This window comes from Rugamonas sp. (genome assembly GCF_025354735.1).
Taxonomy (GTDB): Bacteria; Pseudomonadota; Gammaproteobacteria; order Burkholderiales; family Burkholderiaceae_D; genus Rugamonas.
This window is the reverse complement of record NZ_JANXMI010000048.1, coordinates 1-57,671: the sequence shown is the minus strand read 5'-3', so window position 1 is coordinate 57,671 and position 57,671 is coordinate 1. Positions and strand designations below refer to the sequence as shown.

At 67.3% G+C, this 57,671-nt stretch carries 45 protein-coding genes and 1 pseudogene (1 of these 46 running past the window's edge); 17 read left to right on the top strand and 29 right to left on the bottom strand.

Annotated features, from left to right (window positions below; all coding sequences use genetic code 11):
• The 3 genes in view from Q0S71_RS05240 to Q0S71_RS05230 are tightly spaced (at most 48 nt apart) and all read left to right on the top strand, a layout consistent with a single transcriptional unit that may run on beyond the window.
• On the top strand, positions 1 to 41 hold the final stretch of the coding sequence (locus Q0S71_RS05240) for a hypothetical protein (RefSeq protein WP_295992295.1). The gene continues 97 nt to the left of window position 1, outside the view; 41 of the gene's 138 nt are visible here — the last part of the coding sequence; its start codon lies beyond the left edge, outside the window; its stop codon occupies positions 39 to 41.
• Positions 42 to 52: 11 nt separating this feature from the next.
• A complete protein-coding gene (locus tag Q0S71_RS05235) occupies positions 53 to 838 on the top strand; it encodes a DUF1700 domain-containing protein (RefSeq protein ID WP_295992292.1) in 786 nt (261 codons plus the stop codon).
• Positions 839 to 886: 48 nt separating this feature from the next.
• Positions 887 to 1,696 carry a head GIN domain-containing protein gene (locus Q0S71_RS05230; RefSeq protein ID WP_295992290.1) on the top strand — a complete coding sequence of 270 codons (810 nt, stop codon included), beginning with the start codon at positions 887 to 889 and terminating at the stop codon, positions 1,694 to 1,696.
• A gap of 67 nt (positions 1,697 to 1,763) precedes the next feature.
• Here Q0S71_RS05230 and Q0S71_RS05225 read toward each other — a convergent pair whose 3' ends face one another.
• Positions 1,764 to 3,050: a TIGR03862 family flavoprotein gene (locus Q0S71_RS05225; protein ID WP_295992287.1), complete on the bottom strand. Its 1,287-nt coding sequence runs from the start codon at positions 3,048 to 3,050 to the stop codon at positions 1,764 to 1,766.
• An 86-nt stretch (positions 3,051 to 3,136) separates the two neighbouring features.
• Between Q0S71_RS05225 and Q0S71_RS05220 the strand changes: the two genes are divergently transcribed.
• Positions 3,137 to 3,415, top strand: coding sequence for a hypothetical protein (locus Q0S71_RS05220; RefSeq protein ID WP_295992284.1), 279 nt, complete (start codon positions 3,137 to 3,139; stop codon positions 3,413 to 3,415).
• On the opposite strand, the gene moaD is transcribed toward Q0S71_RS05220, so the two are convergent.
• From moaD to kbl, 7 genes and pseudogenes are all read right to left on the bottom strand, one after another.
• Positions 3,412 to 3,669, bottom strand: a complete 258-nt coding sequence (gene moaD, locus Q0S71_RS05215; RefSeq protein ID WP_295992282.1) for a molybdopterin converting factor subunit 1 — start codon at positions 3,667 to 3,669, stop codon at positions 3,412 to 3,414. The genes Q0S71_RS05220 and moaD overlap by 4 nt on opposite strands.
• A 10-nt stretch (positions 3,670 to 3,679) precedes the next feature.
• Positions 3,680 to 4,918 (bottom strand): gephyrin-like molybdotransferase Glp, encoded by a 1,239-nt coding sequence (gene glp / locus Q0S71_RS05210; protein ID WP_295992280.1) that lies wholly within the window; start codon positions 4,916 to 4,918, stop codon positions 3,680 to 3,682.
• A 29-nt stretch (positions 4,919 to 4,947) separates the two neighbouring features.
• Positions 4,948 to 6,423 (bottom strand): threonine synthase, encoded by a 1,476-nt coding sequence (gene thrC, locus Q0S71_RS05205; protein WP_295992278.1) that lies wholly within the window; start codon positions 6,421 to 6,423, stop codon positions 4,948 to 4,950.
• A 190-nt stretch (positions 6,424 to 6,613) separates the two neighbouring features.
• On the bottom strand, positions 6,614 to 9,391 hold the full coding sequence (locus Q0S71_RS05200; RefSeq protein WP_295992276.1) for a PAS domain-containing protein: 2,778 nt from the start codon (positions 9,389 to 9,391) through the stop codon (positions 6,614 to 6,616).
• 197 nt (positions 9,392 to 9,588) lie between these two features.
• Positions 9,589 to 10,992 carry an L-serine ammonia-lyase gene (locus Q0S71_RS05195; protein WP_295992274.1) on the bottom strand — a complete coding sequence of 468 codons (1,404 nt, stop codon included), beginning with the start codon at positions 10,990 to 10,992 and terminating at the stop codon, positions 9,589 to 9,591.
• Positions 10,993 to 11,070: 78 nt separating this feature from the next.
• Positions 11,071 to 12,033 (bottom strand): annotated as a pseudogene (locus Q0S71_RS05190) (NAD-dependent epimerase/dehydratase family protein).
• Between the two features lie 39 nt (positions 12,034 to 12,072).
• Complete coding sequence (gene kbl, locus Q0S71_RS05185; RefSeq protein ID WP_295992272.1) at positions 12,073 to 13,278, bottom strand: glycine C-acetyltransferase; 1,206 nt, start codon at positions 13,276 to 13,278, stop codon at positions 12,073 to 12,075.
• Between the two features lie 253 nt (positions 13,279 to 13,531).
• Here kbl and Q0S71_RS05180 point away from each other — a divergent pair, with 253 nt between their 5' ends.
• On the top strand, positions 13,532 to 14,107 hold the full coding sequence (locus Q0S71_RS05180; protein WP_295992269.1) for an XRE family transcriptional regulator: 576 nt from the start codon (positions 13,532 to 13,534) through the stop codon (positions 14,105 to 14,107).
• A gap of 54 nt (positions 14,108 to 14,161) precedes the next feature.
• A complete protein-coding gene (locus Q0S71_RS05175; RefSeq protein WP_295992265.1) occupies positions 14,162 to 14,563 on the top strand; it encodes a MarR family winged helix-turn-helix transcriptional regulator in 402 nt (133 codons plus the stop codon).
• A 128-nt stretch (positions 14,564 to 14,691) separates the two neighbouring features.
• Here Q0S71_RS05175 and Q0S71_RS05170 read toward each other — a convergent pair whose 3' ends face one another.
• From Q0S71_RS05170 to Q0S71_RS05155, 4 genes are all read right to left on the bottom strand, one after another.
• Entirely contained in the window at positions 14,692 to 15,576 is an 885-nt protein-coding gene (locus tag Q0S71_RS05170) for an alpha/beta fold hydrolase (protein WP_295992263.1), read from the bottom strand.
• A gap of 204 nt (positions 15,577 to 15,780) precedes the next feature.
• Positions 15,781 to 18,297 (bottom strand): zinc-dependent metalloprotease, encoded by a 2,517-nt coding sequence (locus Q0S71_RS05165; RefSeq protein WP_295992261.1) that lies wholly within the window; start codon positions 18,295 to 18,297, stop codon positions 15,781 to 15,783.
• Positions 18,298 to 18,382: 85 nt separating this feature from the next.
• The gene (locus tag Q0S71_RS05160; protein WP_295992359.1) at positions 18,383 to 20,797 is read right to left on the bottom strand and encodes an EAL domain-containing protein; all 2,415 of its coding nucleotides are present in this window, start codon (positions 20,795 to 20,797) and stop codon (positions 18,383 to 18,385) included.
• Positions 20,798 to 20,812: 15 nt separating this feature from the next.
• Positions 20,813 to 21,412: a methylamine utilization protein gene (locus Q0S71_RS05155; RefSeq protein WP_295992357.1), complete on the bottom strand. Its 600-nt coding sequence runs from the start codon at positions 21,410 to 21,412 to the stop codon at positions 20,813 to 20,815.
• Positions 21,413 to 21,802: 390 nt separating this feature from the next.
• Between Q0S71_RS05155 and Q0S71_RS05150 the strand changes: the two genes are divergently transcribed.
• Positions 21,803 to 23,554 (top strand): GGDEF domain-containing protein, encoded by a 1,752-nt coding sequence (locus tag Q0S71_RS05150; RefSeq protein ID WP_295992355.1) that lies wholly within the window; start codon positions 21,803 to 21,805, stop codon positions 23,552 to 23,554.
• A gap of 36 nt (positions 23,555 to 23,590) precedes the next feature.
• On the opposite strand, the gene Q0S71_RS05145 is transcribed toward Q0S71_RS05150, so the two are convergent.
• The 7 genes from Q0S71_RS05145 to Q0S71_RS05115 all read right to left on the bottom strand — a co-directional run bounded on the left by Q0S71_RS05145 (position 23,591) and on the right by Q0S71_RS05115 (position 30,792).
• Positions 23,591 to 24,961 (bottom strand): hypothetical protein, encoded by a 1,371-nt coding sequence (locus tag Q0S71_RS05145; RefSeq protein WP_295992259.1) that lies wholly within the window; start codon positions 24,959 to 24,961, stop codon positions 23,591 to 23,593.
• 175 nt (positions 24,962 to 25,136) lie between these two features.
• Positions 25,137 to 25,901: a metal ABC transporter permease gene (locus tag Q0S71_RS05140; RefSeq protein ID WP_295992256.1), complete on the bottom strand. Its 765-nt coding sequence runs from the start codon at positions 25,899 to 25,901 to the stop codon at positions 25,137 to 25,139.
• Between the two features lie 17 nt (positions 25,902 to 25,918).
• Positions 25,919 to 26,827 carry a zinc ABC transporter substrate-binding protein gene (locus Q0S71_RS05135; RefSeq protein ID WP_295992253.1) on the bottom strand — a complete coding sequence of 303 codons (909 nt, stop codon included), beginning with the start codon at positions 26,825 to 26,827 and terminating at the stop codon, positions 25,919 to 25,921.
• 9 nt (positions 26,828 to 26,836) lie between these two features.
• A complete protein-coding gene (locus tag Q0S71_RS05130) occupies positions 26,837 to 28,288 on the bottom strand; it encodes a hypothetical protein (RefSeq protein WP_295992251.1) in 1,452 nt (483 codons plus the stop codon).
• 75 nt (positions 28,289 to 28,363) lie between these two features.
• On the bottom strand, positions 28,364 to 28,777 hold the full coding sequence (locus Q0S71_RS05125; protein ID WP_295992250.1) for a hypothetical protein: 414 nt from the start codon (positions 28,775 to 28,777) through the stop codon (positions 28,364 to 28,366).
• Positions 28,778 to 28,900: 123 nt separating this feature from the next.
• Positions 28,901 to 29,530, bottom strand: coding sequence for a PolC-type DNA polymerase III (locus Q0S71_RS05120; RefSeq protein WP_295992248.1), 630 nt, complete (start codon positions 29,528 to 29,530; stop codon positions 28,901 to 28,903).
• 11 nt (positions 29,531 to 29,541) lie between these two features.
• Positions 29,542 to 30,792, bottom strand: a complete 1,251-nt coding sequence (locus tag Q0S71_RS05115) for an Hsp70 family protein (RefSeq protein ID WP_295992246.1) — start codon at positions 30,790 to 30,792, stop codon at positions 29,542 to 29,544.
• Positions 30,793 to 31,175: 383 nt separating this feature from the next.
• Between Q0S71_RS05115 and Q0S71_RS05110 the strand changes: the two genes are divergently transcribed.
• Complete coding sequence (locus tag Q0S71_RS05110) at positions 31,176 to 32,264, top strand: LacI family DNA-binding transcriptional regulator (RefSeq protein WP_295992243.1); 1,089 nt, start codon at positions 31,176 to 31,178, stop codon at positions 32,262 to 32,264.
• Positions 32,265 to 32,288: 24 nt separating this feature from the next.
• On the opposite strand, the gene Q0S71_RS05105 is transcribed toward Q0S71_RS05110, so the two are convergent.
• Positions 32,289 to 34,094: an EAL domain-containing protein gene (locus tag Q0S71_RS05105; protein WP_295992242.1), complete on the bottom strand. Its 1,806-nt coding sequence runs from the start codon at positions 34,092 to 34,094 to the stop codon at positions 32,289 to 32,291.
• Complete coding sequence (locus Q0S71_RS05100; RefSeq protein ID WP_295992239.1) at positions 34,094 to 35,740, bottom strand: methyl-accepting chemotaxis protein; 1,647 nt, start codon at positions 35,738 to 35,740, stop codon at positions 34,094 to 34,096. The genes Q0S71_RS05105 and Q0S71_RS05100 overlap by 1 nt, the downstream gene beginning before the upstream one ends.
• 437 nt (positions 35,741 to 36,177) lie before the next feature.
• Here Q0S71_RS05100 and Q0S71_RS05095 point away from each other — a divergent pair, with 437 nt between their 5' ends.
• Positions 36,178 to 36,927 carry a hypothetical protein gene (locus Q0S71_RS05095; RefSeq protein WP_295992236.1) on the top strand — a complete coding sequence of 250 codons (750 nt, stop codon included), beginning with the start codon at positions 36,178 to 36,180 and terminating at the stop codon, positions 36,925 to 36,927.
• 39 nt (positions 36,928 to 36,966) lie between these two features.
• Here the strand turns inward: Q0S71_RS05095 and Q0S71_RS05090 are convergent, their stop codons facing one another.
• Both Q0S71_RS05090 and Q0S71_RS05085 read right to left on the bottom strand, forming a co-directional pair.
• Positions 36,967 to 38,124 (bottom strand): YncE family protein, encoded by a 1,158-nt coding sequence (locus Q0S71_RS05090; RefSeq protein WP_295992353.1) that lies wholly within the window; start codon positions 38,122 to 38,124, stop codon positions 36,967 to 36,969.
• Positions 38,125 to 38,382: 258 nt separating this feature from the next.
• Positions 38,383 to 39,219 (bottom strand): creatininase family protein, encoded by an 837-nt coding sequence (locus tag Q0S71_RS05085; RefSeq protein ID WP_295992233.1) that lies wholly within the window; start codon positions 39,217 to 39,219, stop codon positions 38,383 to 38,385.
• Positions 39,220 to 39,448: 229 nt separating this feature from the next.
• Here Q0S71_RS05085 and Q0S71_RS05080 point away from each other — a divergent pair, with 229 nt between their 5' ends.
• On the top strand, positions 39,449 to 40,627 hold the full coding sequence (locus tag Q0S71_RS05080) for a DUF2252 family protein (RefSeq protein ID WP_295992230.1): 1,179 nt from the start codon (positions 39,449 to 39,451) through the stop codon (positions 40,625 to 40,627).
• A gap of 11 nt (positions 40,628 to 40,638) precedes the next feature.
• On the opposite strand, the gene Q0S71_RS05075 is transcribed toward Q0S71_RS05080, so the two are convergent.
• Both Q0S71_RS05075 and Q0S71_RS05070 read right to left on the bottom strand, forming a co-directional pair.
• On the bottom strand, positions 40,639 to 41,493 hold the full coding sequence (locus Q0S71_RS05075) for a hypothetical protein (RefSeq protein WP_295992227.1): 855 nt from the start codon (positions 41,491 to 41,493) through the stop codon (positions 40,639 to 40,641).
• Between the two features lie 44 nt (positions 41,494 to 41,537).
• Positions 41,538 to 42,074, bottom strand: coding sequence for a winged helix-turn-helix domain-containing protein (locus Q0S71_RS05070; protein ID WP_295992224.1), 537 nt, complete (start codon positions 42,072 to 42,074; stop codon positions 41,538 to 41,540).
• A gap of 132 nt (positions 42,075 to 42,206) precedes the next feature.
• Here Q0S71_RS05070 and Q0S71_RS05065 point away from each other — a divergent pair, with 132 nt between their 5' ends.
• Both Q0S71_RS05065 and Q0S71_RS05060 read left to right on the top strand, forming a co-directional pair.
• Positions 42,207 to 43,061, top strand: coding sequence for an MBL fold metallo-hydrolase (locus Q0S71_RS05065; RefSeq protein WP_295992222.1), 855 nt, complete (start codon positions 42,207 to 42,209; stop codon positions 43,059 to 43,061).
• Positions 43,062 to 43,370: 309 nt separating this feature from the next.
• Positions 43,371 to 44,192, top strand: coding sequence for an alpha/beta hydrolase (locus Q0S71_RS05060; RefSeq protein ID WP_295992351.1), 822 nt, complete (start codon positions 43,371 to 43,373; stop codon positions 44,190 to 44,192).
• An 80-nt stretch (positions 44,193 to 44,272) separates the two neighbouring features.
• Here the strand turns inward: Q0S71_RS05060 and Q0S71_RS05055 are convergent, their stop codons facing one another.
• On the bottom strand, positions 44,273 to 45,040 hold the full coding sequence (locus Q0S71_RS05055; protein WP_295992219.1) for an ABC transporter substrate-binding protein: 768 nt from the start codon (positions 45,038 to 45,040) through the stop codon (positions 44,273 to 44,275).
• Between the two features lie 104 nt (positions 45,041 to 45,144).
• Complete coding sequence (locus Q0S71_RS05050; RefSeq protein ID WP_295992215.1) at positions 45,145 to 46,641, bottom strand: winged helix-turn-helix domain-containing protein; 1,497 nt, start codon at positions 46,639 to 46,641, stop codon at positions 45,145 to 45,147.
• A gap of 384 nt (positions 46,642 to 47,025) precedes the next feature.
• On the opposite strand from Q0S71_RS05050, the gene Q0S71_RS05045 reads away from it, so the two are divergent.
• From Q0S71_RS05045 to Q0S71_RS05025, 5 genes are all read left to right on the top strand, one after another.
• Complete coding sequence (locus Q0S71_RS05045; RefSeq protein WP_295992213.1) at positions 47,026 to 48,216, top strand: efflux RND transporter periplasmic adaptor subunit; 1,191 nt, start codon at positions 47,026 to 47,028, stop codon at positions 48,214 to 48,216.
• 16 nt (positions 48,217 to 48,232) lie between these two features.
• Complete coding sequence (locus Q0S71_RS05040) at positions 48,233 to 51,454, top strand: efflux RND transporter permease subunit (protein WP_295992209.1); 3,222 nt, start codon at positions 48,233 to 48,235, stop codon at positions 51,452 to 51,454.
• 1 nt (position 51,455) lies between these two features.
• Positions 51,456 to 52,898 (top strand): efflux transporter outer membrane subunit, encoded by a 1,443-nt coding sequence (locus tag Q0S71_RS05035; protein WP_295992206.1) that lies wholly within the window; start codon positions 51,456 to 51,458, stop codon positions 52,896 to 52,898.
• Between the two features lie 156 nt (positions 52,899 to 53,054).
• Positions 53,055 to 54,902, top strand: coding sequence for a DUF885 family protein (locus tag Q0S71_RS05030; RefSeq protein ID WP_295992203.1), 1,848 nt, complete (start codon positions 53,055 to 53,057; stop codon positions 54,900 to 54,902).
• A 17-nt stretch (positions 54,903 to 54,919) separates the two neighbouring features.
• Positions 54,920 to 55,840, top strand: a complete 921-nt coding sequence (locus tag Q0S71_RS05025) for a hypothetical protein (RefSeq protein ID WP_295992202.1) — start codon at positions 54,920 to 54,922, stop codon at positions 55,838 to 55,840.
• Positions 55,841 to 55,939: 99 nt separating this feature from the next.
• On the opposite strand, the gene Q0S71_RS05020 is transcribed toward Q0S71_RS05025, so the two are convergent.
• Positions 55,940 to 56,602, bottom strand: a complete 663-nt coding sequence (locus Q0S71_RS05020) for a GNAT family N-acetyltransferase (RefSeq protein ID WP_295992198.1) — start codon at positions 56,600 to 56,602, stop codon at positions 55,940 to 55,942.
• Positions 56,603 to 56,707: 105 nt separating this feature from the next.
• Positions 56,708 to 57,671, bottom strand: a 964-nt coding sequence (locus tag Q0S71_RS05015) for a PEP-CTERM sorting domain-containing protein (protein ID WP_295992196.1), incomplete at its 5' end; no start/stop codon positions are given.

Below are 57,671 nucleotides of genomic sequence, written 5' to 3'. Positions count from 1 at the left end.
CCACGGCATGCGTCGCCGTGGCGGCGTTTGCGCTCCTCTGAGGCGCGGCACCATGAACAAGCTGGAATATCTGGACGCGCTGAAACAGGCCATGAGCGGCCTGCCGCCGGACACCATCGCCAAGACGCTGGCCTACTACGAGCAGCGTTTCATCGACGGCGTGGCCGCCGGCCGCCGCGAAAACGACGTGGCCGCCGAGCTCGACGAGCCGCGCAAGATCGCCATCACCCTGCGCGCCAACCGCCACCTGAGCGAGTTCGAGCAAAAGCGCAGCCCGCGCAACCTGCTGCGCATGCTGATGTCGCTGATCGGCCTGGCCATCTTCAACCTGTTCATGGTCATTCCCGCCGCCGTCTACGCGGCGCTGCTGATGACGGTCTACGCCCTCGCCTTCAGCTTCTACATCGCCGGCGTCGCCGTGACGGCCAGCGGCCTGTCGGGCGTCAACGAACTGGTGTTCGAAGGCCCGCTGCACAGCCTGGTCGATTTCGACCGCGACCACGACCGCAGCGACGATCACGATGCCAGGATGCAGACCCGGCTCTCCATCGGCGACGGCTCGGTGCGCCTGCACGAAGAGACCGCGCCCGCCGGCGACGCCGCCAGCGACGGCAAGCACGTCAAGCTGTTGCAGCGGGCCGAGGCGATGGGCGGCGGCAGCCTGCTGATCTCGGCCGACGACGGCAACGATGCGCGCGCCACGCAAACGGCCATCGGCCTGGCCATGGTGCTGGCCGGCATACTGGTGGCGCTGCTCAGCGTGGTCCTGACCCGCTACACCGTCACCGCCATCAAGCGCTACGTGGCGATGAATTTTTCGCTGCTGCGCGGCCGCTGACGCGGACCGCGCCATCGCACATCGCCACACCATCGGGAGCTCGCCATCATGCGGTCACTAATCAAAATCGGCGTCACCCTGCTGCTGCTGGCCTTCGCGCTGATCGGCGTGTCGTACAGCATGCTGCGGGCCCAGGGCCTCAGCAATCCGACCAGCGCGGCCGGCCGCGCCCAGGGCAGCGACGTGCGGCCCGTGACGCAGGACGTCACCAGCGTCGAGCTGAGCGGCCCGATCAACCTGACGCTGCGCCAGGGCGTGACGGCGTCGCTGCAAGTGCGCGGCGAGGAGCGGCTGCTGGCCAATGTCGACACCACGCAGGACGGCGCCACGCTGCGCATCGGCACCCGGGGCATGTTGCTGCACCACCGCCGGCCGCTACAGGTGGAACTGGTGCTGCCGGCGCTGCACAGGCTGGAGGTGCGCGGCAGCGGCGACAGCAGCGTCAACGGCTTCAGCGGCGACAAGTTCGACTTGCAGCTGCACGGCTCGGGCAACGTCAAGTTCAACGGACATTATCGGCAGATGGCCGCTGCCGTGCACGGCAGCGGCGACCTCAACCTCAATACCGGCAACAGCGACAGCGTCGACCTGGAGATGGTCGGATCGGGACAGATCACCTCCAGCGGCAGCTGCACGACGCTGAACGCCGAGCTGACCGGATCGGGCGACTTGAACGCCCAGCACCTGGCGTCGGACCAGGTCAGCGTCAGCCTGAACGGCTCGGGCGACACCAATGTGTTCGCGCGCAAATCGGCCGACCTGACCTTGCGCGGCAGCGGCGACATCCGCGTGTACGGCAGCCCGGACCGGCGCAGCGTCAGCCGCAGCGGCTCCGGCGAAGTGCACTGGGATCAGTGACGCGGTGAGGTGTACAGCGGCGAAACCGGGACAGCGAAACCGGGGTCAGACCATGGTTTCGCGAGATTCATTCGAAACCGTGGTCTGACCCCGTAGTGGCGACGGTGGCTGATCCCGCAGCGGCGCGCGCAAGCCACGCCAGCACATCGGCCGCCGCCGCCAGCCCGCCGGCCAGGCAAGCCGTCAACAAATACCCGCCCGTCGGCGCTTCCCAGTCGACCATTTCGCCGGCCACGAACACGCCGGGCAGCGCCGTCAGCATCGCCCCCGTCATCGCCTCGAAGCGCACGCCGCCGGCGCTGCTGATCGCCTCGTCGATCGGACGCGCGCGCCGCAAGCGCAGCGGCAAGCGCTTCAAACCGCGCGCCAGCGACGCCGGATCGGCAAACTCGCGCGCGCTCAGACACTCGCGCAGCAATCCCGACTTGACGCCCTTGATCCCCAAGCGTCCCTGCAAATGGCTGGACATCGAACGCGCCCCGCGCGGCCGCAGCACTTCATCGGCCACCCGCTGCGCCGACAGGTCAGGCAGCAGGTCCAGATAAATCACGGCCTCGCCATCGGCCGCGATCTGGTCGCGCAAGGCCGCCGACAGCGCATAAATCAAACTGCCCTCGACGCCGCCGGCCGTGACCACGAACTGTCCCTGCCTGCGCCGCATCGCGCCGTCGGCGCCGGTCGATTCGATGGCCACCGTCGTCAGCGGCTGCCCCGCGTAACGGTCGCTGAAATGCGCGCTCCAGTCGACATCGAAACCGCAGTTGGCCGGCAGCAGCGGCGCCACGTCGACGCCGCGCTGCGCCAGCAAGGGCAGCCAGGCGCCGTCCGAGCCAAGCCGCGCCCAGCTGCCGCCGCCGAGCGCCAACAACACCGCGTCGGCGTCCACCGCCAGCTCGCCGTCGGGCGTGGCGAACAGCAGCGCGGCGCCGCGCCATCCAAGCCAGCGGTGCCTCATGTGCAGGCGCACGCCGCTTTCGCGCAGGCGATGCAGCCAGGCGCGCAGCAGCGGCGCGGCCTTCATATCGGTCGGGAACACGCGGCCCGAGGTGCCGACAAAGGTCGCCACGCCCAGGCCGTGGACCCAGTCGCGCACCTGCTGCGGTCCGAAGGCGTCGAGCATGGGCCGCAGCGCGCCGGCGCGGCCGCCGTAGCGGGTGACGAAATCGGCATACGGCTCGGCGTGCGTGATGTTCATGCCGCCGCGCCCCGCCAGCAGGAACTTGCGGCCGACCGAGGCCATCGCGTCGTACAGGTCGACCTGGGCGCCGCCCTGCGCCAGCGCTTGCGCCGCCATCAGGCCGGCCGGCCCGCCGCCGATGACGACGACGCGGGGAGGGGTGGAATTGGAGTGCATGAAATCGGCCAGACCATGATGAAATTATTGATTGAGCCCGTGCGGACGCAGGCGCATACTAGCAGAACTGACTTGAGACGGGAGACATGATGGGCGCAGCGTACTGGATCAAAGGCTATCTGCTGGCGGCCCTGCCGCTGTTTGCGATCCTGGCGGCGGTCGAATGGTACCAGGGCGACTTCGCGGCGCAGGACATGCTCAGCGCCGCCGCGTGGGCGCTGATCGCCGCCGCCCTGTTCACGGCGTCGCGCTACCGGCGCTACCGCGCCAGCAAATATTGCGGCAGGTGCGAAGACATCGGCAAACCGCGCGCGCCCGCCAAAGCTCTCAATCCCGGCAAGCTGGAAAAACCCGGCGCCAATTAACCGCCCGTCACCGGCGGGAAGAACGCCACTTCGCAGCCTTCGGTGACGCCGGTGTCGGCGTCGCACATGATCTGATTGCAGGCCATGCGCAGCAGCCGGCCTTCGCCCAGCGCCTCCTGCCACACGCCACCGCGCTCGATCAGCAGCGCGCGCACCGCGCCGACCGTGTGCAGGTCGTGCGGCAGCGCCAGCGTTTCGGTGGACGTGCCCAGCGTTTCGCGCACGCCGGCAAAAAATCGCAGCGTAATATTCATCTCATGGCTCTCAATGCAGTAAGGCGCTGAACGGGATGAAGCGCACCGTGTCGCCGGGCGCGATGGTCTGTCCCGGCGGATTGTCGATCAAGCCGTCGCCCCACACCGTCGACGTCAGCACGCCGGAACTCTGGTTGTGGAACAGTTCCAGGCCGCCGTCGTCGTTGATCCTGGCGCGCAAAAATTCGTTGCGGCGGTCCGCTTTCGGCCAGTGGAAATCGGCCCGCATCGCATACGCTGCCGGCGCCAGCGCCCGCGCGTCTTCCACGCCTTGCAGGCGCAGGATGAAGGGCCGCACGAACAGCAAAAACGTGACGAAGCTCGACACCGGATTGCCCGGCAGGCCGACGAAAAAGGCCTGCCCCACTTCGCCGAAGGCCAGCGGCTTGCCCGGCTTGACGGCGATCTGCCACAGGTTCAGGCGCCCTTCCGCTTCGACCGCCGGCTTGATGTGATCCTCCTCGCCGACCGAGACGCCGCCGGACGTGATAATCAAATCGTGGTCGCGCGCGCAGGCCCGCAGGGTGGCGCGGGTGGCCGCCAGCGAGTCCGGCACGATGCCGTGATCGGTGATGTCGCAGCCGAGATTTTCCAGCAGCGCGCGCAGCGTGTAGCGGTTGGAATTGTAGATCGCGCCCGGCGCCAGCGGCTCGCCCGGCATCGCCAGCTCGTCGCCGGTGAAGAACACGGCCACGCGCAGCTTGCGCCGCACCGGCAGCTCGGCCAGTCCGACCGACGCGGCCAGGCCCAGCTCCTGGCTGCGCAACCGCGTCCCGGCCGGCAGGATCACGCTGCCGGCCGTGATGTCCTCGCCGGCGCGGCGTATCCATTCGCCCGGCTTGGGCGCGTGGTTGACGGTGACGAAATTGGCGACCTGGTTGTCCACCAGTTCGCACTGTTCCTGCATGACGACGGCGTCGGCGCCTTCCGGGATCAGCGCGCCGGTGAAGATGCGCGCCGCGCTGCCCGGCAGCAAAGGCTGGCCGACGTGGCCGGCCGGTATCCGCTGCGACACCGTCAGCGTGGCCGAGCCGCTGACGCAATCGGCGGCGCGCACGGCGTAGCCGTCCATCTGCGTGTTGTCCATGGCCGGCACGTTGATGGCCGAGGTCTGCGCCCTGGCCAGCACGCGGCCGTTGGCGTTCAGCGTCGGTATCGTTTCCGTTTCGGCGACGGGGCGCGCGGCGGCCAGCAGGAAATCGAGCGCTACGCGCACGGCCATCAGCGGCTTGGGTTGGTACTCGCTCATAAATTTATCTTCACGTCATCATCACTTCATCACAGGCCGGTGTTGGCGGCGATATAGGCTTGCATCTTCGCGACGTCGGTCGACATCACGACAAATTTCTGCGGCAGCGCTTCGATGTTCTCGAAGCCGGGCGGCCGCGCGGCGTTCTCGCCCAGCGCGTCGAGGATGGTCTCGTTGAACTTCGCGGCCAGCGCGGTTTCGAGCACGATCATCGTCACGCCCGGCGCCATGTGTTCGCGCGCGACCTTGATGCCGTCGGCGGTGTGGGTGTCGATGACGATGCCGTAATCGTCGGCCACGTCGCGGATCGTGTCGAGGCGGTCCTTGTGGGTCGACTTGCCGGACTTGAAGCCGTATTTGGCGACCCGCTTGAATTCATCGCCGTCGCTGCCGGGCTGGCCCGACAAATCGAAGCCGCCGTGGGTGTCCACCTTGCGGAACAGGGCGCGCGTGCGTTCGCCGTCGCGGCCGACCAGGTCGTAGATGAAGCGCTCGAAGTTGGACGCTTTCGAGATGTCCATCGACGGGCTGCTGGTGTGATAGGTTTCGGCCGGCTTGCGCACGCGGTAGACGCCGGTGCGGAAAAATTCGTCGAGCACGTCGTTCTCGTTGGTGGCGGCCACCAGTTTGTCGATGGGCAGGCCCATCATGCGGGCGATATGGCCGGCGCAGATGTTACCGAAGTTCCCCGACGGGACCGTGAACGAGACCTTCTGTTCATTGGCGGTGGTGGCGGCCAGGTAGCCACGGAAGTAGTACACCACCTGCGCCACGACGCGCGCCCAGTTGATCGAATTGACGGTGCCGATTTTTTGCGCGGCCTTGAACGGCAGGTCGTTCGAGACCGCCTTCACCATGTCCTGGCAATCGTCGAACACGCCGTCGACGGCGATGTTGTGGATGTTCTCGTCCTGGAGGCTGAACATCTGCGCGGTCTGGAAGGCGCTCATTTTTTTATGCGGCGACAGCATGAACACACGGATGCCGCGCTTGCCGCGCATCGCGTATTCGGCGGCGCTGCCGGTGTCGCCGGAAGTGGCGCCGAAGATGTTGAGCTGACCGCCGCTCTGGGCCAGCGCGTGCTCGAACAGATTGCCGAGCAGTTGCATGGCCATGTCCTTGAACGCCAGCGTCGGGCCGTTCGACAGCGCCTGCAATACCAGCTTGCCGCCGCGGCCCTCTTCGAGCACGCGCAGCGGCGTGATCTGGCTCGCCTTTTCGCCGGCGCGGGCGTTGCGGTAGACTTCCTTGGTGTAGGTTTTGGCGGTCAGCGCGCGCAGGTCGGCGTCGGCGATATCGGTGGCGAACTTTTTCAGCACTTCATAGGCCAGGTCGGCGTAGGACAGCTTGCGCCACGCATCGAGTTCGGCGCCGCTCACCTGCGGGTAGTCGGCCGGCAGATACAGGCCGCCGTCCGGCGCCAGGCCGCCGAGCAGGATGTCGGAAAAGTGTTGGGGCGACGACGATGCGGCCGACGCGGCGGCGCGGGTAGACACGTATTGCATAGATGAGAAAAGTCCGGTTGGGCTGATAACTAAAACGCAGAACGGTGCGGTCGGATGACTATTATATGCGGCTGACGCGCCGCCGTGAACCCGGCGTTGTTTTCGGCCTGGCGGCGCGCCGGACGGCGTTGGAATGGGGGCGGGCCACGGTCGCTAAAGCGCCACCGCCGATGGTCGCGCTCCGCCACCATCAGCGCAGCCGCAGCGCGCGCAGTATCGGCTGGTAATCGTAGATCTGGACGCTGGCCCGCAGCGATGCGGCCAGCGCGGCGTCGCTCAGCGCGATGTGGTCGACGGCCTTCAAGATCTCGGTGCCGTTCAATGTCAGCAGCGCGGCGGCCAGCTGTTCGCGCAGCTCGGGCGCCAGCGCGTCGAGCGCGGCCAGCGCTTCGCCCTGCGGCGCGGCGGCGGCCGGCGCCTGTGGCGCCGTGCCGCGCCGGAAGTGCAGGCCCAATAAAGACTCCATGCAGTTGCAGATATCGTCGATGCGCCACGGCTTGTGGACGATGGCGTCGAAATCGGCCGTGGTCAGTTCCGTGTCCTGCTCCTTGAACGACGACGCCGTGATCGCCACGATGCGCACCGCGCGCCCGCCCGGCAGCGCGCGGATGCGCTGCGTCGCTTCGACGCCGTCCATCAGCGGCATGCGCCGGTCCATCCAGATGAAGTCGGGCCGCCAGCGCGTATACAGCTCGACCGCCGCCGCGCCGTCGGCCGCCTCGCGGATGTCGAAACCCAGGCCGGCCAGCAGCCGCACCAGCAGCAGCCGGTTCTCGGCCTGGTCCTCGACCACCATCACGCGGAAGCGCCGCTGCCCCATCTCCAGGCCGAGCGGAATGCCGGCCGCTCCCGGCGGCGCCGCCGTTTGCTCGGTGCGCACCAGCCGCACCGGCAGGCTGACGCGGAAATTGCTGCCCTGCCCCAGCGCGCTGCTGAAGGTCAGCGTGCCGCCCATCAGCTCGACGATGCGGCGCGAAATGGCCAGCCCCAGCCCCGTGCCCTGGTGGCGCGTGTCGTCGCCGACCTGCACGAAGGGCTCGAAGATGCTGAGCTGGTCCTGCTCGGCGATGCCGACGCCGTGGTCCTCGACTTCGATCAGCAGCTGCTCGCTGCGGCCCTGCGCGGTGCTCAGGCGCAGCGCCACGACGGCGCCGTCGGCGCTGGCCTTGACGGCGTTCGAAATCAGGTTGAGCATCACCTGGCGCAGCTTGGCCGAGTCGCCCTGGATATAGCGCGGGAAGTCCGGCGCCTGCTCCATGTGCAGCGACACGCCCTGTTCGCGCGCGCGCGGCAGCAGCATGTCGCGCACGTCGGCCACCATGCGCGGCAGGTCGAACGGCGCCGGCTTGAGCACCAGCTGGTCGGCCTCGATCTTGGCGATGTCGAGGACGTCGTTGATCAGCACCAGCAGATGGTCGCCGCTGCGGTGGATGATTTCCAGCGTCTCGCGGTTGGCCGTCGACAGCTCGGGATCGCGGCACAGCAGTTCCGAAAAGCCGAGGATGGCGTTGAGCGGCGTGCGCAACTCGTGGCTCATATTGGCCAGGAAGCGCGACTTGGCGGCCGTGGCGTCTTCGGCGCGCTGGCGCGCGGCGCGCTGCTCCTCGGCCAGCTTGCGTTCGGAGGCGTCGAAGAAGACGCAGGAATAATGGCCGTCGGCGTCGGTGTCCATGGTGTCGAGCGTGAACTGGGCCGGGAAGAATTTGCCGTCGCCGCCGCAGATTTCCAGCTCGCCGGCCCAGTGGCCGGCGCCGCGCAGCGCCGTCAGCACCTGGCCCAGTCGGTAGGCCAGCGTTTCATCGCGGCGCAGCAGTTCGGACAGCGGCAGGCCGGTGAGCCGGTCGGCCTCGCGCCCGGTCAGCCGCGCCACCGCCTTGTTGGCCGAGACGATGCGCAGGCCGCCCGTCAGCAGCAGCACGCCCTCGGACGTGTTTTCGACCAGCTGGTGCGAGATGCGCGCCGCCGCCGCGTGCGCGGCCTGGGCGCGCTGGTAGCTTTCCTCGCGCTTGCGCGAGGTGATGTCGCTCAACACGCCGACCACGCGCAGCGGCACGCCGGCGCCGTCGCGGCGGGTCTGGCCGCGCGCGCGGAACCAGCGGTAGGCGCCGTCGGCGCAGCGCAGCCGGTATTCGATGTCGTAGGGCGTGCGCCCGCTCTGGTCGACCAGGTGGGCGCGGAAGGCGGCCAGCACGTCGGCCTGCTCGTCGGGGTGCAGGCGCGAGGCCCAGCTATCGAGGACGTCGGGGAATTCATCGACGCCGGCGTAGCCGAGCAGGCTGCGGAACTGGCGCGACCACCAGAACGGGTTGCGCGGGTTGACCGGATCGCCGGCGATCACTTCCATGTCCCAGATGCCGTCGCTGAGTAGCTCGCGGCTCAAGTCGAAGCGCGTCAGCACGCGCTCCTTTTCCAGTTCGGTGATGCGCAGGGCGGTGATGTCGGTGACGGCGCCGGCCATGCGCAGCGGCCGGCCGGCGGCGTCGCGGAAGGTCGCGCCGCGCGAGCGGAACCAGCGATAGTCGCCGCCGTGCACGCGCATCTGGTAACTGACGTCGTACGGGGTGGCGCCGCTGCGGTCGGCCAGGTGGGCGGCGAAGGCGGCCAGCGTGGCGGCGTGGTGGTCGGGATGCAGCAGCGCGGCCCAGTCGCCCAGCGTGTGCGGGCAGTCCTGGTCGTCGCCGTATTGGAGCAGGTGGCGGAACTGTTCGGAGCACCAGAAGCGATTGTCCGGGTCGAGCGGATCGGCGCAGTCGATGCTCATGTCCCACAGGCCTTCGCTGGTGGCCTGGCTGACCAGCGCGAAGCGCACGCTTTCGTCGGCGTGCTGTTCGTGCAGCGCCTGCAAGCGCTCGACTTCGCGCCGCAGCGTGGCGTTGGCGCCTTGTTCGGCGGCCAGCTGGCGTGACAAGTCCCGTTCGCGGCCGGCGCCGTCGAGGATGGGGGAAGCTGTATCACGAGCCGATTCCATGCACTGCCCTTTCGCAGATCGCGTGCGCGCCGTGCGCCGTGCCCGTATGAGCGGCAGCCGAGGCCGGGCCGGACTCACGCGGGCACCGGGCGATTTTACCGGAATAGGCGGGCTTGCGCTGCGCCGCCGCGACGCGGGCGTTGTATTTTCAACATCGGCGGGCGGCGGCGGCGCAAGGCGGAATAAAGTCGGGCGACCTAGCAGGCCGCATGGTTGACGGTGATGACGTGGATCGCCAGTCCGCCCAGCGAGGTTTCCTTGTATTTGTCCTGCATGTCGGCGCCGGTCTGGCGCATCGTTTCGATCACTTCGTCGAGGCTGACGAAGTGGGTGCCGTCGCCCCTCAGGGCCAGCGAGGCGGCGGTGATGGCCTTGACCGCGCCCATGCCGTTACGCTCGATGCAGGGAATTTGCACCAGGCCGCCGATCGGATCGCACGTCATGCCCAGATGATGCTCGATGCCGATTTCGGCCGCGTTCTCGATCTGCGCGTTGCTGCCGCCGAGCGCCGCCACCAGGCCCGCCGCCGCCATCGCGCAAGCCACGCCGACTTCGCCCTGGCAGCCGATTTCGGCGCCGGAGATCGACGCGTTACGCTTGCACAGCATGCCGATGGCGGCCGCCGTCAGCATGAAATCGCGCACGCCGGTGACCGGATCGCTGGGCCGGCAATCCTGCGCGTAGTAGCGCAGCACGGCCGGGATGATGCCCGCCGCGCCGTTGGTGGGCGCCGTGACGACGCGGCCGCCGGCGGCGTTTTCCTCGTTGACCGCCATCGCGTACAGGCTCACTTGATGCAGCGCGTCGTGCGGCAGGTCGTTGGCGCGGTTGTCGGACGCCTTGGCGTCGCAGGCCATGCGCCACAGGTCGGCGGCGCGGCGCTTCACTTTCAGGCCGCCGGGCAGCTGGCCCGGCGTGTCCAGGCCCTTGGCGATGCAGTCGCTCATCACCCGCCAGATATTGTCGAGGCCCGCGTCGAGCTGCTCGCCGCTGATCTTGACGCACTCGTTCGCGCGCAGCATTTGCGGTATCGTCAGGCCGCTGCGCACGCCGTGTTCGAGCAGCTGGTCCATCGTATCGAAGGGATAGGGGATGGCCGACGGCGTCGCCTCAACCTGGGCCGCGGCGGCGGCCTGCCCTTCCCCTTCGGCGCGGATAAAGCCGCCGCCGACCGAGTAAAACACCTTGTCGACGGTGGCGCCGCCGGCGCGCGTGAGCGTGAAGCGCATGCCGTTCGGATGCTCGGGCAGCGATTCGCTCTTGTGGAATACCAGGCCGCTGGCGACCTTGAACGGCACCTTGCGCACGCCCAGCAGATTGAGTTCGCCGGCCGCTTCGGCGTCGGCCAGCATCTGGTCGACGGCCGTCGGCACCACGCCCTGCGGCGTCTCGCCCATCAGGCCGAGGATCACCGCCTTGTCGGTGGCGTGGCCGATGCCGGTCAGCGCCAGCGAGCCATACAGGGCGGCCTGCACCCCGATGACGTCATCCAGTGGACCACACTCAATCAGGAAACGGCGCGCCGCCAACATCGGTCCCACGGTGTGGGAACTGGACGGCCCTATGCCGATTTTAAACAGATCAAATACGCTCATGTCCATGGGATGTCTCTTTATTTATATTATTTATATTGTTTATATTGTCAGCGCCGCCGCGACCGCAAGCGCGACCGCGACCGATCAAGCGGCCTTGCTGATGCTGACGTCGACGTTGGCCAGCATGTCGGCCACCATCTGCTCGACGCCGATGCTGGCGCGCCAGCCCCAATCGGCCGTCGCCTGCGCGTCGTCGAGGCTTTGCGGCCAGGTGTCGGCGATGGCCTGGCGGCTGTCCGGCTTGTAGCCGATCTTGAAGTCGGGCAGCGCGCCCGCGATGGCGGCGGCCAGCTGCTCCGGGTTGAACGACACGCCGGCCAAGTTGTAGGCGGAGCGGATCTTGACCTGCTCCTTGGGCGCGTCCATCAACTCGATGGTGGCGCGGATCGCGTCGGGCATGTAGATCATCGGCAGCGTCGTTTGCGGGCCGAGGAAGCATTCATAGCGCTCGCCGCGCAGCGCCGCGTGGAAGATGGCGATCGCATAGTCGGTGGTGCCGCCGCCCGGTGGCGACTTGAAGCTGATAATGCCCGGATAACGGATGCTGCGCACGTCCACGCCGTACTTGATGAACTAGTATTCGCTCAGGCGCTCGCCGGCCAGCTTGCTGATGCCGTAGATGGTGGTCGGATCCATCACCGTCATCTGCGGCGTGTTCACGGCCGGCGTGTTCGGGCCGAAGGCGGCGATCGACGAGGGCCAGAAGATGCGCAGCGGCTTGCCGATGGCGCCGCGCTCGCGCGCCACTTCGAGCACGTTGAGCAGGCCGTCCATGTTCAGCGTCCACGCCTTCAGCGGCGCCGCTTCGCCGGTGGCCGACAGCATCGCCGCCAGCTGGTAAATCTGCGTGATGCCTTCGTCGGTGACGATTTTGCACAGCGCGTCCTTATCGAGCACGTTGAGCGTAGTGTAACGGGCGGCGTTATACAGGTTGGTGGTGCTGATGTCGCTGGCGAGGACGTTGTGCGCGCCGTGCTGCGCGGCCAGCGCTTCCACCAGTTCGCTGCCGATTTGGCCGTTGGCGCCGATGACGAGGATGCGTTCCATATGCGTTCTTTCTATTTTTCGACTGTTTTTTTGACTGATTTATTTGCTGAGCAGGCCGAGTTCATGGCCGGCCTGTTCGAAGGCCTTGAGCACCGTCTCGAGCTGGGCCCGCGTATGCGCCGCCGACAGCTGGACCCGCACGCGCGCCTGGCCCATCGGGACCACCGGGTAGAAGAAGCCGCTGAGCAGCACGCCCAGCTCATACATGCGCGCCGCGAATTTCTGCGCCACCGGCGCCTCGAACAGCATCACCGGCACCACCGGGTGCGTGCCCGGCTTGATGGTGAAGCCGATGCGCTCGATCTCGGCGCGGAAGTAGGCCGTGTTTTCATGCAGGCGGTCGCGCAGCTCGGTCGACGTCGACAGCTTTTTCAGCACCGCCAGCGAGGCGCCGGCGATCGATGGCGCCAGCGTGTTCGAGAACAAATAGGGACGCGATTTCTGGCGCAGCATGTCGATCACTTCCTTGCGCGCCGACGTGAAGCCGCCCATCGCGCCGCCCAGCGCCTTGCCCAGCGTGCCGGTGATGATGTCGATGCGGCCCATGACGTTGTGGTGCTCGTGGGTGCCGCGGCCGGTGGCGCCCATGAAGCCGGAGGCGTGGCATTCGTCTATCATCACCAGCGCGCCGTACTTGTCGGCCAGGTCGCAGATCTTGTCGAGTTGGGCGATGGTGCCGTCCATCGAGAACACGCCGTCGGTGACGATGACCTTATGGCGCTTGCCGGCGGCGGCCTGCAACTGCGCTTCCAGGTCGGCCATGTCGTTGTGGGCGTAGCGGTAGCGCGCGGCCTTGCACAGGCGGATGCCGTCGATGATGGAGGCGTGATTGAGCGCGTCGGAGATGATGGCGTCGTTCTCGTCGAACAGCGGCTCGAACAAGCCGCCGTTGGCGTCGAAGGCGGCCGCGTACAAGATCGTGTCTTCGGTGCCGAGGAAGGTGGAGATGGCCTGTTCCAGTTCCTTGTGCACGGTCTGGGTGCCGCAGATGAAGCGCACCGACGACAGGCCGTAGCCGTATTTTTCGGTCGCCTCGATGGAAGCCTGGGCCACCCACTGCTCGCCGGACAGGCCGAGGTAATTGTTGGCGCACATATTAATGAGTGTGCGGCCGTCGTTGCCCACCACTTCGGCGCCCTGGCGCGACGCCAGCACCCGTTCCGGTTTGTACAAGCCCTGCTCGCGCAGCTGGTCGAGGTTCTGTTGCAGGCCGCTGAAAAAGGCGTTCTTGGTTTGCTCGCTCATGGTGTTCCTCTATGAAGGGTGGCGCTGGCCGCTTGACCGATAGGCGCACGATGTTGTACCGTGTTCCGCAGAGAGTGGCGATGCGGCATCCGCAACGATTCCCCTGGTATCTTAAAAATCCGTTATGTCGAACTAAAATTCAATATATCGAATTTTACCGAAGGCCGCCGAACTGCGCAAGGCGCGCAATGCGGTTCTGGCCCGATTTTGCCGACGGTTCCCCTATAAGTTAGCGCATGCGCCGAATAAAACAATGAAAACACCTGTTTCGACGAACGCCCCGCCCGAAGTCGGCGCCGCCCTGCAACGCCTGCGCCTGGCGCGCGGGCTGACGCTGGAGGATTTATCGCGGATCGCCGGCGTGTCGAAGTCGATGCTGTCGCAGATCGAGCGCGAAAAAGCCAATCCCACCATCGCCATCACCTGGCGCCTGGCCAACGCGCTCGGCGTGCAGATCGGCGAATTGCTGTCGAGCGTGGAAAAGGATATCGAAACCATCCGCGTGCTCGACGCGCACGAGACGCCCACGCTGCCCGGCAATCACGCCGGCTACGTGCTGCGCATCCTGGGGCCGATGGAACTGGCCGGCAAATACGAGTGGTATGAATTGACGCTGGCGGCGGGCGGCGAGCTGGTGTCGCAGCCGCACGACCCCGGCGCCACCGAGCATCTGACGCTGCTGCACGGCGCGGTCGAAGTCGAAGTGGGCGCGCAAAAAAAGAAGGTCAAGCTGGGCGCCACCGCGCGCTATCCGGCCGACCAGCCGCACGCGATCCGCAACGTCGGCAAGAGCGAGGCCAAGGCGCTGCTGGTGGTGATACACCGCTAGGAGGGACAGCGCCAGGATTTGCAGGGAAAATAAATCGGGTATATACTCGCATTTATGACCTTCCCTTGCTATAACACCGCTCTGCGCACCGCCGCCCGCGTCGTCACGGCGGCCTACGACGACGCCCTCGCCCCGATGGGCATCGGCTCGGCCCAGTACACGCTGCTGAAAATGCTGGCCGGGCCGGAGCCGATGGCGCTGACGGAGCTGGGCGCGAAAATGCGCCTGGACCGTTCCACCGTCGGCCGCAATGTGCGGGTGCTGGAAAAAAACAGCCTGCTCACGCTGGGCACGGGCGCCGATGCGCGCGAGACCACGGTGGCGCTGAGCGCCGCAGGACGCGCCATGCTGAAGGCGGCGACGCCGCTGTGGGACAAGGCGCAGCGCGCGTTCGAGGCGCGCATCGGCAAGGATGCCGCGCACGGCTTGCGGGACTTGCTGCAAACGCTGGAGTAATCGTTGTTGGCGGTGCCGCGCGGCGGGCCGGCGCATCGTCACTCAGGCGCCGTCCGACCGTGGCGCGTGAAAAAGCCGCCTCGCCCGGAGGCGGCGGCGCTTTAATCGCGCCCTCTTACTATTCTCTTTTATCGTTCGACTTTAGCGCTCAACATCAGCTGCGCGACTTGTTCGGCGACGTCGATCTGCACCCAGTGGCCGGCGGCCAGTTCATGCAACTCACCGTGCTTCAGATGCGACTTCAAATGACGCGCCACGCCCACATTCAGATACGGATCGGTCTCGCCCCAGATCAGCTGCACCGGCACGGTCAGCTGCGCCATTTTGTGCAGGCGGGCGCTGTTGCGGTCCGCTTCGGCGAACAGCTGCGCCGTCATTTGCGCAAAGGCCGGCGCGGAACTGGGTTGCTGGCGGAAGTTGTTGTCGATGAGCGGGCCCAGGAATTCGGCGTACAGCGCCTTGTGCTCGGCCTGTAACTCGGCCTGGAATTGCGCGCGCTGGAAATTGAGCACGAAGCCGAATTGCTCGGGGCTGCGCAGCATCGCTTGCGTCAGCGCTTTCAGGCTGGGCGTGGCGAACAATTCGATGAGTTCCGGATAGCGTATGGTCGGCGCGGCGTCGTAGACGGAGTTCAGCAACACCACCGATGCGACGTGCTGCGGGTAGTCGATGGCGTAGTTGACGGCGGCGGCGCCGGACGAATCGTGGCCCACCGGGACGATGCGGCCCAGTTCCAGTGTCTGCACCACCGCGTGCAGGTCGCCGACCTGCTGCGCGAAGCTGTAGGCGGCGCCGGGCAGCTTGTCGGACTTGCCGAAGCCGAGGAAATCGAAGGCCACCACGCGGCGGCCGGTGGCGGTCAGGTGCGGCACGAGGTAGTCGTAAATGTGGAGATTGTCGGGGAAGCCGTGCATCAGCACGAAGGCCGGGCCGGTGCCGGGATAGTCGCGCACGTAGATGCTGCCCTGTTCGCGGGCGATATGGTGTTCCTGGAAGGTGTTTGCGTGGCTCATGATGGATCCTGTCGGGTGGGCTGGGGAATATGCGGGCAGATACCCGCTTAGTGAAACGAGTATATACCCGCATTTGTGCGAGTTCAAGGAGATTTTGGAAAAATTCGATGCGCGTGGACGGGAAGTGGCGCGCCGGCGGCGGCGCGCCTACTTATCTACTGATCGACCTTGCCTGCTTGATCGACTTTAGCCGGACCGCGATGTTCAGATCGGCGCGCCGGGCGGGATCGCCGGCATCGCGGGCAGTTTGACGCTGCGCGGGTCGGCCAGGTAACGGGCGATTAAATCGGCGGCTTCGCGGCGGCTGGCGGCGGTGGCGCCGGTGCCGGGATTTTTCGTCAGCCACTGCCCGAAGTCGCGCGTCTGCCGGCGCACCTCGGCGTCCACGTTGGCATGCAGCTTGCCGCCGTCGAGCAGGTTCAGCGTGGCGTCCAGCAGCACCCAGTCGGCCGCCAGTTGCACCGATTCGCCCGCCGGGATCACGGCCGGCACCGGCGCGCGCTTCCAGCTGCGCTCATACAGCGTCGCCAGCACTTCCTGCACGCCGGGCTGCCGCGGGTCGCGCGCGTGCTGCCACGCGAGGCGGTTGACGCGGCCGGCGTCCAGCAGGAAGCCGGCCGTCTGCGCGGCGCCCGCCTCCACCGCCGCGTAGGCGTCGAACACATTGTTCATGCGCGTGCCGAAGTATTCGCGGTTGCGCTCAAAGCCCTGCGCCGGCGGCGTCAGCACGTCGAGCACATGGTCCGGCAGCGCCAGGTATTCGGCCCGCAGGCTGTCGGCCAGCCGGGTCAGCGCGGCGCGCTGGACGGCCGGCGCGATGGGCCGCACGCCGCCGGCGGCGACGCCGTTCTTGACGTCGCCGCTGGTGCTGTAATCGAATTCGCCGCCGCCGACCAGGCGCGCCAGCGCCTCGGCCTGATAGCGCTGCAACAGGTAGACCGGCACCAGACGCGCTTCCAGTTCGCCGATCTGGCGCGCGTCCGGCAGCACCGCCGTCGAAAAGGTTTGCAGCGCGCGCCGGCGCACGGCGGTCAGCTGGTCCCAGGTCTGGATCGAGTCCGGGCCGTAGTCCCACAGCAGGCCGTCGGGATGGCTGGCGCCGGGGGCGCGGGCGTCGTTGTCGCTGACGTAGCTCAGATGCGCGGCGCCGGCCTCGCGCCGCAGTTGTTCCAGCGCCGCCGTTTCCTGCGCGCCGGCGCCGAACTGGCCGTAGACGTAGTTGACGATGTAGTCGTCCCACGGGCCGACGCCGACGCCGTAGGCATCGGCCACGTCGACCTCGCCGTGGTCGTCGAGCTTGAGCACCGGGTGCGGATAATCCATCACCGAGCCGTTGCCCATGCGGCTGGCGGCGAAGTTGTGCGCGAAGCCGAGCGTGTGGCCGACTTCGTGGGCGGCCAGCTGGCGCAGGCGCGCCATCGCCATCTGCTGCGCCGCCTGCGCCTTGGCGCCGTCGGCGCCCTTGCCGAACGGCGCCAGCAGGCTTTCGGCGATCAGGATGTCCTGGCGCACGCGCTGCGAGCCGAGCGTGACTTCGCCGCGTATGATTTCACCGCTGCGCGGGTCGACCAGCGCGGCGCCGTAGGACCAGCCACGCGTGGCGCGGTGGGCCCAGTGGATCATGTTGTAGCGGATATCCATGGCGTCGGCGCCTTCGGGCAGCAGCTCGACGCGGAAGGCGTCCTTGAAGCCGGCCTTTTCAAAGGCGCTGCTCCACCAGCGCGCGCCTTCGAGCAGCGCGCTGCGCACCGGCTCGGGCGCGCCGCGGTCGAGGTAGTAGACGATGGGCTTCTTGACCGCGCTGACGGCGGCCGTGGGGTCGGTTTTTTCGAGCCGGTGGCGGATCTGCCAGCGCGTATCGAGGCCGCCCGACAGCGGTGCGGCGAAGTCGAAGTAGCCGGCGTCGAAGCCGCCCGAATAGGGATGGTAGGCGCGCCGCTGGTAGCCGGCGTCGGGCAGGCGCACCAGGCTCACATGCTGGCGCATCGACAGGCTGGCCGGATCGGCGGCGACGTCGCGCACGTAATCGGCCTTGCCCGGCCCCTGGAACGTCAGCAGCGCTTCCAGTTCCACGTTGTCGGGAAAGGCCTTGGCCTGCGCGGCCAGCACGGCGCTGCGCGCGGGGTCGACCTTGTAGGCGCCTTGTTTGGCGTCGTCGAGGCGGGCCGCGATGCCGTGCCAGTCCGACAGCAGGAAGCTGGAAAAGTCGACCAGCTGGCGGCCGCCGTCGCTGTTCAGGATCGCCCCGGACCACAGCACCGCGCTGGCGAACGATTCGCGCACGGCGGCGCGTTCGTCGGCGTCGGCGGAGGCGGCGATGTAGCGCGTGTTGTCCTGCACCAGGAAGATCTGGGCGCCGTGCTTTTCAAAGCGCACCACGCGCAGCTCGCCGGCCTGGGCCCGATCGAGGCCGACGTCGTTGGAGCCGAGCGCATAGGGCAGCGATGTCGTCAGCAGCAAGGGCTGGTCGAGCTGCGCGGCCGTCAGCGACAGCAGCACCCTGCCCTTGTCGGCATCGCGCCAGATGTCGATGAAGCCGGGCTGCGATTGCAGGCCCCGGGTCAGCGTGGCGTAGGCGCCCGGCGCCGGCCCGGCCGCCGGCGCATCGGCATGGGCCGGCACCGCGCCGCAAAGAAGGAAGGCAAGCAGGGCCTGGGCCGGTTTCAGTTTCAGCCTCAGTTTCAACTGCAGTTTCAGTGTCGGTTTCAGTGTCGGTTTCATTCGGGCTCGAAGTGGTGGGCGGCGCCGACGATGATAGCGCCCTTCTGAACGAAACTGAAACGTTAACGTGACGACGGGGGCGGTTTTATTTGGCGACCAGCGCGTCGATGGCGGCCGGCGCCAGCGCGATCGGCGCGCGCCAGGTGCCCAGCCACTTGGTCAGCTGGTCGGCCGGGATCGGACGGCTCATGAAGTAGCCCTGGCCCTGGTCGCAGCCCAGCGCCGCCAGCAGGCGCCACACCGCTTCGCTCTCTATCCCCTCGGCCACCACGCGCAGGCCCATGTTGTGACCCAGGTCGATGGTCGAGCGCACGATCTTGGTGTCGCCGGCGTCGTTCTCCATATTGAGCACGAACGATTTGTCGATCTTCAGCTCATCGACCGGCAGCCGCTTCAGATACGCCAGCGAGGAGTAGCCGGTGCCGAAATCGTCGATCGACAAATCGACGCCCATGGCGTGCAGGCGTTCCAGCGTCTGCTGGGCGCGCACCGGATCGTCCATGATGGCGCTCTCGGTGATTTCGAGGCAGAACGAGGTCGGCGACAGCTGGTGGCGGGCCAGGATGTCGGCGAATTTGACCGGCAAATCCTGGTCGAGCAAATCGCGGGTCGACAGGTTGACCGACACTTTCAGGTGGATGCCCTGGGCCGCCATGTCGTGGCACAGCTGCGCCGACTGGTCCAGCACCCAGCGCGTGAGCACGCGGATAAAGCCGGTCTGCTCGGCGAAGGGGATGAATTCGTCGGGGAAGACGTTGCCGCGCTCCGGGTGCATCCAGCGCACCAGCGATTCCACGCCGACCACCTTGCCGCTTTCGAGCACCATCTTCGGCTGCACGTAGAGGCGGAATTCGTTGCGCTCGATCGCGTTGCGCAATTCGGTCAGCAGCGACAAGCTCTTTTCGCTGGACTTGTCGATGCTGGCGTCGTACACCACGGCGCCGTAATTGCGCTGCTTGGCCGCGTACATCGCCACTTCGGCCATGCTCAATAAGGCTTCGCCGCTGGCGCCGTGGTCGGGATAGCCGGCCACGCCGAGGCCGGCGCCGATGTCGACCATCTGGTCTTCCAGCGACAGCGGCGTCTCCAGCGCCTGCAGCACGTCGGCCGCCACGACCTGCGCCTGTTCGATGTCGAAGCCGGGCAGCAGGATGGCGAATTCGTCGCCGCCCAGGCGCGCCACCTGCGCCGACGAGTGGCGCCGGTTCACCAGCAGCAGTTGCAGGCGGCCCGCGACCTGGCGCAGCAGCGCGTCGCCGAAGCTGTGACCCATGACGTCGTTGACGTGCTTGAAGCGGTCCAGGTCCATCATCAGCACGAACACCGAGTGGTCGCGTTTTTTGGCGTCGACGATGGCGTCGTTGAGCAGCAGCAGGAACTGGGCGCGGTTGGGCAGATTGGTCAGCGTGTCCCAGTAGGCGAGACGGCGGATTTCCTGTTCGCGCTTGGCGATCCCTTCGCGCATGCTGTCGAAGGCGTGGGCCAGGGCGCCGATTTCGTCCTGGCGCGAGGTGTCGATCTGGCTCTTGTAGTCGCCCTGTTCGAGGCGCTTGGCGGTGACGGTCAATTCCGTCAGCGGCTGGGCGATGCGCTTGGCCGTCAGCACGCTGGCGATGGCGGAGATGACGATGCCGGCGGCCGTCAGGAACATCAGCCAGCGCTCCAGGCGCGCATATTCGGCGGTCGCCTCGTCGATCGAGCGCGCCAGCACCACGCTGGCGGTCTGGCCGTTGTCCTCGCCGATCGGCAGCAGGCGGGCGCTGTATTTGGCGCTTTCGATATTGAGGTCGAAGGGGCCGCCGTACAGCTGCGCCGGCGCCTTCGCCTTCAGTTGCGCCACCAGGCTGTCGATCGAGGGGCCGACGAAGGTCGAGCCGACGGCCAGCCAGTCGCCGCGCGTGTCGTGGGTGATGATGGTCGTTTGCAGGGCGCTCACTTCGCGCATGTCGTTGGCCAGCGGCCGGTCGATGGGGAAGGTCATCACGACCCAGCCGATGGTGACCGGGGCCTTGACCGGCATGACGACGATCTGGTACGGCCGGCGGTCGACGATGGCGACGCCGTTGGCGCCGTCGGACTGTTCGGCCTTGTCGAGCATGCTGACGACGAGTTTTTCCAGCCCGGCCGACTGGGCCGGATTGGTCGAGACGCTGATCTTGCGGTCGGCGCCGACCAGGATGGCCAGCGAGGCCTTGATGCGGCGGCCGCTGTTGGCCAGCGCCGATTCGATGGTGGCGTGGTCGCTGTCGTCGTTGTTGCCGATGGCGGCGACGAAGGCGGTGTCGCGCGCCAGCAGGCGCGCGCCGAAGCGCAGGCTCTGGGCGTTCTGGTCGAGCAGGCGGCGGAACACCTTGGCGCCGTTATTGAGTTCGCCGGCGATGGAGCTGCGGGCGTTGCTGTCGATACCGCGCTGGATGACCAGCAGGCCCAGCACCTGCACCACCACGATCAGCACCAGGAACAGGGTGACGATGCGGCTTTCGAGGCTGCGGAAGCGGATCAACGCCGGTTCCCCTTACAGGTCGGACGCCGGCGCGTCGCCGTCGGCCGAGGGCGGCTTGAGCGCCAGTTTGAAGACGGCCGTGGCCACGGCGTCGCTGGCCTTGACCGTCAGCGCCTGCTCGGCGGTGGCGCCGCCGACGGCCGCGTAGTGCCAGGCCTTGAGCGTGTATTTGCCGGCGGCCGGCAAGTCGATGCGGGCGGCGCCGGCGCTGTCGGTCTTGGCGTAGTACGGCGTGTCGACCACCTTCACGTAGGCCAGCATCTTGTCGTGGATGTTACAGCCGAGGACGACGAGGCCGGCCTTGTCGAACAGTTGCGGCGCGGCCGCCACGCCGGAGTACAGCTTCTGGTCGAATTTGTGCGGCGCCGAAAACGAGTAGACGTGGTGGCGCACCTTGTCGTTGTTGGGGAAGGAAATCAGGCTGCCGGTCTGGACCACCGTCACCAGCGGCCGGAATTGCAGGCCGCGCTGTTCGATGGTGCCGGGCTTGAGCGCCCTGGGCGCGTTGCCCGCCTCCGCCTCGGCATAGGCGACGACGTCGGGCAGCGGCTTGCCGGCGGCGTCCTGGACCTGCACGGCGAGCACCGCGGCACCGGCGCCGCCACTTGCCATCAGCAAGGCACCCGCCACAGCGAACGCCAAGGCGTTCGCCAAGGCGGACGCCATCATGGTCGGCAAGACGGGGCGGAATGCGGCGGGAGCGGTCATCGATAGCCTGGTAAGGAAAACGTCGTTCTATTGTAGCGCTTGGGCAAAAAAAAGGCCGTAGTTGATTGCTGCCCTCGCCGCGTTTTCGGATTTTATTTGTTGCTTTACGTCATCACACGGTCATAATTTCCAGCTAACATGACACGATATACATAGACTAGGCGATACTCCGTGAATTCCGTCCCTGCCGCGCTGCCCGACGCGAGCGCGCCGCCGCGCGCTCCGAATGTGACCAATGTGGCCAACGTAACTTATCTGGCGCCGCCGACGGAACAAGCCGCCGAAGAAGCGCAACTGCGCGCCCATCTGCTCGACATCATCGTGCGCCGCCAGCTCAGCGCCCTGTTCCAGCCCATCATCCACATGCAAAGCGGCGCCGTGATCGCCTACGAGGGCTTGATACGGGGCCCGGCCGACAGTCCGCTGCACGCGCCCATGAATCTGTTCAAGGCCGCGCGCGCCAACGGCCTGATGCTGGAAGTGGAACACCTGTGCCGGCGCGTGGTGCTGGAACGCTTCGCCGAGCTGGCGCTGCCAGGCAAGCTGTTCCTCAACGTCAGCCCGGAAATCCTGTTGCAGCGCGAAGCGCGCCACGGCCAGACGCTGGAGGCGCTGGCGCAGATCGGCATCAACCCGGACCGCATCATCATCGAGCTGACCGAGAACCAGCCGACCTACGACTACGACGCCATGCGCGAGGCTGTGCTGCATTACCGCAACATGGGCTTCCAGATCGCCATCGACGACCTCGGCGAAGGCTTTTCCAGCCTGCGCCTGTGGTCGGAACTGCGGCCGGAATACGTCAAGATCGACATGCACTTCATCCAGGGCATCAACACCGACCCGGTCAAGCTGCAATTCGTGCGCTCCATCCAGCAGATCGCCGACAAGTCCGACACGCTGGTCATCGCCGAGGGCATCGAAACCCAGGCCGAGCTGCTGGTGTTGCGCGACCTCGGCGTGGCCTACGCCCAGGGTTACCACCTGGGGCGGCCCAACGCCCAGCCGGCCCAGACGGCGCCGGCCGAAGTGGTCAAGGCGCTGGCGCGCAACGGCGTGGCGGTCTACCCGCAGCGCGGCGCCGAAAAGAGCGGCGCCAGCATCACCAAGCTGCTGAACCAGGTGGCGACGGTGCCGACGAGCATGCTCAACAACCAGGTCTATGAATTGTTCATGGCCGATCCCAAGCTGCTGATTATTCCCGTCGTCGACGATGGGGTGCCGCTGGGCCTCATCAACCGCTTCGAGATGATCGACCATTTCGCGCGGCCCTATCAGCGCGAACTGTACGGCAAGAAATCGTGCCGCCTGCTGATGGATGCCCAGCCGCTGATGGCCGACCGCGACACCAGTTTGCAGGAGCTCAGTTTCATGATGGCGCAGGCCGAGGCCCACCACCTGTACAACGGCTTCATCATCACCGAAAACGGCCGCTACCTCGGCATGGGCACGGGCCACGAGCTGATGCGCGAAATCACGCAGATGCAGATCACGGCGGCGCGCTACGCCAATCCGCTGACCCAGCTGCCGGGCAATGTGCCGATCAACGAGCATATCGAGCGGCTGCTGGCGAGCGGCGCGCGGTTCTGGGTCTGTTATTGCGACCTCGACCATTTCAAGCCCTTCAACGACGTCTACGGCTACCGCCGCGGCGACGACGTGATCGAGATGACCGGCCGCATACTGGGCAACCACTGCGACGCCGACCGCGATTTCATCGGCCACATCGGCGGCGACGATTTCATGATCCTGTTCCAGAGCGAGGACTGGGAATTGCGCTGCCAGGCCATCCTGGCCGAGTTCGAGCTGGGCGCGCGCGACTTTTACAGCGCCGAGGACCGCGCCGGCGGCGGCTACGTCAGCGAAGACCGCCAGGGCGCGAAGGTGTTTTATGCGCTGATGAGTTTATCGCTGGGCGTCATCAAGGTCGAGGCCCAGCAATATTATTCCCACCACCAGATCGCCATGGCGGCCACCGACGCGAAGAAACAGGCTAAAAAAATCCACGGCAACAGCCTGTTCCTGGACCGCCGCCAGCTCGGCTGAGCGGCCGCGCCGTGCCCTCCCCGGGCCGACCCGGCCTCAGGCGCGGCGCGCGACGCGCCAGCGCCGGGCCTGGCTCTGCGCGGCGGCCAGCTGCTCGGCCGTGAGCTGGGCGGCGACCAGCTTGCGCTTGCCGCGCGCCGCGTCGTCGCCGGCGTCGGCCGCCAGCGCTATCCACATGTAAGCGAGCACCGGATCGCGCGCCACGCCGCGTCCGCCGTGGTACATGCCGCCCAGGTTGAAGCGGGCCAGCGTGTGGCCCTGCTCGGCCGCGCGCCGATACCAGTCGAGCGCCTGGCCGTCGTCCTTCGGCACGCCCTGGCCGTTGGCATACATCACGCCCAGATTGTTTTGCGCGCTGGCGTCGCCCTGGTCGGCGGCGCTGCGATACCAGGCGGCGGCGCGGGCCTCGTCCCGGGTCACGCCGTGACCGTTGGCATAGATGACGCCGACGTTGAACTGGGCGTTGGCCGCGCCCTGCTCCGCCGCCTGCCGGTACCAGGCCAGCGCGCGCCCGGCGTCGCGCTGCACGCCCCGGCCGTGGGCGTACATGCCGCCCAGATTGTATTGCGCCATCATGTGGCCGGCCTCGGCCGCGCGCTGATACCACCAGAAGGCGCGCGCCTCGTCGCGCGCCACGCCACGGCCGTTGGCCAGCATCACGCCGAGGTTGAACTGGGCGTCGCTGTCGTCCTGCTCGGCGGCCCGCGACAGCCAGGCATAGGCGCGCAGCTGGTCGGCCGCCACGCCACGGCCCTGGGCGTAGGCGACGCCGAGCTGGCGCTGCGCCACCGCGTGGCCCTGCGCCGCCGCCTGCCGGAACCAGGCCAGGGCTTGGGCGTCGTTGCGGGCCGCGCCCTGGCCGCGCCGGTACATCAGGCCCAGCTGAAGCTGCGCCGTGGCGTCGCCCTGCATCGCGGCCTTGCGCAGCCAGGCCAGCGCCAGCGGGTAGTTGCGCCTGGCGCCGTGGCCGCGCGCGTAAGCGTCGCCCAGCAGCGTCTGCGCGCTGGCCACGCCCTGCTCGGCCGCGCGGCAAAACCAGGCCAGCGCCAGTTCCCGGTTGCGCACCACGCCCCGGCCCTGGCGGTACATCAGCCCCAGGTTTTGCTGGGCCGATGCGTCGCCCTGCAAGTCGGCGCGGCGGAACCAGCACACGGCCTCGGCGTCGTCGCGGGCCACGCCACGGCCGTTGTGATACATCGCCCCCAGATGGTTTTGCGCGAAGGCCAGGCCTTGCAGGGCGGCCAGCCTGAGCCAGCCGCAGGCGGTGGCGTCGTCGCGCGGCGCGCCCAGGCCCTGCTTGCACATCAGCGCCAGGTTGAACTGGGCATAGGCGTTGCCCTGCTCGGCCGATGCGCGGAACCAGTGGTAGCTGTCCTGGCTATCCCGGGCGGAACTGTATTGTTTCATGCTGGAACCTCCAGCGGCCGTCGTCGGGCCACCACGCGTTTGACCAGCTATTCGACTAGCTGATAATAGTTGCCTGAATTATAAAACCCGACGACGGCGCGCCTTTGAGGAGACTCAAAGAGATTGTTAAATAAAGGCGATGATGATATTTCACAGCACAAAGAAAACCGCCCTGTCAGACGTGTCCGCCCGGCACGCGGACCGAGGCCGCCGGCTTCGGGCCGAGCGCGTAGACCAGCACGGCCAAGGCCGTCAAACACCAGACTATCAAAGCGCCGGACGGCAGGTCAAGCAAGGTCGACAGTATCAACCCGGCCGCGTAGCCGACCGCGCCGATCAGGTAGGCCAGCGGCAACCGCCGGCCCGCGCCGTAGTGGCGCACCGCCAGCCCCGGCACGATCAGGCTGGTGAACACGAGGTAGACGCCGACCAGCTGCACCGAGGCCGTCACCGCCAGCGCGAAGATCAGGTAAAAGCCGAGCCGGCTCAGGCGGTGCTGGAAAAAGTACAGCACGGCGCTGATGATGACCGTGCCGACGGCCGGCGCCAGCAGCTGCTCGTAGCGCACCCACAGGATTTGCCCGGCCAGCAAGTCTTGCAGGTGCTCGCCGCCGTGCGGATTGTGGGCCACCAGCAGCAGGCCGCCGGTCGCGGCAAGGATGAACATGACGCCGATCTGCGCCTCCTGCACTTCGGGCCAGCGCTTTTCGGTCCAGGTCAGCAGCACGGCGCCCAGCAGAGCGGCCGCCGCCGCCGCGCCCTGCACGGCCCAGCCCTGCGGGTCGAGCTCGCCGACCCCGGCGATGATGACGCCCAGCGCCGCGATCTGGGCGATGGCCAGGTCGATGAAGACGATGCCGCGCTTGAGCACCTGGGCCCCCAGCGGCACGTGGGTGACCAGCACCAGCAGGCCGGCCAGCAGCGCCGGTAGGATGATCATTAAGTCGATGGAGGCCGTCATTTGGCACCGTCGAGCAGGCGCTGCACGGTGTCGTCGAACAGGCCGAACAGATCCTTGGCCTTGTCGTCGCCGCCGACGGTGAACGGCAGCACCACCGCCGGTATCTTGGCGTGTTCGGACAGCCAGGCCGAGGCCCGGCCATCCTGATAGGCGGCGCGCACCACCATTTTGGCGGGCGCGCGCTGCAAGTCGGCCAGCAGCTCGGACAGGTGGGCCGCGCTCGGCTCCACGCCCGGCTTCGGCTCCAGCGTGCCGACCTGGTGCAGGCCCAGCCAGTGCATCAGGTATTCCATATTCTTGTGGTGCTCGACGATGGCCATGCCCTTCAGCGGCGCCGCCGCCTTTTCCCACTTCTGCATGGCGGCGTTCCAGCGCGCGGCGAAATCGCTCTGGCGGGCCTGGTAATAGGCGGCGTTGGCCGGGTCGATCTCGGCCAGGCGCTTCGACAGGCCGGCGCCGACCAGCGCGATATTGTGCGGGTCTTGCTGGATGTGCGGATTGCCGGCGGCGTGGACGTCGCCGTCGCTGCGGTCGACCTTGCCCGGCACGTCGAGCCGCGCCACCAGGGCGCCCGCCTCGAAATAGCCGGGCTGGCCGGCCGCGATCTTGCCGTTGCCCGACTGCTGCACCAGCACCGGCAGCCAGCCCACTTCCAATTCCAGGCCGGTGCACACCAGCAGGTTGGCGTTGCGGGTGCGCGCGATCAGGCTGGGGCGCGCCTCGACGCGGTGCGGGTCTTGCAGCGCGTTGGTGGCGCTGGACACTTTGACCTTGTCGCCGCCCAGTTCGTTGGTCAGCGCTTCCCATTCCGGTTCGCAGGCCAGCACGTTGACGGTGGCGTGGGCGCCGAAGGCGGCGCAGGCCAGCGCGGCGGCCAGCAGGTGGCGGACTGTCGGTGGTTTCATAAATGCTCCTTAAAAAGCGTGGGCCGCGTGCGTGCCCAGGCTCATGATGTATTGAAGGAAAATCTGATTGTCGCTGACGCCGGGACGCGACTTGTCGCGCGCCACTTGCAGGCGCAGGCGGGAAAACTCGGACGGGCTGTAATCGACCATTAGCGTGGCGCGCGACGGCGCATACGCTTGCAGGATGGGGAAGCTGGCCAGCGTCAGCACGCCGCTGTCGACCAGGCCGATGCGCGGCGTGCCCGACGACAGATGGTCGTAGCGCAGGCCGGCGCGCCAGGTTGGCATGAACTGGTAGACCGATTGCAGATACCAGCCCGATTGCGCGCTGGCGTAGCCGCCGCTTTCGCCGGGGCCGGAGTCGGGGCCGAGCAACGCCAGCTGGCCCGTCTCCTTGCGGTGGAAATATTCGCCCTGCACTTTCAGGTTGGTGCCGGTCGGATTGCCGTTCGGCGCCCACTTGTAGATGCCGTCGACGATCCACACGGCCGAGCGCCCGCTGAAGGCGGTGGCCACGCCCAGGTCGTCATAACTGCGCTGCTGCGCGCCGGTGCGCAGGTAGGACAGGCCGGCGCGGTAGCTGGCCGCGTCGCCGAGGTCGTCGCCGAGGTGGGCGAAGACGTCGGTCGCGCCCAGGCCGTTCTTGTCGCGGTCGTTGCCGGGGAACTGGCTGCCGCTGCCCGCTTCCACGCCCACTTCGAGGAACTGGTCGATGGGCGCCAGCCATTTGGCTTGCACGCCGTCCGGCTTGTACTGGCCGCCGAGGAAAACCTGGTAGGCCAGCGGCGCATCGACGAAGTCCCAGGCGTGGGCGTGCTGGCTGTTCAGGTAGCCGACCGAGGACAGGAAGCGGCCGAACTTCAGGTTCAGGCCGTTCGACAGTTCACGCGTCTGCACGAACGCCTCCTCGATGCTGAAGCTGTTGTCGCCGTTGAGCGAAAACGTCAGCTGGCCGGCGAAGTCCGGATCGATATTCGATTGCAGCGTCAGCTCGGACTCACCCAGGTTGAAGCCGCGCTTGCCCGGCCCGACCTCGTCGCTATTGCTGGGGGCGAAGCCTTGCAGGCGCCAGGCCGCCGGGTCCTGCGACAGATACTGGTAGGTGCCGCCCAGGATCAGCGAGATATTCGGGTTGAAGATGTTGCCCGGCGTGGCCGCCGATGCCGGTGCCGGTGTCGGCGCGGCGGCGGCCTCGGGCGCCGCCGCCTCGGACGCCACGGCGATGGCCGGCGCGGGAGCCGCCAGCGCCGTCACCTGCGCCTGCGCGGCGGCCGTGGCCTGCTGCGCGGCCGCCAGCCGCTGCTCCAGCGCCGTCAAGCGCGCCTCGTAGGACGCTTGCATCTGGCGGATTTGCGCGCGGATTTCGGCCAGTTCCTTGTTGTCGGCCGCCGTGGCCGCCGGCGCGGCGAGGGACGCGCCAAAAGACGCGGCCAGGGCCAGCGCCATTACGCTAGGTTTCATGGGCATTCCTGTTCGGTGGAGACGGCACGCGCGCGCCGGCGTCGCAACGCGGCGGCTCGTGAAGGCGATAAGGAATCAGGACAGGCGCGGCGGCGCGCGCGAACGGAAGGCGCAGGCCGCCCGCGCGCAATGCGACGCCGGCACGTACAGCACGGACAAAGGCGCGACGCTGGCATCGATGGCGATGGCGGGGGTGAAACTGGCGAGCACGGCGATTATCTGGGCGAAGGCCAGGCACTGGTCGCAGCCGATATCGACGGCGGCCGAGCGCGCGGGATCGGGGCCAGGGTCGGTGCTCGGGTCGGCACTCAGGTCGGCGCTCGGGCCAGAACGGGGATGGGCGCGCAGATCGACGCCCATGTCTGCGCCGCGCCCGGCGCCCACAACCGCCAGCGGCGCCCGCTGGACGGCGGCGTGGCGCTGCGCCACATGCGACAGCGCATGGAACACGCCCATCTGCTGGGAGCCCACCAGCAGAAGCGACAGCAATGCATGAGCAAGGACGCGGCGCAATTTCACAAGTTACCCGGAAGGACGGAGTGATGCCGGTATTGTAATGCCAGTCGCGCCCTGATACTGCTTTTTTTACATCGTTACGTTTGCATCACAGGCTCAGCGCGGCAGCGCCTGCTTTTGCAGGAACTGGTGCACCTTGGCGGCCGCCAGCTTGTTCACCGCCAGCAGCAGGGCCGTGTCGACCTCGGCGATGCCGTAGGTGCTGCGCAGGTGGCGGGCGATGTGGATCAGCACCTCGGCCGCCACTTCGGCGTCGGACTCGGCGCGGTGGGCCGCGCTTTTGAATTGGATGCCGAGCTGGCCCGACAACAACCCCAGCTTGTAACTGCTCAGCTGCGGAAACACGCGGCGCGACAGTTTCAGCGAGCACACCAAGCCCTGGTGCGCGGGCGTCAAGCCCAGCCGCGCCGCCTCGGCCTTGAGGAATTTTTCATCGAAGCTGGCGTTGTGGGCCGACAGCGCGTCGCTGCCGATGAAGTCCAGCAGCGCCGGCACCACCTGCGCCACCGGCGGCGCGCCGTCGACCATCGCCTGGGTGATGCCGGTCAGGCCGGTGATGAAGGAGGGAATGCGGACGCCGCAGTTAATCAGCGACACATAGCGCTCGACCACGCGGCCGCCGACGATGCGCAGCGCCGCCACTTCCGTGATGCGGTCGCCCATGTCCGGCGACAGCCCGGTGGTCTCGAAGTCGATCATGACGATGGCTTGATCCAGTGCGTGCATGGTCATCCCCCTCAACCGAACTTGCGCACGGCGTCGAGCGCCAGGCCGGCGCCGATGCTGCCGAACAGGTCGCCTTCGACCTTGCGCGCGGACGGCACCAGCGCCGCGATGCGCTCGCGCAGCAGGCGCACCCCGCTCGAGCCGCCGGTGAAGAAGACGGTGTCGACCCGCTCCGGCGTGACGCCGGCGTCGGCCAGCAGCTGGTGCACGGTCTGCTCGATGCTGCCGACCAGGTGGCCGATGGCGGCGTCGAACTGGGGCCGTTGCAGCTCGACCGTGATGGCCGGGCTCAGGCGGTCGAGCTCGAGCGCCACGGTGGCCGCGTCCGACAGCGCGATCTTGCCCTGCTCGACCTGCATCGCCAGCCAGTGGCCGGCGCGCTGGTCGATCAGCTTTTGCAGGCGGCTGAGTTTTTCCGGCTCGGCGGCTTCGCGGCTCAGGTCGCTCAACTGGGTCCACATCTTCTTCGTGTACGCCAGGTTGATGGTGTGCCAGGTGGCCAGGTTGAAGTAGTAGCTCGACGGCACGTCGCTGTTGTTGCGCAGGCGGCTGCCGTAGCCGAGCAGCGGCATCACGGACGACAGGCTCAGGTATTTATCGAAGTCGGTGCCGCCGATGTGGACGCCGCCGTTGGCCAGGATGTCGTCGCGGCGCTCGGCCTTGAGCGCGCGCTGCGGCGACAGCCGCACCAGCGAAAAGTCGGAGGTGCCGCCGCCGATGTCAGCGATCAGCACCAGTTCCTCGCGCGTGATCTGCGACTCGTAGTCGAAGGCGGCGGCGATGGGCTCGAACTGGAAGGCGATGTCCTTGAAGCCCACCGAACGGGCCACCTCGGCCAGCGTGTCCTCGGCCAGCTGGTCGTTGGCGCGGCTGTCGTCGATGAAGAACACGGGGCGGCCGAACACGGCGGCCGTGAATTCGCGGCCGGCCGAACGCTCGGCGCGCTTCTTGAGTTCCCCGATGAACTGGGCCAGCAGCATGCGGAACGGCAGCGCGCGGCCGCCGACCTCGGTCTGGCCGTCGATCAGGCTGGTGCCCAGCAAACTCTTGAGCGAGCGCATCAAGCGTCCCTCGTAGCCGGCCAGATATTCGGCCAGCGCGGCGCGTCCAAAAGTCACTTCCTCGTCTTCGGCGTTGTAGAAAACGACGGACGGCAAGGTGGTCTTGCCGTCTTCGAGACCGAGCATCGGCGCCTGGCCGGGACGCACCCAGCCGACGGTGGAATTGGACGTGCCGAAATCGACGCCGCAAGCAATGGCCATGTCGACCCTTCACGTAATAAAGGGGCGTTAGTTTAGCAGAAATCCACCCCGCGACGGAGCGGACCGTAGAAATAGATGAGGCCGGCAAAAAATCGATGCTCCGGCAACACCTCGACAAGCAAGGGGCGATCTATCGCCGACAACGTGGCATGATAGCCCGCGCCGGCCGCCCCACACCAAAGTGGGAGCGCCACCCCCCGCCGGGGATAGAGCGGCCGCAACCGCGCGCCGGCGGTGTCCGATTAAATGTAACTTAGTGTACACATGATGGCCAAATCTATTGCTATTAGGTAAGATTTTAAGCTATCCTAGCTTCATAAACCGGTGCCCCGAGCATCCCCCTGACACGGCCGCCATCCCGCCGCCAAGGAATACCAGAGACGATGACCAAGACCACTGCCCTCGCCCCCCCGCCACACGATCACAAGGCAGCCATCGCGCGCGACGGCCGCCGCGTCACCTCGTACGACGTGGCGCTGGTGGCCGGCGTGTCGCAGTCGGCGGTGTCGCGCTGCTTCAAGCCGGGCGCCAGCGTGTCGAAGTCGACGTATGCGCGCGTGATGAAGGCGGCCGCCGGACTCGACTACATCCCCAACGCCGCCGCCCGCAGCCTCATCACGCGGCGCTCGAACACGGTCGGTGTCATCATTTCCAACCGCGTCAACCTCTACTATCCGGAAGCGCTGGCCGAGCTGAGCGCGCAAATCACGCGCCACGGCAAGCGCCCCCTGCTGTTCACGCTCGAGCGCGAAGCCGACGTCGGCGAGCTGCTGCCCGACGTCTGGCAATACCAGGTCGACGGCGTGATCGCGGCCGCCTCGCTGAGCGACGGCCAGCTCGACGAATTCGCCCGCCGCGACGTGCCGCTGGTGCTGTTCAACCGCGCCGCGCGCGGCCAGTCGGTGCACGCCGTGCTGTGCGACCAGCAGGAGGCGAGCCGCTTGCTGGTGACGCGCCTGGCCGCCGCCGGCCACCGCCAGTTCGCCCTCATCGACGGCCCGGAAGACTCGACGATCGCGCGCGAACGCCGCCTCGGCGCCTGCGAACGGCTCGCCGAGCTGGGCCTGCCGGCGCCGCTGGTGGTGCGCGGCCACTTCGACTACGACAGCGGCGCGCGCGGCCTGCGCGAGCTGATCGCCCAGCTGGGCCGGGTGCCCGACGCCATCATCTGCGGCAGCGACCTGATGGCGATCGGCTGCCTCGACTACGCGCGCCACGAGCTCGGCTTGCAGGTGCCGGGCCAGCTGTCGGTGGCCGGCTTCGACGCGGTCGACTCGTCCGGCTGGCTCAGCTACAACCTGACGACGCTGCGCCAGCCCATCGCCCAGATGGCGCTGGCCGCCGCCGACATGCTCGAAACCCTGATCCAGCAACGCGACACGGCGCCCGAACGGCGCGTGTTCGGCGCCCAGCTGATCGCCGGCGCCACCGCCCGCCTGCGGCCGCTCCACGACGAGACGCTGGCGGCCTGACGGCGCGCGGCGGCGGGTTCTACTTCAAGCCGCCATCGAACGCTGATATTGCCGCACATGGTCCAGGAAGGCGGCCGGCGCCAGCGGCCGGGCGTAGTGATAACCCTGCGCGATGTGGCAGCCCCAGCCGCGTATCAATTCCAGCGTGTGCTCGGTTTCCACGCCCTCGGCCACGACCTCGTAGTCGAGCTCCCTGGCCAGCGCGATCAGCGAGCGCACGATGCGCTGGTCGCGCGGATTGTTGTGGACGTTGCGGATCAGCGACTGGTCGACCTTGACCACGGTGGCCGGCACTTTTTGCAAATACGAGAAGTTGCTGTAGCCGGTGCCGAAATCGTCGAGCGCCAGGCTCATGCCCAGGTCGCGGATGCGGTGCAGGGTCTCGAGGATGCGCGGCCCCTCCATCCAGATGCCCTCGGTGCATTCGATTTCCACGTAGCGCGGCGCGACGCCGAATTCGGCGCAGGCCGCCGCCAGCCGCTCGACGATGTCGGGCTCCTCGAAATTGTAAGCCGACAGATTGATGGCGATCTTGATGGCGTGGCCGGCCGCGTGCCACTGCGCCACCTGCCGCAGCGCCGTGCGGAACACCCAGTTGCTCAGCGGTCCGATCAGCGACGTCTTTTCGATCAGCGGGATGAATTCGGCCGGCGACACGAAGCCCAGCTCGGGATGGGTCCAGCGCAGCAGCGCCTCGGCCGACAGGCAGGCGCCGGTGCTGAGGTTGTGCTTGGGCTGGTAGACCAGCTCGAAGACATTGTCCTCGATGGCGGCGCGCACGTCGTTGAGCAGGCGGAAGGCGCGCTGGTGGCTGACGTCGTGCTCGGCGTTGTAGGCCGACCAGCGCTGCTGCCCCATCAACGCCCGGTTCACCGCCGACGCCGCCTTGCGCGGCGCGTCCTTGGCCGACTGCGTGCACAGGCAGAATTCGACGATGCCGCCGAAGCTGAGCAGGTTGATCGGCACGTTCAGATTGCACACCGGCGCCGCCAGGCTGGCGTCCAGGCCGTGCACGAAGGCGATGAAGTCGGCCGTCCGCGCATCTTGCGACAGGATGGCGAAACGGGCGTCGGTGACGTGGTAGACCCGCGCGCGCGGCTCGAACAAGCCCTTCAGGCGCAGCGCCACGCCGCGTATCAGCTCGTCGTACACGGCCACGCCGAGCACGCTGGCGATGCGCAGCGCGCGCGCCGCGTCCGGCATGTCGATGTAGACCAGCACCCGGTCCTCGCCCTCGGCGCTGCGGCCCTGGGTCGACAGGTCTTCTTCGAGCTGGTGCATATTCGGCATGCCGCTGACGGCGTCGACATGGCCGACGGCGCGCCGCAGCAGGATGTGCGACATGACGAGGCCGGCCATGCTGCGCAGCTTGCCGCGCTGAAGCGCGCTGAGCTGGCGCGGCATAGTGTCGGTCAGGCACAGCGCGCCGATGGCATAGCCGTCCGGCGTCAGCAGCGGCGCGCCGGCGTAGAAACGGATGTGGGCCGGGCCGGTGACGACCGGGTTGTTGACGAAGCGCTGGTCGAGCGTGGCGTCCTCCACCACCAGCACGTCGGCGCGCTGGATGGTGTGGTTGCAGAACGATTCCTCGCGCGAGTCCGGCGGGCAAAAGCCGACGCTGGACTTGACCCACTGGCGCTCGCTGGCGATCAGCGAAATATAGGAGCCGGACACGCCGAACACTTCCAGCGCCAGCCGCGTGATCGCGTCGAAATATTCCGACGTCGCGTGATCGAGGATGCCGAGCGACTCCAGCGCGGCCACGCGGCGGCGTTCGTCGTCCGGCCCCATCCATTCGGTGACCTGCGCGTCCATGCCGGGCGCGTCCATCACGCCGCCGACAGCGCCGCCGGCAGCAGCGTGCGCGACGGCGCCGCCGCGTGGGCCGCCCCGTGGCCGACGCCGCGCTCGGTCTGGAACACGCCGACCGCGTGGTTCAGATTGCCCGCCTGGTCCTGCAAAATCTTCACGGCCGTCGCGGCCTGCTCGACCAGCACGGCGTTCTGCTGCGTCACCTGGTCCATCAGCGAAATGGCGCGGTTGACTTCCTCGATGCCGACGCGCTGCTCGTTGCTGGCCGTCGTGATGGCGCCGACCATGCCCGTCACCTGCTGCACGCTGGCGACGATGTCGCGCATGGTGGCGCCGGCGGTGTGGACCAGCTCGGTGCCGATGTCGACCTTGCTGACCGATTCATCGATCAGCGCCTTCACTTCGCGCGCCGCCGTCGAGCTGCGCTGGGCCAGGTTGCGGACCTCGGTGGCGACGACGGCGAAACCACGGCCCTGCTCGCCGGCGCGGGCCGCTTCCACGGCCGCGTTCAGCGCCAGGATGTTGGTCTGGAAGGCGATGCCGTCGATGACGCTGATGATTTCGACGATCTTGCGCGAGGAGACATTGATGGCGCTCATCGTGTCGACCACGTTGCCGACGATTTCGCCGCCCTTGCTGGCGATGTGGCAGGCGTTCTGCGCCATTTCATTGGCTTGCTGGGCGCTGTCGGCGTTTTGCTTGACGGTGGCCGTCAGCTGCTCCATCGCCGAGGCCGTCTCCTCCAGGGAACCGGCCTGCTCCTCGGTGCGGCCCGACAGGTGCATATTGCGCTCGGAAATCTGGGCGCTGATGGTGGTGACGGCGTTGGCCGAGCTGTGCACTTCCGTCACCGTGTCGCGCAGATTGCTGCTCATCTTCATCAGCACGGCCATGATGCTGTCGCTGTCGCCGCGGCGCAGCGCGACGTCATGATACAGCTCGCCACGGTCGACGGCGGCGGCCAGCGCCTTGACGTCGGACGGCTCGGCGCCCAGCGCGCGGCCCAGGTAGCGCGTGATGTAGCCGGCCACGACGACGCCGACGGCCACCGCGATCGCCACCAGCGCCAGCATCAGCGCCTGGAAGTTGTGCGCCAGCTTGCGCGCGGCGACGGACTCGTCCTCGGTCTTGCTCTGCTGCTGGTCGATGAATTTATTGATCGTGCCCAGCCAGGCGACGAAGGCCGGCCGGGCGTCCGACAGCAGCAGCTTGCGCGCGCCGTCCAGGTCGCCGCCCTTGCGCAGCTCGATGATTTTTTTAATCAGCGGCGCGGTGCGCTCCTCGCTGGCCTTGATGTCGGCCAGCTGGGCCTTCTCGTCGGCGCCCGGCTGGGCGGCGCTCTTGGCGAAGATGGCGTCGAGCGGCTGGGCCGACGCTTGATAGTCGTGGTCGAGCTTGTCGATCAGGGCGGTGACGTCGCCCACGCCGCCATCCTCGACCAGCGTGACGTCGCGCATGGCGATGGCGCGGTCGTGCACGCTGCCCCGGAAGTTGATCGCATAACGCTGCTTGACGTTGTTGACGTCGCTGATCCGCATCAGACTCGCTTCGATGGCGTTCACTTTAATAATGCTGAGGATGGTCAAGACCAGCATCATGACCAGGATAATCGCAAAACCGCTGTTGAGACGCGCGGCGACGCTGAGTTCTTGCTTGCTATTCATGATGATTCCCTAGAGTCTTGTTTTGTTCGACGTATGGTAAACCGGTACAGCACATTAACAAAATATATTAAATAGATTAATTCGATAGTTTATATGAATTAAGCTCATCACGGCACGGACGCGCGGTCGACGGCGCAAGGTCGGATGAGCTTGAGGTAGGGATGTAGCAAATAATACACGGATTTGTGTTTGAAAAGCAAAATTGCGCGATGGCATAGTCGCTCGCGCCACACTCTGCGGAGCGGCGAAACGGGGCGCCGGACGGCGCGAAAAAGATGACAATGCGATGTAAACGCGGTGTCAATGCGGCGCGATTTTTGCCGCCCAGCCGGCTTACTGCATTATTATGTATCAGTAAGTATCCGCGCTTAAGCATCGCTAGCCCCAGGTCGCCTTGCAGTACCATGGCGCGCACCACGCGTTTTCCGGGAGGAAGTATGAATATCAGCAGCACCTCAGCATCGACCAGCCTCACATCCCTGCTCGGCACCGGCCAGTCGCCGCTGACCGGCATCAGCAACGATAACGACGCCGGCGGCACAGACAGCGGCGCCCGCATCGACGGCGGCCACCACCACCACCACCACCACGGCGGCGCCAAGGCCTTGTTCGCCGCGCTGGAAGCGACGCTCAATCAGCTGGGCTTGACCAACGGACAGCCGAGCAACACGTCGGCGCCGGCGTCGGACGACACGGACGCCAGCGCCAAGGCAGCCGCCAGCGCGGACAAGGTCAGCAGCACCGCCAGCAGCAGCAGCACTGGCAGCAGCGCCGGCCAGAGTATCGGCACCTCCCTGCGCTCCTTCATGCACGCGCTGTTCCAGGCGGCCCAGGCCGACGGCGGCAGCAACGGGCTGAGCCAGACCACCGCGCCGACGGCCACCGACCGCCAGGCTTATGGCGACATGTCGAGCAAGTTGCAGAATTTGCTGCAAAGCCTGGCCAGCGGCGGCAGCAGCAGCACCGCCAGCGCCGCGATCAGCAGCGACAGCGGCGCCGATACCAGCCTCAACGCGGCGTTCCAGAATCTCTTGCAGACGCTCGACAGCTCGTCGGCCTCGGACAGCAACAGCTCGACGGTGCCCGTCAGCCTGCAAAGCTTCGCCCAGGATCTGCTGCAGAACCTGCAATCGGGCAGCCCCAACCCCTTCGAGAACGCCGGCTCGCTGGTCAGCACCACGGTATAAAACCGGCCGTGGCGCCGCTGCGATTCAGCGCCGATCCGCTTAGCGCAGATTGCCGGTGTGGCCCAGCGAATAGCGGCCCGGCTGCGGCCACACGGTCAGGCCGTGCGGTTCGCGGCCGACCTTGATCTGGTCGACGGCGCCGGTCGCCGTATCGAAGCGGTACACCACATTGTCATACCGTCCCGACAGCCACAAATGCTTGCCGTCGGCGCTGACGTTGCCCATGTCCGGGCTGCCGCCGCCGGCGATGGGCCAGTTCTTGACCACGGTGCGGCTGGCGAAATCGATCACCGACACGCTGCCCTTGCCGTGCGGATGGCCGTGGATCTGGTTGCTGCCACGGTTGGCCACATACAAACTCTTGCCGTCACGGCTGGGATACAGGCCGTGCGCGCCGACGCCGGTGGCGATGAAGCCGATCTGCTTGAAGCTGTCGCCGTCGACCACGTGGACGCCGTCGGCCATCATGTCGGCCACGAAGAACACATGGCCGTCCGGCGAGGCCCGCACATCCTGCGGCATGCCCTTGGTGGTGCAGATTTCGGCGCCCGGGCCACGCGGATCGGGAATGTAGCGCGGCTTCTTGCCGCCCTGGTCGAGCAGGGCCAGCACGTCGGGGCGGGTGAAATACTTGCTCAGCTTGAGCGTGCCCAGCACCGTGTGGTTGACCATGTCGATCTTCGACACGGCGCCGCTGAACTCGCAGGTAAACAGCGCGTAGCGGCCGTCGATGGAAAAGTCGGCGTGGTTGATGCCGGCGCATTCCGGCACCGGCAGCGTCGATTGCAGCTTCATGGTGTGCGGGTCGCGGAAGTCGAGGCGCTTCATTTCCTCGACCACGACGATGGCCGACTTGCCGTCCGGCGACCAGTACAGATTGTAGGGATCGTCGACCCGGATCGCCGTGCCCGGCTTGCCGGTCAGCGGATCGATGGGCGTGAGGCTGCCGTCGCTGCGGCCCTCGGCGTTGTTCGCCACCCACAGCGTGCGCAAGTCCCAGGCCGGCACCACGTGCTGCGGGTTGACGCCGACCTTGTAGGTGTCGACCACCTGCATGGTGTTCGGATCGATGACCGACACCGTGTTGCCGGTGTGGTTGGGCACGTAGACCCGTTCGAGCGCGCCGGCCACGTTCGGGCTCATGTGCGAGCTGCCGTTCTCGCTGTACAGATTGTTCGGATCGGGCACCGGCGCCATGCCCGGCACGGTGACGACCGGGCCGTGGCGCGGCGGCGTGGCGCCGGCGCTGGTGGAGGCGGCGGCGGCCGGGGCCGAAGCCGTGGCGCTGGCGCCGGCATCGGTCGCGCTGACGTTCTGGGCCGCGACCCACCAGGCACTGCTGCCCAGCACGGCCGCGACGGCGACGCTGATGGCGATACGTTGTTGGCGCTTGCTGAATGTATTCATGAATCTGGTCATCTCTATGTCTAAGCAATTTCAATCAAAGCCGGCCGTTCAGCGCTGTTGCGCGGCACGGATCGCGGCCACTGTCTTGTTCACCATTAAATCGACGCCGAGCTGGCCCAGCGCGGCGCTGGCCGCGCGCGGGTCGCCGTTGACGCCGGCGGCGCGTCCCTGCCGCGCGTCGGCCGGCAACTGGTCCATGCGCACCAGGGCGGGCGCCAGCGCCAGCGTCAGCGAGGTGTCCGCCGTGCCCGCGTGCAGGCCGATCTGCTCGGCCGTGAGTCCCCTGGCGCGCAGCGCCCGCACGAAGTCGACGTCGGCCGCCTGGTAATACTCGGCGATGAAATGGGCGCGCGCCGGCGTGCCGGCCCAGTCGTGGTTCAGGCGCGCGGCCACGGCCTTGAGCTGGGCCTGGTAGCCGCCGTGGTCGCCGATCAGCACCACGTCGACGAAGCCGTGCTGTTTGAAACTGCGGGCGGCGCCGTCGAGCAGGCCCTTGAAGGCCTCGTCCGGGATCGAGATCGTGCCGGTGTAGCGCATGTGGCCGGCCGGCGGCGTCACCGATCCTTCGGGCACGTAGGCCAGCGTCGGCGCCACCAGCGCGTTGCCGAGCATGGCGGCGATCTTGCCGGCCAGCGCCGTGGCCCGGGCGTTGTGCTTGCCGAGCGCCATGTGCGGGCCGCTCTGTTCGGTGCCGCCGACGGGAATGATGATGGTGGTCTTGCCGGCGCGCAGGGCCGCGCCCACTTCGGGCCAGCTCAGGTCTTCCAGGTAAACGCTGTCCGGCCGGGCCGCGGCGGCAGCGGCGAACGGAGCGGGCGAAGCGAAAAGCAGCGCGGCAACGACGAGAGAGAATAAACGAAGGCGAAAAGTGGGGTCAAAAGTCATAAAGTCTACGTCGCCGCATATGGCGTGGGTCCGGCACATGGGCTATCCTACCCTGCCGGACGATTGTTACGCAAATAAGTTAGGTAAATAACTTCGCTAAATATGCCGTCCAAATACCGACCCGACGGACGGTCAGCCACGCTTTGTACGCTGGCGTACGAAGCAATCGGCCGACTCTTGCTATCGTGTGGGCAGGCGGCCGCTTCGGCCGCGACCACCGAGGACCACCTTGAACCTGCCCCCACCCGATGCCCGCCGCGCCCTGCTGCTCCAGCGCCGCAGCGCCAAGATGGCGCGCTCGCCGCACGCTTATGTGCGCGGCAATACGGCCCAGTACTACGACTGGCTGCACACCCAGCGCGGCCAGGCGCTGCCGCGCGGTCCGGCGATCTGGATCTGCGGCGACTGCCACCTCGGCAATCTCGGCCCCGTGGCCGACGCCGCCGGCGACATCAGCCTGCAATTGCGCGACTTCGACCAGACCACCATCGGCAACCCGGCCCACGACCTGGTGCGGCTGGGCCTGTCGCTGGCGACGGCCGCGCGCGGCTCCTCGCTGCCCGGCGTCGTCACGGCGCAGATGTTGCAGCACATGCTGCTCGGCTACCAGCGCGCGTTTTATCCCGGCCACGACGGCCTGGTCGCCAAGCCCCACCTCGTCAAGCAGTCGCTGCGCACGGCCGGGCGCCGCTCGTGGAAGGCGCTGGCGCGCGAGCGCCTGGTCGACGTCGAACCGACCATCCCGCTGGGCAAGAATTTCTGGCCGCTGTCGGCCGACGAGCGCCACGGCCTGGCCGAGATGTTCGCCGCGCCCGAAATGCGCGCACTGGTCACCACGCTCAAGTCGCGCGACCCCGACGCCGACCTGAAGGTGCTCGACGCCGCCTACTGGGTCAAGGGTTGCAGCTCGCTGGGCCTGCTGCGCTACGCCGTGCTGCTCGACGTCGGCGACGACCGGCACTGCCTGATCGACATCAAGGAGGCGGTCGGCGCCGCCTCGCCGCGCTATCCGCGCGTCAGCATGCCGCGCGACAACGCCCGCCGCGTGCTCGAAGGCGCGCGCCGGCTCACGCCCGCGCTGGGCGAACGCATGCTGTCGCAGCGTTTCATGGACCGCGGCGTGTTCGTGCGCGAACTGCTGCCGCAGGATCTGAAGCTGGAAATCGACCAGCTCAGCCTCGAACAGGCGACCCGCACCGCCAGCTATCTGGCCTATGTGGTCGGCCAGGCGCACGCCTCGCAGATGGACGCCGATATCCGCAACGAGTGGCTGCAAGAGCTGATGTTCAACCCCGGCAAGGCCGGCGGCACGCCGCAGTGGCTGTGGGACAGCGTGGTGCAGCTGGTCGGCAGCCACGAGTCGGGATACCTCGAGCATTGCCGGCGCTACGCGCAAACGCTGGACTGAAGCGCGCCCCGCTAGCCGGCCGCCAGCACGTAGCACGCGTGGCGGCGACGGCTGTCGAGCGCGTCGTCGCTGGCGGCCAGGCGCTCGGCCGCGTAGGCGCGGGTGGCGTCGAGCAGGCGGTAGCCGACGCCGGCGGCCACCGTCAGCAACGACTTGGCCGCCAGGTTTTCCAGGCCGGCCAGCACGGCCGCCTCGTCCAGCGGCGCCGTGGCGGCCACCGCCGCCGCCGCCGCCGCCGTGAAGGCGCTGTCGAACACGCCCAGCCGGCGCAGCAGCACCCGCTCGGCGTCGGGCAGCAATTCATAACTCCAGTCCAGCGTGGCCCGCAGCGTGCGGTGGCGCGCCGGCGCCGTGCGGCGCCCGCGGGTGAGCAAGTCCAGGCTGTCGTCCAGCTGCGCCGCCAGGCCGCGCAAGTCGAACAGGTCGACGCGGGCGGCGGCCAGTTCTATGGCCAGCGGCAAGCCCTCGAGCTGGCGGCACAGCGCGGCCAGCAGCGGCGCGTCGGCGTCGCTCAGCGTGAAATGGTCGAGCGCGGCGCGCGCCCGTTCGACGAACAGCTGGGCCGACGGATAGGCTTGCACCGCCTGCGCGCCGAAGGCGGCCGCGCCGGCCGGCGGCAGTTCCAGCGGCGCCAGCCGGAACAACCACTCGCCTTCCGCGCCCAGCGGCTCGCGGCTGGTGGCCAGCAGGTGCAGGCCGGCGCAGCGCTTGAGCAGCGTCTCGGCCAGCGCGGCGGCGCGGCCGACCACGTGCTCGCAGTTGTCGAGCACGATGAGCATGTCGCGGCCGTCGAGGTAGTCGAGCAGCGCCGCCTCGGCCCCGGCGTCGACGGCCAGGCCGAAGGCGGCGGCCACGGCGCCAACCACGAGGTCGGCACCGGCGTCGGCGCCGGCCGCCGCCGGCAGCGCCGTCAGGTCGACGAAGCCGGCGCCGTCCCGGTAGCGCGCCGCCAGCTGCTGGGCGGCGGCCAGCGCGACGCTGGTCTTGCCGATGCCGCCGCCGCCGACAGGGTCACCAGGCGCCGCCGCGGCAGCTCGCGCACGATGGCGGCCACCGCCTGGCAGCGGCCGATCAGGCGCGCGATCGGCGTCGGCGGCAGCGCCATCGCGCCGCTGGCCGAGGCCGGCTGCGCGCGCGCCACCGGCACCACCAGACGGTAGCCGCGGCCGGACACGTTGCCGATGTAATTGAGCGCCTGCGGCCCGTGGCACAGCGCCTTGCGCAGCGCCACCAGGTGGACCCGCAGCGTGGTGTCGTCGACCACGGCGCCGGGCCAGACGGCGGCCATCAGCTCGGCGCTGGTGACCAGCTCGCCCTCGCGCAGCGCCAGCGCCGTCAAGATCGCCAGCGCGCGGCTGCTCAGGCGCACCGGCAGGCCGGCACGCAGCAGCACCGCGCGCGCCGGAAACAATTGGTAGGGACCGAAATCGAGCGACTGTTCCGCCATTGCACACTCCTGGACACCTTGCGATTATAGCGGCAGCGCGCTATCGCAAAGACAACAAACGTTAACTTTTCTTTACTCGCGTTTGCCCTTGGCGCCCCGCATACTGGCGCTGAAATCAACCGGGAGCGAGCGATGAGCGTGCAGGCTGCCCCTTTGCGATGGGAGGTGTATCTGGCGCCGCCCAAGCGGGTGCTGACCGCCGACCTGGCGCCGGGTGAACAACGCCGCATGTGGCCGCCGACCGCGGCCACGCTGATCTACGGCGCGCGCGACGCGGTGCTGGTCGACCCCTTGATGACGATCGCGGAAGCGGGCGCGCTGGCCGACTGGGTGGCCGCGCGCGGCAAGAATTTGACGGCGATCTACGCCACCCACGGCCACGCCGACCATTTTTTCGGCGCCGGCATGCTGCTCGACCGCTACCCCGAGGCGCGCCTCGTGGCCGCGCCCGGGGTGGTGGCGCACATGCAGCGCCAGGCGGCGCCGGAATCGATCGCGTCGGTGTGGAATATGCGTTTTCCCGGCCAGATCCCGGACGACCTGGCCATCGCCGAGGCGCTGGCCGGCGACGTCATCGAACTGGAGGGACGGGAACTGCTGGTGGTGGACGCCGGTCATACCGACACCGGGCAGGCGACCTATCTGCATGTGCCCTCGGTCGGGCTGGTGGTGGCCGGCGACGTGGTCTACAACGACGTCCACCTGTTTTTGGGCGAGTCGACGGCCGAGCGCCGGCGCCAGTGGCTGGCCGCGCTCGACGCGCTGGAGGCGCGCGGACCGACCGTGGTGGTGGCCGGCCACAAGCGGCCCGGCGCGCCCGACCACCCGCGCATCATCGGCGAAACGCGCGCCTACCTGTGCGACTTCGCCGCCGCCGCCGCCGCCAGCGGCAGCACGCTGGAACTGTATCAACGGATGCTGGCGCTGCATCCGGGCCGGCTCAACCCGGGCACGCTGTGGCATTCGGCGCGCATGCAAAAAGGCTAGGCCGGATTCATTATTTTGGGAGAAGATAAATTCCACGTAGCAAGACATCATATCGAAGCGCCCTGCCCGTCACGCCACAACAACAACACCGTCACAACCACCAAGGAGAACACCATGGATAAGCACGAACAAGACAAGGGCCCAGGCCTGCCAGCAATCGAGCCGCAGGAGGACCAGCCGGGTTCGCGCCGCCGCTTCGTGGCCACCAGCCTCGGCCTGGCCGGCGCGGCCGCCGCCGCCCTGATCCCGGCCGAACGCGCCCTGGCCGTCGACGCGCCGTCGATGTCGCCGGCGCCGCCGCGCGAAGTGATGACCATGATCATGGCGCGCGACGGCACCCGCATCTACTACAAGGACTGGGGCACCGGCCCGGTGGTGGTGTTCAGCCACGGCTGGCCGCTGAGCGCCGACGCCTTCGAGGACCAGATGTTCTTCCTGGCCCAGAACGGCTACCGCGTGATCGCCCATGACCGCCGCGGCCACGGCCGCTCGGCCCAGACCTGGGGCGGCAACGACCTCGACACCTACGCCGACGATCTGGGCAACCTGCTCGACACGCTCGACGTCAAGAAGGTGACCCTGGTCGGCCACTCGACCGGCGGCGGCGAGGTGGTGCGCTACATCGGCCGCCACGGCGCCAAGCGCGTCGCCAAGATCGTGCTGATCGGCGCCATTCCGCCGGTGATGATCAAGTCCGACAGCAATCCGGGCGGCACGCCCAAGGAAGCCTTCGACGGCCTCCGCAAGTCCGTGCAGGCCGACCGCGCCCAGTTCTTCTACGACCTGTCGGCCCCGTTCTACGGCGCCAACCGTCCCGGCTCCAAGGTGTCCGAAGGCGTGCGGCGCTCGTTCCAGGCCCAGGGTCTGCAGGCGGGCATGCCGGCCAGCTATTTCTGCGTCAAGGCCTTCTCCGAAACCGACCTGACGGCCGACCTGAAGAAAATCCTCGTGCCGGCGCTGATCCTGCACGGCGACGACGACCAGATCGTGCCGATCGCCGACTCGGCGATGCTGTCGTCCAAGCTGCTGAAAAACGCCAAGCTGATCGTCTATCCGGGCGCTCCGCACGGCATGTGCACCACCGAGAAAGACAAGGTCAACGCCGACCTGCTGGCCTTCCTCAAGAGCTAAAACCGGGGGACGGCGCGCCGTCCTTCCGGCCACTCCCGTGGCGGCCCCGTGCCGCCACGGTGCGTTCCCGGCATGCGGTCTTATTTGGCCGGTGCGAAGTGATAGCGCCCCAGTATCCGCTGGTAGCTGCCGTCGCGCTGCATGGCCTTGAGCGCGGCCTGCCACTTGCGGACCGACGCCGGCGCGAAGCCGGGATTGCCGGCCACGTAGATGTCGGTATATTCGATCACCGCGCCCTCGCGCCAGCTCAGCGACTGGCCGGCCGGCAGCGCCTCCTCGGCGGCGGCCACGCCGCCCATCACCAGCAGCGCGTCGAGGCGGCCGGCGGCCAGCTTGCGCACGTTGTTGCCGACGCTGGTGGTGGCCTCGACATGCTCGAAACCGGAGCGCCGCGCCACCGACTCGGCCGGCCCTCCCAGCAGCACCCCCAGCCGCAGCCCGCGCGCCGCGCGGAGCGTCGAAATGTCGACCGGCGAATCGGCCCGCGTCACCAGCAGCACGCGCTCGCGCAGCAGCGGCGCCACCCAGCGGTAATGCACTTCCCGGTCCGGCACGCGGGCCAGCACGCCGAGCGCGTCGGGATTGTTGCGCAGGAATTCGAGCTCGCGCCCCAGCGGCACGATCTGGACCTCGCCGCTGAGGCCGGTGCGCAGCGCCAGCTCGTGCATCAGCTCGAACAGCACGCCGCGCTCGCCATGTTCGGGCGGATAAGAGTACGGCGCGATATTGCCGACAAAAACGTCCGTTTCCGCCAGCGCGGCGGCCGGCGTCATCCAGGCGGGCAAGGCCAGCAGGCCGGCGCAGAACAGTAGCTGGCGCAGACGGCGCCGGCGGCGTGAAGGGCTCAAAAGTGAGGGCAAGGGGCGCATCGGCGTCAGTATAAGCGCCGCCGGCCCAGGCGATGGCGCAAAAGTGGGAGGCCGCGCGCCGTCCCGGCAGACGGGATCATGATTCACGAGGTGGCGTAGTGGACCGCTCCGGGCACGGCGCGCTCCAGCTGCGGCGGCGCGGCCTGCGGCGCCGGACGCGCGCGCGCGTCGACGCTGCCGTCGAGTTTTTCCTTGGCGTAGGCGCGCGTCAGTTGCAGCAGGTGGTAGGACAGCTGGCCGCCGTCGACGCCGATGTTGAGCAGGGATTTGGCGGCCAGGTTTTCCAGTCCCTCGAGCACTTCGCGCTCACTGACGCCGTCGCCGGCCGCCACCACCACGGCGGCCTCCTTGTTGAAGCCGCCGGCGAACACGGCCAGCCGGCGCAGGATGATTTTCTCGGCCTCCGGCAGCAGCTCGAAACTCCAGTCCAGCGTCGCCCGCAGCGTGCGGTGGCGGGCCTGCGCCGTGCGGCGGCTGCGCGTGAGCAGCGACAGGCAATCGTCCAGCCGCGCGGCCAGCCCCGCGATGCCGAACAGGTCGATGCGCGAGGCGGCCAGCTCGATCGCCAGCGGCATGCCGTCGAGCTGGCGGCACAGCTGGGCCAGCAGCGGCGCGTCGGCGTCCGACAGCGTGAACTCGCCCAGCGCGGCGGCGGCCCGCTCGACGAACAGCTGGGCGGCCGGAAACACCAGCACGGCGGCCGCCGTCTCGGCCGTGGCCGGCTGCCGCGTCGCTTGCATCTGCTGCATTTGCTGAGGCGGCGGCGCGGCCAGCGGCGGCAGCCGGTACAGCCACTCGCCCTCGACGCCCAGTGGTTCGCGGCTGGTGGCCAGCACGTGGACGCCGGGACAGTGGCGCAGCAGCGTCTCGACCAGGGCCGCCACGCCGGCCACCAGGTGTTCGCAATTGTCCAGCAACAGCAGCATTTTTTTCGCGCGCAGATATTGCAGCAGGAAGCGCTCGCCGGCCTCGGCCAGCACCGACACGCCGAACGAGGCGGCCAGCGCGGCCGGCACCAGGGCCGCGTCGGTCAGCGGGCTCAGGTCGACGAAGCTGGCGCCGTCGGCGTAGCCGGCCGCCAGTTGCTGGCCGGCGGCCAGCGCCACGCTGGTCTTGCCGATGCCGCCGCCGCCGACCACCGAGGCCAGGCGCCGCGCCGGCAGTTCGCGCACCAGCGCGTCGACGGCGTCGGCGCGGCCGATCAGCCGCAATATGGGCGCGGGCAGGCTGTTCATGGCCAGCGGCCGGCGCGGGTCCGGCCACTGGCGCACGATGGGTTCGACGAAGCGGTAGCCGCGCCCCGACACATTGCAGATGTAGCTGGCCTCGCCATGCTCGCCGCGCAGCGCGCGCCGCAGCGCCACCAGGTGCACGCGCAGGCTGGCGTCGACGACGACGGTGCCGGGCCAGACGCGCGCCATCAACTCTTGCTTGCTGACCACCTCGCCGTCCTTTTCCAGCAGCACGGCGAGGATGTCGAGGGCGCGGCTGCTCAACGCCACGGGCTTGCCACCCTTCAGCAGCAGGCCGCGGTCGGGGAATAATTGGAAGGGTCCGAATTTCAGCATCAGATCGAGCATTGCGATTCCTGGCATATGCTTTGAGCAAGATCAATCATAGCGTAACTTGCGCCGACCAGTATCAATCGTCGCCTAATTGGTTCGAAAAAAGCGTTGCGCCAATGTCGCACAATACGGGCGGCAACAAATGTTAACTTTTTTTAACTGCTGCATTGCCAGTCACTGCGACATACTGGAATTGATACTTCGTCTAGTTCGCCATCCCCCGTCCCGCGCCCGCCACGGCGGCCTCGCACGTGGCGACGACAGCTTGCCACGCTTATTCAGCGCATCTTTAGCACATCGTTTGCCACATTTTGCCGCCCTTCCGACCAGCCAGCCTCACCTGAGACCGCAAGACCGCAGACCGACCTGAGACCTCACCACTCACTAACGGGATCCATCATGAAACCTCTACCGACCCGCCATCCCGGCCCCACCTACGCCTTGCTGGGCGCCGCGCTGCTGGCGGTGGCCGGCATCGGGCTGGCGCTGCACACCGAGCCGGCCCGGTCGACCGGCGGCGCCCCGGCCGGCGCGCCGGTGTCGGTGGCCCAGGTCGAGCACCGATCCGTGACGGAATGGGATGAGTTCTCGGGCCGGGTGCAGGCCGTGGAACGGGTCGAGATCCGGCCCCGCGTCACCGGCGCCATCGATAAAATCCACTTCGACGAGGGCCAGATGGTCAAGAAGGGCCAGGTCTTGTTCACCATCGACCAGCGGCCCTACCAGGCGGCGCTGGCGCAGGCCGAGGCCAGCGTGGCGGCGGCCAAGGCGCGCATGGCGCTGGCCAAGCTGGAAGCGGAGCGCTCGCGCCGCCTGATCAGCGAACGCGCCATCGCCCAGCGTGAACTCGACGAGCGCGAAAGCGGGCTGCTGTCGGCCAACGCCGACCTGCAGGCGGGCGAGGCGGCGGTGCAGAACGCGCGCCTGAACATGATCTACACCAGCATCACGGCGCCGGTCGACGGCCGCGTGTCGCGCGCCGAAATCACGGTCGGCAACCTGGTCAGCCCCAGCACCACGCAGGCGCTGGCGACGGTGGTGTCGATGACGCCGGTGTACGTCAACTTCGACGTCGACGAACCGACCTTCATCCGCTACGCCGCGCGCGGCGCGGCCGGCAACGCCGGCACCAAGGACTTGATGGTCAGCGTCGGCCTGGCCACCGAGAGCGGCTACCCGCACCCCGGCCGCATCAAGGCCTTCGACAACCAGCTCGACACCGTCAGCGGCACGATACGGGTGCGCGCCATCGTCGACAACCCCAACGGCACCCTGCTGCCCGGCATGTTCGCCCGCGTGCGCACGGCCGGCGGCAAACCGGTCGACGCCCTGCTCATCAACGACAAGGCCGTGGGCACCGACCAGAACCACAGCTATGTGATGGTGCTCGGCGCCGGCAACAAGGCCAGCTACCGCCTCGTCAAGCTGGGCCCCATCGTCGAGGGCGCGCGCGTGGTGCGCGAGGGCTTGACCAAGGACGACAAGATCGTCGTCGACGGCTTGCAGCGCATCCACCCGAACGACGTGGTGTCGCCGGACGTGGTGGCGATGTTCCCGGCGCCGGCCGCGGCCGTCCCGGCCGCGCACTGAGCCGCCGGAGCCGACCATGAATATTTCCAAGTTCTTTATCGACCGCCCCATCTTCGCCGGCGTGCTGTCCTGCATCATCCTGATCGGCGGCCTGATCGCGATGCAGAACCTGCCCATTTCCGAGTACCCGGAAGTGATACCGCCGTCCGTCGTCGTCAGCGCCCAGTATCCGGGCGCCAATCCCGAGACCATCGCCGAAATCGTCGCCACGCCGATCGAGGAACAGATCAACGGCGTCGAAGGCATGTTGTACATGCAGTCGCAGGCCACGTCCGACGGCCTGATGACGCTGACCGTCACCTTCCGCCTCGGCGTCAATCCCGACCTGGCCCAGCAGCTGGTGCAGAACCGCGTCAACCAGGCCTTGCCGCGCCTGCCCGACGTGGTCCAGCGCATCGGCGTGACGACGCTCAAATCGTCGCCCACGCTGACCATGGTGGTGCACCTGCTGTCGCCCAACGACCGCTACGACCAGAACTATCTGCGCAACTACGCCGTCATCAACGTCAAGGACCGCCTCTCGCGGCTCGACGGCATCGGCCAGGTGCGCCTGTTCGGCTCCGGCGACTACGCCATGCGCATCTGGCTCGATCCGCGCAAGGTGGCCGAGCGCAACCTGGCCGCCACCGACATCGTGGCCGCCATCCGGGCCCAGAACATCGACGTCGCCGCCGGCGTGATCGGCTCCTCGCCGTCGCTGCCCGGCGTGGCCTACCAGATGTCGGTCAACGCGCGCGGGCGCCTGAGCACCGAACAGGAATTCGGCGACATCGTGATCCGCACCTCGCCCGACGGCGCCGTCACCTATCTGCGCGACGTGGCCCGCATCGAGCTGGCCGCCGGCGACTACTCGCTGCGCGCGCTGCTCAACAACAAACAGGCGGTGGCCCTGCCCATCTTCCAGTCGCCCGGCTCGAACGCGCTGCAAGTGTCGGCCGCCGTGCGCGCCACCATGGCCGAGCTGAAAAAGGACATGCCCGACGGCGTCGACTACAGCATCGTCTACGACCCGACCCAGTTCGTGCGCGCCTCCATCGAGGCCGTGATCCACACCCTGCTCGAAGCGATCGCGCTGGTGGTGATCGTCGTCATCATCTTCCTGCAAACCTGGCGCGCCTCCATCATCCCGCTGCTGGCGGTGCCGGTGTCCATCATCGGCACCTTCTCCGTGCTGCTGATGCTGGGCTTCTCGATCAACGCGCTGTCGCTGTTCGGCCTGGTGCTGGCGATCGGCATCGTCGTCGATGACGCCATCGTCGTCGTCGAAAACGTCGAGCGCAATATCGAGCACGGGCTGTCGCCGAAAAAGGCGACCTACAAGGCCATGCAGGAAGTGTCGGGACCCATCATCGCCATCGCGCTCACGCTGTGCGCCGTGTTCGTGCCGCTGGCCTTCGTCAGCGGCCTGACGGGCCAGTTCTTCAAGCAGTTCGCCGTCACCATCGCGATTTCGACGGTGATCTCGGCCTTCAATTCGCTGACCCTGTCGCCGGCGCTGGCGGCCCTGCTGCTGCGCGCGCCGACCGCGCCCAAGGACAGGCTGCAACGCGTCATCGATAAATTTTTATGCCGCTTCTTCAAGTGGTTCAACCGCGGTTTCCACAGCGCGTCCGAAGGCTATGGGCGAGGCGTCGGCGGCGTGCTGCGGCGCAAGCTGATTTCGGTGGTGATCTACGGCTGCCTGATCGGCCTCACGCTGCTGCTGTTCCACCGCGTGCCGAACGGCTTCGTGCCGGCCCAGGACAAGCAGTACCTGGTCGGCTTCGCGCAACTGCCCGACGCCGCCTCGCTCGACCGCACCGAAGACGTGATCCGGCAGATGAGCGAGATCATGATGAAACAGCCCGGCGTGAAATCGGCGGTGGCCTTCCCCGGCCTGTCGATCAACGGCTTCGTCAACGCGCCCAACGCCGGCATCGTCTTCGCCTCGCTCGATGACTTCGACCTGCGCACCACCAAGGAATTGAGCGGCGGCGGCATCGCCCAGGCGCTGAACCAGAAATTCGGCGCCATCAAGGGCGCGTACATCGCCATCTTCCCGCCGCCGCCGGTGCAGGGCCTGGGCACCATAGGCGGCTTCAAGTTCCAGATCGAGGACCGCGGCGCGCTCGGCACCGAGGCCATGAACAAGGCCCTGCAGGACTTCCTCGCCGAGGCCCGCAAGGCGCCCGAGCTGACCGGCATGTTCTCCAGCTTCCAGATCAACGTGCCGCAGCTGTTCGCCGACGTCGACCGGGTCCACGCCCAGCAGCTCGGGGTGTCGGTGCCGTCGGTGTTCGACACGCTGCAAATTTATCTCGGCTCGCTGTACGTCAACGACTTCAATAAATTCGGCCGCACCTTCCAGGTCAAGGTGCAGGCCGACGCGCCGTTCCGCGCCCACGTCGAAGACATCGGCCTGCTCAAGACCCGCAACGACAAGGGCGAGATGGTGCCGCTGTCGTCGCTGCTGCACATGACGCAGAGCTACGGCCCCGATCAGGCGATCCGCTACAACGGCTTCCCCTCGGCCGACGTCAACGGCGGCCCGGCGCCCGGCTACAGCACCGGCCAGGCGCAGGAGGTGGTCGAGCGCATCGCCGCCAAGACCTTCCCGCGCGGGATCACCTTCGAGTGGACCGAGATCACCTACCAGGACAAGATCGCCGGCGACACCCTGTTCATCATCATGCCGCTGTCGATGCTGCTGGTGTTCTTCGTGCTGGCCGCCCAGTACGAAAGCCTGGCCATGCCGCTGGCGGTGCTGCTGATCGTGCCGATGGGGATCTTGTCGGCCATCTTCGGGGTCTGGCTGACCAAGGGCGACAACAACATCTTCACCCAGATCAGCTTCATCGTGCTGGTCGGGCTGGCGTGCAAGAACGCCATCCTGATCGTCGAATTCGCGCGCGAGCTCGAACACGAGGGCCGCTGCATCGCCGCCGCCGCCACCGAGGCCGCGCGGCTGCGGCTGCGGCCCATCCTGATGACGTCGATCGCCTTCATCGCCGGCGTCGTGCCGCTGGTCCTGTCGCACGGCGCCGGCGCGGAAATGCGCCATGCCATGGGCGTGGCCGTTTTCGCCGGCATGATAGGCGTGACGTCCTTCGGCCTGTTCTTGACGCCGGTGTTCTACGTCATCCTGCGCCGCCTGGCGACCGGCCAGGCCCTGGACGAAGAACATTATGAAGACACCGGCCACGCGCCACTGGGCGGCCCGGCCGATCCGCTGGTCCACCTGCCGCCTGCGGGAGAATGACATGACGATACGATCATCGACGGTGAAGGCCGGGACCGTCGCGGCCGCGCTGGCCACGCTGACCGCATGCAGCACCAACAAGCCGCCGGCGACGGTGCAAATGGAGGTGCCGGCGGCCTATCGTGAAGCGCCGGCCGCCGCCGAAGGCTGGACCGTGGCCATGCCGGCCGACGCGGCCGAACGCGGCGCGTGGTGGCGCATCTATGGCGACGCCCGGCTCGACGCGCTGGTGGCCCAGGCCAGCGCCGACAGCCCGACGCTGGCCATCGCGCTGCAAAGGGTGAAGGAGGCGCGCGCCGTCGCCGGCCTGGCCGACGCCGACCGCGCCTTCCAGCTCGACGCCGGCTTCGGCCCGACCCGCAGCGGCGACAACACCGGCCACGCCACCCAATGGCGGGCCCAGCTCACGGCCGCCTACGAAGTCGACCTGTTCGGCCGCCTGTCCGACGCCAGCCGCGCCGCCGCCCTCGACGCCGCCGGCCAGGAAGCGGCCTACCGCTCGGTGCTGCTGTCGCTGCAGGCCGACGTCGCGCAAAATTATTTCGCCCTGCGCTCCTACGACAGCGAGCTCGATGTGCTGCGCCAGACCGTGCTGCTGCGGCGCGACTCGCTGCGCCTGATCCAGCTGCGCTACGATAACGGCGACGTCAGCGAACTCGATCTGTCGCAGGCCCAGGCCGAGCTGGCGACCACGCTGGCCGACCAGGAAGGCCTGCAAAGCCAGCGCGTGAACCGCGACCACGCGCTCGCCGTCCTGCTCGGAAAAGCGCCGGCCGTCTTCACGCTGGAGCCGGCGCTGCTGGCCACCACCGGCATCCCGGTGCCGGCCGGCCTGCCGTCCGAACTGCTGCAACGGCGGCCCGACATCGCCCAGGCCCAGCGCGACGTGGCCGCCAACAGCGCCCGCATCGGCGTGGCCAAGGCGGCGTTTTACCCCAGCCTGTCGCTGTCGGCCGGCGCCGGCTACGCCTCGTCGGCGCTGCACAATTTATTCGAATCGTCGAGTAAAAACTGGATCATCGGCCCGCTGTTCGGCACCATCCTGAACATGCCGCTGCTCGACGGCGGGCGCAACCGCAGCAACCTGGCGCTGGCCGACGCGCGCTACGCCTCCTCGGTGGCGAACTACCGGCAAACCGTGCTGACCGCCATGCAGGACGTGGAAAACAATTTGAACGCGCTGCAATCGCTGGCGCGCCAGATCACGTATGAGGAGGATGCGGTGCGGGCGGCCGGCACGGCGGCCAAGCTGGCCGACTCGCGCTACCGCAACGGCTCGGCCAGTTATTTCGAAGTGCTGGACGCCCAGCGCACCAGCCTGGCCGCCCAGCGCGCCCGCAGCCAGCTGGCCGGCCAGCGCGCGGTGGCCTCGGTGGGCTTGATTAGGGCGCTGGGCGGCGGCTGGGGGCCGGTGGCGTCGTCCGATACGGCGGCCGCGTTGTAAGCGCCGGCTGCGGGACACGGCGGCGCCGGAACGTGCGGCCGTGTCAGGCCGGATCCCGGCCGTTGGAATTCGCATAAAAAATCACACGGACCGGCACTCGCCTCCCAGCCCGAAGTCATGTATTCTGCCCGCAGCACATCAACCAAGGACAGCCGCATGACACCACGCCTCGCCTCGTTCCGCACCTCCATTCTGATCGCCAGCCTGCTGGCCGCCGGCCTCTGCTCCCTCCCCGCCCACGCCGCCCCGCCACCACCCGGCGCCGGCGGCAAGGTCTCGGCCGCCGTGGCCGACCGCGCCCAGCAGCAGCTCGACCAGCTGGCCGGCGCCTTCTACGTCGCCCGCGCCCAGTTCGACCCGCTGCTCTACGCCACCGCCAACGGCGACAGCCGCTACGACGACCAGATCGGCATGCGCATCGCGCCGAAAGTGCGGGCCCGCCAATTCGCGCTGTACCACAAGATGCAAAGCCAGCTGCGCGCCATTCCGCGCGGCCACCTCGTCGTCAAGGCCCAGCTCAATTACGACCTGCTGGCGTTTGAACTCGACAGCGCGCTCGACATGGAACCCTACCCCGAGCACCTGCTGCCGATCAACCAGATGGACAACGTCCCCAGCACGCTGGCCAACTACGCCGACGGCACCGGCTCGCAGCCGCTGGCGACACCCAAACAGTACGACGCCTACCTCAGCCGGCTGAACCAGCTGCCGGCGTGGCTAGACCAGGCCATCGCCAACATGAAGGAAGGCATGCGCAGCGGCGTCGTGCTGCCGAAAGCGATCACGGTGGCGATGCTGCCGCAGTTCCAGGCGCTGCGCAGCGCCACGCCGGAGGCCAGCGTGTTCTACTCGCCGGTGACGCGCTTCCCGGCCCAGTTTTCGGACGCCGACAAGCAGCGCCTGACGGCCGCCTATCGCCAGACCGTGGCCGTCAAACTGGCGCCGGCGCTGAACCGCCTGGTGCGCTTCCTGGAAACCGACTACCTGGCCGCGAGCCGCGACAGCAGCGGCCTCGGCGCCTTGCCGAACGGCGCCGCGTGGTATCGGGCTGCCATCAAGGACAACACCTCGCTGGCGCTGGCGCCGGAGCAGATCCATGAACTGGGCTTGAAGGAAGTGGCGCGCATCCAGCAGCAATTGGTGGCGCTGGGACCGAAGCTCGGCTACGACGGCCCGGCCGACCAGCTGCCGCAATGGGTCGCGGCGCAGGACAAGTTCAAGCCCTTCAAGACCGACGCCGACGTGCTCAACGCCTATCGCGGCATCTACGCGCAGGTGAGCGCGCAACTGCCGACGTTTTTCAGCCTGCTGCCGAAGGCGAAACTGTCGCTGCAACTGGAACCGGAGCTGACGCGCGCCACCGCGTCCGACCACTACACGCCGCTGGCCGCCGACGGCTCGCATCCCGGCGTGTTCTGGCCGGTGGTGAACGACGCCAGCAAGTACAGCGATGTGAGCATGGTCAGCCTGTTCCTGCACGAAGGCGTGCCTGGCCACCACCTGCACGCGGCGCTGCTGAAGGAACTGGACCTGCCCGACTTCCGCAAGTTCAACACCGAAAATCCGGAGACGGCATCGTATACCGAAGGCTGGGCGCTGTACTGCGAAACGCTGGGCAAGGAGTTCGGCCTGTACGACAACCCGGCCTTTTACTACGGCCACCTGAACGACGAGCTGCTGCGCGCCGTGCGGCTGGTGGTGGACACCGGCATGCACGCGCAGGGCTGGAGCCGCGACCAGGCCATCGCCTACACGATGAAGACGCTGGGCTACAGCCACGCGCGCGCGCAAAACCAGATCGAACGCTATATGGTGATGCCGGCGCAGGCGCTGGCCTATAAAATCGGCGCGCTGAAAATCCTCGAACTGCGCGCCCGCGCGCAACAGGAACTGGGGCCGAAGTTCAGCTACCAGAAATTCCACGAAGTCGTCACCGGCGACGGCACGCTGTCGCTGGCGATCCTGGAAGCGCAGGTCGACCGCTGGATCGCCGGCGCGAAGTGAGCGAATGCCAGGGCGCCATGCTGATTCCCGCATCCACGAAATTTTCCTCTCTCTGGATCAGGTGCCTTTGCGTCATCGCGGCTGTATTGCTGTATTCGGCGCCGGCCTACTGCCCGGCGGCGCCGCCCATGGTGGTCCGCTATTACTACTCGGCCAACGACGCCGTCCGGTACGACTATTACGCCGAGCTGCTGAACATGGCCTTGAAGCGCACCGAGGCCGAGTACGGGCCTTATCGGATGGAGAGATACACCGCGTCCCTGAGTTCGGCCCGATGGAACGCCCTGGCGATACAGGGAAAATCCATCAACGTCATGTGGAGTAATATCGGCCACGCGGATCTCAATGAAAAGATGATCCCGATACCGATACCGGCCGACCGCGGCGTGCATGGCTATCGCGTATTCCTGATACGCGCCGAGCGCCAGGCCGAATTCAGCCAAATCAAAAACCTGGCGGCGCTGCGCCATTTCGTCATGGGCCAGGGAGCGAATTGGGGAGACCTCAAAATCCTGAAACACAATGGCATCCCAGTGGTCACGGGCACGCTGTACGAGAATCTATTTCCGATGCTGGAGGCCAGACGATTCGATTATTTCTCGCGGTCGGTGCTCGAAGCGCCGCTGGAAATCGCCTCGTTCGGCTCGACCTATCCCGACCTCAAGGTTGAAAGCAGCCTGCTGTTGCACTACCAGTTTCCGGTGCTGTTCTTCGTCGCCAAAACCGAACCCGCGTTGGCCAGGCGGGTCAGGAGCGGCATGGAAATCATGGTGAAGGACGGCAGCCTGAAGCAGCTGTTTTATCAGTATTTTCAAAAGTCCCTGGCCGATTTGAAACTCAATTCCCGCACGGTGCTGGAGATGGAAAACCCCTACCTGCCGCCATTCGTCCCGGTATCTAATCGCGAATTATGGTTCGATCCGCTGGAGAACCGCTAACGGCGCATCGCTGACCGGAAAACGGAATAAACGATTTATCCCGTTCTCGCGCGATCAACCCGGACATGCACGATATCGATAAGCGCCGCACAGCCTTGCCTACATGTCGCCGGCGGCCATCAACACCGTCGAATAAGGCGCGCAAACGGTCCAGTCCAGCGTTAAATATAAAGCGCGACCCGCCTCGGTCGCCACCAGCACGCGACGTGAAGCGGAAGACGTTTGCGTCGCGCCCAGCGCCGCCATCAACGCCCTGCCGAGGCCGCGCCGCCGATGCGCGCCATCGACGGCGATCCGGTCAAAGACGCAGAAGCCGCCGTGCTCCACAACATAGCCGCTGGCGGCGAGGAAACCATCATCCGTCCAGATGCGCACCGCGTTGGCCGGCCGACCGACCACCACCTCAATCCGATATCCGACCGGCGCGACCGGCGTGTCGTCAAACGAGCCATCGTGGATCATCAAGTAACTGGCCGGCTGCAACTGCCAGCCCGACGGCACCAGCGCGAGCAATTGCTCGCCGGGACAGCACATCTTGATGGGGATAGTCGGCACGTCTATCGACACCGCCAGTTCGCGTATCCCCGGCACCGGGCCAGCAAAGACATGGCGCCGCGTTTCATTCGGCAACCCCGTATCGACGCGCATGCCGCCACGATCGGCCACCGGCAGCGGCAAGCCACGCGCGATCGACCGAGCAGTCAGCCAGCCCCACAAAAGCGCAGCCTCGACGTGATTCGAATTGCGATGTTTTTCCGTCATCCGTTCCGCGATATCGACCAGCGCATTGTGCCACCAAAGCGTACCGCCCTGACCACAATGCCTTGTTGCCTCCCAAACGTTGGGTTTATCTTTTCTGGGCGGTGTTCAGGCGCGGCGGCGCTTGACAAATGCGATCAGTCCCATCCCGGCCAGCAGCATTGCATAGACCGATGGCTCTGGCACGGGCGCGGCCGGAGAATAGCTGTCAGAGCTAGCAAAGGTGCCGGCGGAGAATGAGGTTTCGCTGTTGCCGCTTGAGAAGTTAGCGTAGCCGACCAGAAGAGTATTCTGTTGGGTCTCAATTTTGGCGCCGTTACCCAATGGAACATCATATGCGGAATTTAGGCTTTTATAGTCTTGTGTGTAGGCCGGCTGACCATCGACGTAGGTCGTGAGGCTAATCCAGGAACTGCTAACTGCCCAATCACCAATTTGCTTGGTTTGACCGGTTAAAACGGAATTCGCGGTAAAGACAATGGCCGTCATTGGCGACAACTCGAAATTCGTCACGCCGCTGCTTCCCTGAATAGTGGCTCGCTTTAAATTGAAACTGCCATCACCCGCAGCATTGGCAACAACAGTCAGACCCAACGAATCGAGCGATCCATTACTGGTCAGGGTACCATGTGCGCTGGCGGTGCCATTAACCTGGCCCAGTGTGATTGGATCTTGCTGGTGCGCCCCAAATGTCGATGAAAACAGCCCGCTATTGTCGAACTGGACGGAGAACGAAGATGGTCCCGTCTCGTTGCTGCCATGCACAAAGGATAGTGAAGGTGTTATACCGTCATTGAGATCCAGATCGACCAACCGGTAACTAATGGTGCTGATGTAAGACGTAGAAGTGCTCTGTGCTGTAGCTGTGCCGACAAACATCAGACTAACCAGCACAGGAATTAGGCGGTATGGCAGCTGCATTATGTTCCCTTTTACGTGATTTATATGCAACAATCCTACCATTACGTTGCACATTAAGGTGAGCTCTAATAACTCGATTTTGACGGCGTAAAGCGGTGAGCAGGCCGCTTGCCCAATGTCGGCGGTTGTAACGGCCGATCCGGCGACGCGT

Bases quoted from the DNA above. Each gene is read 5' to 3' on its own strand.
- Q0S71_RS05235 (WP_295992292.1), top strand. From the start codon at position 53: ATGAACAAGCTGGAATATCTGGACGCGCTGAAACAGGCCATGAGCGGC.
- Q0S71_RS05230 (WP_295992290.1), top strand. From the start codon at position 887: ATGCGGTCACTAATCAAAATCGGCGTCACCCTGCTGCTGCTGGCCTTC.
- Q0S71_RS05225 (WP_295992287.1), bottom strand. From the start codon at position 3,050: ATGCACTCCAATTCCACCCCTCCCCGCGTCGTCGTCATCGGCGGCGGG.
- Q0S71_RS05220 (WP_295992284.1), top strand. From the start codon at position 3,137: ATGATGGGCGCAGCGTACTGGATCAAAGGCTATCTGCTGGCGGCCCTG.
- moaD (WP_295992282.1), bottom strand. From the start codon at position 3,669: ATGAATATTACGCTGCGATTTTTTGCCGGCGTGCGCGAAACGCTGGGC.
- glp (WP_295992280.1), bottom strand. From the start codon at position 4,918: ATGAGCGAGTACCAACCCAAGCCGCTGATGGCCGTGCGCGTAGCGCTC.
- thrC (WP_295992278.1), bottom strand. From the start codon at position 6,423: ATGCAATACGTGTCTACCCGCGCCGCCGCGTCGGCCGCATCGTCGTCG.
- Q0S71_RS05200 (WP_295992276.1), bottom strand. From the start codon at position 9,391: ATGGAATCGGCTCGTGATACAGCTTCCCCCATCCTCGACGGCGCCGGC.
- Q0S71_RS05195 (WP_295992274.1), bottom strand. From the start codon at position 10,992: ATGGACATGAGCGTATTTGATCTGTTTAAAATCGGCATAGGGCCGTCC.
- kbl (WP_295992272.1), bottom strand. From the start codon at position 13,278: ATGAGCGAGCAAACCAAGAACGCCTTTTTCAGCGGCCTGCAACAGAAC.
- Q0S71_RS05180 (WP_295992269.1), top strand. From the start codon at position 13,532: ATGAAAACACCTGTTTCGACGAACGCCCCGCCCGAAGTCGGCGCCGCC.
- Q0S71_RS05175 (WP_295992265.1), top strand. From the start codon at position 14,162: ATGACCTTCCCTTGCTATAACACCGCTCTGCGCACCGCCGCCCGCGTC.
- Q0S71_RS05170 (WP_295992263.1), bottom strand. From the start codon at position 15,576: ATGAGCCACGCAAACACCTTCCAGGAACACCATATCGCCCGCGAACAG.
- Q0S71_RS05165 (WP_295992261.1), bottom strand. From the start codon at position 18,297: ATGAAACCGACACTGAAACCGACACTGAAACTGCAGTTGAAACTGAGG.
- Q0S71_RS05155 (WP_295992357.1), bottom strand. From the start codon at position 21,412: ATGGCAAGTGGCGGCGCCGGTGCCGCGGTGCTCGCCGTGCAGGTCCAG.
- Q0S71_RS05145 (WP_295992259.1), bottom strand. From the start codon at position 24,961: ATGAAACAATACAGTTCCGCCCGGGATAGCCAGGACAGCTACCACTGG.
- Q0S71_RS05140 (WP_295992256.1), bottom strand. From the start codon at position 25,901: ATGATCATCCTACCGGCGCTGCTGGCCGGCCTGCTGGTGCTGGTCACC.
- Q0S71_RS05135 (WP_295992253.1), bottom strand. From the start codon at position 26,827: ATGAAACCACCGACAGTCCGCCACCTGCTGGCCGCCGCGCTGGCCTGC.
- Q0S71_RS05130 (WP_295992251.1), bottom strand. From the start codon at position 28,288: ATGAAACCTAGCGTAATGGCGCTGGCCCTGGCCGCGTCTTTTGGCGCG.
- Q0S71_RS05120 (WP_295992248.1), bottom strand. From the start codon at position 29,530: ATGCACGCACTGGATCAAGCCATCGTCATGATCGACTTCGAGACCACC.
- Q0S71_RS05115 (WP_295992246.1), bottom strand. From the start codon at position 30,792: ATGGCCATTGCTTGCGGCGTCGATTTCGGCACGTCCAATTCCACCGTC.
- Q0S71_RS05110 (WP_295992243.1), top strand. From the start codon at position 31,176: ATGACCAAGACCACTGCCCTCGCCCCCCCGCCACACGATCACAAGGCA.
- Q0S71_RS05105 (WP_295992242.1), bottom strand. From the start codon at position 34,094: ATGGACGCGCCCGGCATGGACGCGCAGGTCACCGAATGGATGGGGCCG.
- Q0S71_RS05100 (WP_295992239.1), bottom strand. From the start codon at position 35,740: ATGAATAGCAAGCAAGAACTCAGCGTCGCCGCGCGTCTCAACAGCGGT.
- Q0S71_RS05095 (WP_295992236.1), top strand. From the start codon at position 36,178: ATGAATATCAGCAGCACCTCAGCATCGACCAGCCTCACATCCCTGCTC.
- Q0S71_RS05090 (WP_295992353.1), bottom strand. From the start codon at position 38,124: ATGGCGCCGGTGCCCGATCCGAACAATCTGTACAGCGAGAACGGCAGC.
- Q0S71_RS05085 (WP_295992233.1), bottom strand. From the start codon at position 39,219: ATGACTTTTGACCCCACTTTTCGCCTTCGTTTATTCTCTCTCGTCGTT.
- Q0S71_RS05070 (WP_295992224.1), bottom strand. From the start codon at position 42,074: ATGGCGGAACAGTCGCTCGATTTCGGTCCCTACCAATTGTTTCCGGCG.
- Q0S71_RS05065 (WP_295992222.1), top strand. From the start codon at position 42,207: ATGAGCGTGCAGGCTGCCCCTTTGCGATGGGAGGTGTATCTGGCGCCG.
- Q0S71_RS05060 (WP_295992351.1), top strand. From the start codon at position 43,371: ATGACCATGATCATGGCGCGCGACGGCACCCGCATCTACTACAAGGAC.
- Q0S71_RS05050 (WP_295992215.1), bottom strand. From the start codon at position 46,641: ATGCTCGATCTGATGCTGAAATTCGGACCCTTCCAATTATTCCCCGAC.
- Q0S71_RS05045 (WP_295992213.1), top strand. From the start codon at position 47,026: ATGAAACCTCTACCGACCCGCCATCCCGGCCCCACCTACGCCTTGCTG.
- Q0S71_RS05040 (WP_295992209.1), top strand. From the start codon at position 48,233: ATGAATATTTCCAAGTTCTTTATCGACCGCCCCATCTTCGCCGGCGTG.
- Q0S71_RS05035 (WP_295992206.1), top strand. From the start codon at position 51,456: ATGACGATACGATCATCGACGGTGAAGGCCGGGACCGTCGCGGCCGCG.
- Q0S71_RS05030 (WP_295992203.1), top strand. From the start codon at position 53,055: ATGACACCACGCCTCGCCTCGTTCCGCACCTCCATTCTGATCGCCAGC.
- Q0S71_RS05025 (WP_295992202.1), top strand. From the start codon at position 54,920: ATGCTGATTCCCGCATCCACGAAATTTTCCTCTCTCTGGATCAGGTGC.
- Q0S71_RS05020 (WP_295992198.1), bottom strand. From the start codon at position 56,602: ATGACGGAAAAACATCGCAATTCGAATCACGTCGAGGCTGCGCTTTTG.